The following is a 55098-nucleotide window of genomic DNA, read 5'->3' as shown; positions in this document are numbered from 1 at the left end:
GAGCGGGTGAAGGTCGGCACCAGGGTTATCGTGATCTGATCGCAAATGCGGCGATCAGCGGGCCGCGCATTCGCTTGTCTGAAGGTCCCCAGCCTTCCGTAAACGATGGCCGGCCCGTCAATTAAAAAAGGTCCGCTCGCGAGAGCGGACCTTTTCTTTTTCGTGCGGCGGGTGGATCAGAGATCGTAGTCCATATCCATGTCGAAGCCGCCATCGTCTTCCGGCATCAGCGCGCCGTCGTCGGCCGCGCCATGCGCCTGATCGTAAAGCCCGGTGCGGTCGCTGGCGCCCTCCGACCGGCCGACGCTGTCGAGCCCGGCCTGTTGCGCGAGATTGCCTTCGCCCCCGGCTGCGTCGCCCCAAGGATTGGCTGAAGGATTGGCCGCAGCCGCATCCTTACCGGCGACGTCACCAAGGCCTTGCGCCTTGGCCTGGCCTCCGAACATCCCGCCAAGCGAATTCATCAGCAATGAGCCGCCGATCGCGCCCGCAGCCGCGGCCGCTGCGGTTCCGAGGAACGAGCCACCGGCACCGCCGCGTCCGGCATCGGCCTGCGGCGCCGGCCCGCCCTGATAGCGACCCGGGTAGCCGCCTTGTTCCGGATACGCGTCGCCCGATCGCTGAAAGCCGGGCGGCACGCCCATCGGACGGTCGCCTGGCCGGTCTCCCGGCCGAAGACCGCCGACCGGCGGCACGGAAGAGCGGGTGTTGCCGCCGCCAAAGACCGCATCGCGCATCGAACCCAGAAATCCGCCGCTGTCCTGCGGCGGAGCCTCCGCGGATTCCAGTTCGGCGATGCGTTCATGGGCCTGACGCAGTGCCTCCTCCTGCAGGAGCACCGTCTGCACCAGCGCGTAGGTCGCGTTCGGCGCCCGGCGCAGTCCGGCTTGAATCGCGTCCTCGGCGTCGGGCTCGCGCGGATTGCGCTCGAGCGTCGCAAGCCGTTCGAACAAGTCATCGACCAGTCTGCGTTCCTGCGGTGTCATAAGTTCCTCCTTCGAATCCGCGTCTGCGGACGCGCAGGATGTAGGAATGCGGATCGCGCTGCGGGAGAGGTCACGACAACGTGACGCGATGGGTCCGCAGGAGGTCGGGGAAGGTATCGCCGGCCAGGAAGGCGTGCTCCCGTTCGCGCAAATTGGTGAGCGGATCCAGCGCCTTGAGTTCGTCGTCGACAAATCCGGGATGACACATGACGACGCCGCCATCGGGCAGCCCATCGAGAAATTTGGCAAACAGCGTGGCGAAATCCGGGTCGGTGCTGAAGTCATAGCTGCCGGCAAAGCCAGGATTGACCGTGACTCCCAGGGCCGTCGCGCGTTTGCGAAAGCCCGCACTCATCATGTCGAGCAGCAGGCCCTTGCGGTCGGACATACGCGCCGACAGAGGTGTCACCCGTCCGCATTGCCGCATCCAGGCGCCGGGCAGGCTTTCGCGAATGACCGACAGGACTGCATCCCGGATCTGCGGGAAGATCTGCACATGCTGATGGCCGTCGACATAATCGGGGAGATAGCCGAACGTCTGCGAGAAGGCGGCAATCTGCGTGCGCAATTCGTGGGCGATGCGCTCGCGGTCGAGCCGCGCGATCAGCGCGCTGCCGAGCGTGGCGGGCAATGACAGGAAGGCACCGTCCTGCAAATGGGTGTAGCTCTCGCTCGACGGCCGGAACGGCGCCGTGAGGGTGAAGTGCAGGCCGATCTGCAGATGCGGCGCGATGCGCTTCAGGGCGGTGAGTGCTGCCGCCTCTGTCGAGGTGAGGGACGGCGCCACCACCATCGCCGAGGTGGCATTGATGCGGCCTTTGGCGATCAGGCTGCGGATCGCTTCGTTGACGCCGGGCGAGATGCCGTAATCGTCCGCGCATAACACGATGCGCCGCAGGTTGGTCGCGTTCATCTGATCAGGCGGCCGCGCCGGGCTGGCGATCGTCGCCGGCGTCTTCGCTCGCCTCGCTGCGGGTCTGATGTTCGGCGACGAAATAAACCGGTCGCGCCTTCTGCTCGGACAGGATCTTGCCGATATATTCGCCAAGCACGCCGATCATGATCAGTTGCACGCCGCCCAGCACCATCAGGCCGACTACGACTGACGGATAGCCTGGCACCGACTTCCCGTACATCAGGGTCTCGTACAGGATCGCCATACCGAAAATCAGGGCGCCGGTTGCCATCAGGATGCCGAGCAGGCTCGCAATGCGCAGCGGCGCCACCGAAAACGATGTCAGCCCCTCGATCGACAATCCGATCAGCGCGCCGAAATTCCAGCTCGAGCTGCCATGCTCACGATCGATCGGCTCGTAGTCGACGCGCAATTGCCGGAAGCCGATCCAACTCGCCAGACCTTTGAAGAAGCGGTTGCGCTCCGGCAATTGCCGCAACGCATCCGCCGCGCGCGGCGACAGCAAACGGAAATCGCCGGCGTCCTCCGGAATCTTGTAACGCGCGCGGAAATTGACCAGCGTATAAAACGTCTTCACGCCGATGCGGCGCAACAGCGATTCCTGATCGCGATGCGCCTTGGCGGTATAGATCACGTCGTAACCGTCATCCAGCCAATGCCCGACCAGCCGCTCGATCAGCGATGGCGGATGCTGGCCGTCGCCGTCCATGAACAGCAGCGCGCCGTGACGCGCGTGGTTCAGTCCGGCCATCAGGGCCGCTTCCTTGCCGAAATTGCGCGACAGCGACAGCGTCTGCACGTCTAGGCCGATCGCCGGCAGCGCGCTTGCAACCGCATAGGTGTTGTCGCGCGAACCGTCGTCGATATAGACGACCTCGATCTTCAGTCCACGGGATTGACGCAACGCCTCGGCGGTCTCGCACAGCCGCGCGTGGAAGGCGGGCAGATTGCCGGCTTCGTTGAAGCACGGGACGATGATTGACAGTCCCAGTTCGTCGCGCTTGCGCGCGGCTGCGACTGCTGTATTGCCCTCTCGTCTGGTCCTTGCCGGCATCTCTCGCGCCCTCGCGGCTTGCGCGTCTCGTTCGCAACATATATCCGCAAGTCACGGATATTGCATGAGCTTTTGTTCAGAAAGCGCCGTTCCGTCAGAAAGTTAACGCCCGCCAATGCAGGATTTGCCCGACCCTCAGAGCTTGCCGGCGCGCATCGTGGCGGCATTGCGGCGACAGGCGCTGATGGTCAAGGCCATGAGCTTCGCCTCGATCGGCGTCGTCAATACGCTCGTCGACCTCGGACTGTTTCTGCTGGCGCTCAAATACCTGACAGCGTCGCTGGTGGTAGCGAACGTTCTGGCCTGGACCGTGGCGGTGTCTGGCTCCTACGTGATGAATTCCTTCATCACATTCGCAGCTGAATCCGGACGGCGGTTGACGCCGCGCACCTACGTCGCCTTCGTCGCCTCGCAGCTGCTCGGGCTCGCTGCCAGCACCGGCACATTGGTTGTCGCGGCGATGGTGATGCCGGTGCTGTATGCCAAATTGCTCGCCATCGGCGCGGCTTTTCTGGTCAACTTTTCGATGTCGCATTTCGTGGTGTTTCGTAAGCCGAGGGTCTAGCGCATGTCCGTTGCAGGAACCGAGCCCGGTCAGCGTCAGCTCAACGGGCCGCAGACGACAGGCCGCAGCTATCGCAATCTCTCCGCGCCGCGTCATGCGATGGCCCGCGACAACAATGTCGCGGTGCCAATGCGCGACGGCGTGATGCTGCTTGCCGATGTGCATCGTCCCGCCGAGGCTGGCCGCTACCCGGTACTGATCGCGGCGTCACCCTATCCACGTCAGATTCAGGATCTCGGCGCGCCGATGGGGTTCATCGAGGCCGGCGCCAGCGACTTTTTCGTACCACGCGGCTACGTCCACCTGATTGCCAATCTGCGCGGCACCGGCGGCTCGGGCGGCAGCTTCGGCTTTTTCGACGCGCAGGAGCGGCGCGACATGCACGACCTCGTCGAATGGGCGGCGGCGCAGCCCTGGTGCGACGGCAATGTCGGCATGGTCGGGATCAGTTATTTCGCCATGACGCAGCTCGAAGCCGCGGTCGAGCGGCCGCCGCATCTGAAGGCGATCTTCCCGGTCGCGGTCACCGCCGATCTTTACGAGGCTGCAGTTCACCACGGCCTGTTCTCCAGCTCGTTCGTCACGCCGTTCCTGGCGATGGTCGGCATGACGTCGAAGCTGTCCGATACGTTCCTGCGCGGCAAGCTGCTCGATGCCGCGCGGGCCGTGCTGCATCTTCCGGCCGTGCACCGGAAGTTCGCCACCATGAACGGCGAGGCCGCGGTGACGGCGCTGAAGCTGCTGATGAAGCTGCATCACGATCCGCATCCCTGGGATGATATTTGGCGCACCATCGCGGTCGAGCGGCCGCTGCGCGATGCATGGTGGGACGAACGCAATCTCCTGCCGCTGCTGCACAGGATCGAAGTGCCGGTCTATCTTGGCTGCGACTGGCAGAATGTGCCGCTGCATCTGCCGTCGACTTTCCCGGCCTTCAACGCGCTGACGAACAGCAGGCATGTGCGGGTGGCGATGCTCGGCGATTATGGCCTGACCTGGCCGTGGGAAAGTCTGCATGTCGAGGCGCTGGCCTGGTTCGATCACTGGCTGAAGGGCAGCGACACCGGCATCCTCGAAGGACCGCGTATCCGTTACGTGCTGCCGGGTGCGGACGGATTTCGCGAAGCGAACAGCTGGCCGGTACCGGGTGTCGCGTATCGCGACTATGCGCTCCGCGCCGATGGCAGCCTTGCGGCCGAGGAAGGCGCGGCCGGCCACCGCGCGATGATGACGCTCGGCGCCGGCCTCAACCGCGATCATGCAAGCGAGACCGACCCGCCGTCCATCCTCGTATGGACCAGCGAGCCGCTGGAGCGCGATCTCGACATGATCGGACCGGTCGAACTTGCGGTCGATGCGACAGCGACCGCAGGCGACACGGCGTTCTTTGCAACGCTGCAGGAGGTCGATCCCTCGGGAACCGCGACGGATGTCACCGCCGGATATCTGCGCGCCAGCTTGCGCAAGGTCGACCCGGATGCGAGCCGGCCAGGTGCCCCGGTCTTGCCCTGCACCAGCTTTGAAGCGGTTCCGATCGGGCAGGTCATCCGCTACCGCATTCCGCTGGTCGATAACGCGCGGCGCTTCAAGGCCGGACACCGCATTCGGCTGGTGCTCACCGGAGACGACCAGAATCCGGGTGCGCCCGCCATCATGGGCTTCCGGCACGCCTCGGTCGGTACGAGTTGTCTTTCCACCATCCTGTCCTCGTCACGACTGCTGCTGCCTATTCTGGACCGCTAGCGCCCCGGAACTTCGCCTGCCTCCCACCCGTTGGTCCTCTGATCCATTCATGCGAGGACAACATGGTAGACGCAGCAACCAGAGACCGATTTGCACGCGCAGCGGAGCAGACGGCCGCCGCCCAGCGCGATATTCAGGCGGACATCGACCGGAAGGACAAGGCCAGGCCGAAGCAGGACAACGAACCGGGCGCCATGCAGGCCGGCGCGCGCCGTTATCCCGAACCGCCGCTGCCGGCGCAGCACCTGAAGAAACCGGGTCAGGAATCCGATCTCGATCTGTCGCCGATGTATGACGCGCCGCATTACAAGGGCTCGGAGAAACTGAAGGGAATGGTCGCGCTGATCACCGGCGCGGATTCCGGCATCGGCCGCGCCGTCGCCGTCCTCTATGCGCGCGAAGGCGCTGATGTGGCGGTCGCCTATCTCTCCGAGCACGAGGACGCGGAAGAGACCAGGCGGGCCGTGGAGAAGGAAGGCCGCCGCTGCATCACGGTATCGGGCGATGTCGCCGATCGTGAATTCTGCAAGGAAGCGGTCGAGCGTACCGTGAAGGAGTTCGGCCGCCTCGACATCCTGGTCAACAACGCCGCCTTCCAGGAACACGTGAAGGACTTTCTCGATCTCACGCCCGAGCATTTCGATCGTACGCTGAAGACCAATCTCTACGGCTATTTCCATATGGCGCAGGCGGCGGTGCCACACATGAAGGAAGGATCCTCCATCGTCATGACCGGGTCGGTCACCGGTCTGCTCGGCAACGACAAGTTGCTCGATTATTCGATGACCAAAGGCGGCATCCATGCCTTCGTGCGCTCGCTGGCGACGCATCTCGTCGGCAAGGGCATTCGTGTGAATGCGGTCGCGCCCGGCCCGGTCTGGACGCCGCTCAATCCCGCCGATCGCGACGCGAAGGGCGTCTCGAAATTCGGTTCGGACACGCCGATGAAACGGCCGGCGCAACCGGAAGAGATCGCGCCGGCTTTCGTGTTTCTCGCCGCGCCAAGCTGTTCGAGCTACATCACCGGCGAAATCCTGCCGATCATCGGCGGCTATTCGGGAGGGTAGCGGTTATCGAGCGTATCGCGAGGCCGGACCCGCGCTAGGCCCGCCTCGTTGCGGCAGCATCCGCACAAGCGTGCGATCCCCGAGTATCCAGTGATGAAAAAGGGAAGCTGCAGCGTGAAGGCCCGCAAAGACCACCAGACTGTTGGTGAGCAATTCGTGCATTTCTTTGACGTTACGCGAGAAAGCCCTGTTTTCCGGCCACGGCGAAGGAATTTCCATTAGCCCGAACAGAGGCAGCGCGTTGCCGCGCGCGAATTGCAGGACCACGCCGGAGATCACGGCCGCTATCAGCAGGGCATAAAGCGCGTAATGGGCTAGATGCGCTGTGAGATCGAGCCATTTCCCAAGAGCGGATGCTTCGAGCGGAGGCGCAGGATCGAACATTCTCCACAGCACGCGAGCCGACGCGGCAATCAATATGGCGAGTCCGGCCGACACATGGGCGAACAACTGATATGCGCGGGGCGCACCTTTTGGAAGTACGTCGTCGAATGTCCCGAGCAGCCATGCAACGATGACAAGCCCTGCTGTCAGCCAATGCAGGGACATGGGAACTGCGCCGTAGCCGGTCGCCGAGTTACGATATTGCATCAATGAAGCATATCGAACGCGACCGGTGCTAAGTTGATCAGTGTCAACCACAACCCAGTCGAAATCTTGCCTATGAATCTCAAATTTCGGGCATGTTGGTACATAGCCCGACTGGGATCTAATTCATGAGCCGGCTTCGGACGCACCCGGAAAATCATCTCGTCGACCGCATCGGCTGGCTCAGGGCCGCGGTGCTTGGCGCCAATGACGGAATCGTCTCAACCGCAAGTCTCATTGTCGGAGTGGCTGCCGCCTCGGTGAACCACAGCGACGTGTTGCTTGCCGGCGTCGCAGGTCTCGTAGCCGGCGCCATGTCGATGGCGGCAGGCGAATACGTCTCGGTGAGTTCGCAGTCGGACACTGAACATGCCGATCTTGCCCGCGAGACCAAGGAACTGGAGGATAACCCGGCCTTCGAAAAGGAGGAGCTTGCGGAAATCTACGTCAAGCGCGGACTTGACCTTGCGCTCGCGCGGGAGGTTGCAGCGCAACTCATGGCGAAAGATGCACTTGGCGCACATGCGCGGGACGAACTCGGCATATCGGAGATAACTACCGCGCGTCCGGTTCAGGCGGCGCTGACTTCCGCGGCGACTTTCGCCGTTGGTGCCGCGATGCCGTTGCTGATGGTGGTCGTGTCACCAGCGAACCTGATCGCTCCTCTCGTGTCGGCCGCATCATTAGGATTTCTTGCGCTTCTCGGCGCAATCGGCGCCAGGGCAGGCGGCGCCAACGTCATGCGCGCAACAATCCGCGTGACGTTCTGGGGAGCGCTTGCGATGGCGCTGACAGCCGGCATCGGAAAACTTTTCGGTACCGTTGTTTAAGGCTGCGAAGGCGCCGGCCCTGGCGCGAGGTTCGGGGGGAAGAGTTATCGCCTAGCCTCGATCACCATATTGAACGGCGTCTGCATCGCAGTCCGCACCGAGCCGAAGCCGGACTGATGCAGGATGTTCGTGAGCTGCTTCGGTCCGGCCTGTGCACCCAGCACATGCGTGCCGTTTTCCGAGATCGCATGCGCGCAGCACATCGTGGTCGATGCGGCGTAATACAGCCGCCCGACCGGATTGATGTTCTCCTCTAGCTTGTCGCTTGCGAACGGCTCGACCAGCATCACGGTGCCATCCTCGGCAAGGGACTTCGCCGCGTGCCGCATGGCGTTGGCCGGATGCCCCATGTCGTGCAGGGAATCGAAGAAGCAGATCAGGTCGTAGCCGCGTGCAAGATACGCATCGGCCTTCGCGATCTCGAAGCGGACGCGATCGGCGACGCCAGCGTCCTGGGCGACCTTGCACGCGATCGCGATCGAGCCGGCATGCGCGTCGAAGCCGAAGAAGCGGCTATTCGGAAACGCCTTCGCCATCAGCACGGTCGAATGGCCGTGGCCGCAGCCGATATCGGCCACCGTGATGCCGGACTTGAGCCTGTCGACCACGCCGTTCAGCGCCGGCAGCCATTCCTGCACCAGGCTTGCGCTATAGGCATTGCGGAAGAACGCAGCGGACCCGCAGAACAGCCGGCCGTCGTGCTCGCCCCAACTCACGCCCCGGCCGGTCTTCATTGCGTCGAGCGACTTGTCCTCGTCGGCCCACATCGAGGCGACGCATTGCCACGCGTTCGGCAGATAGACCGGGCTCGTGTCGTCGGCGAGGATGGCGGCCTGCTCCGGCGACAATTCGTAGGTGCCGGACGCAACATGATAATCGGCATAGCCGCCGGCGACCTGCGCGTTCAGCCATTCGTGCACATAGCGCTCGGCGCATCCGGACCGTTTCGCCACCTCGCGCGAGGACAACGGGCCCGCGCCCGCCATCGCCCGGTACAGGCCGAGCTTGTCGCCGAGGCTGACCATCACGCCGCCATAGCCGGCCGAGAGGTCCGCAAACAGCCGTCCAACGAGGGTATCCAGTTTCTGCTGGTCGAAATTCATCACGACATTCTCCGATCCGTCCGGCGCCCGCTGCACCGGAATTGGCGGGTGATGTGCCGGGCGGAGCGCAGCAAAACGAGCGCGGTACCAGCCAGAACCGGTTCATTTGTGCCAACGGGCGGTATAAGGGAGGCAATGCCCTCAGAGACCCGCCCGCTGCATGTCAGTCTGGTCGCCGTACCCGAAGCGGCGATGTCGACGCTGGTCGGCATCTATGACGTGCTGAATGCGTTTGGCCTGCTGGCCAAGACCGACCCGTCGATCCCCGACATCCCGCCATTCGCGGTCGACATCGTCGGCACCGCGCCGGGCGAGATTGTGCTGGCGAGCGGACTGCCGCTGCGCGTCGGGCGCGGCGTCGCCGATATCGAGGTGACCGATATCGTGCTGGTGCCGTCGGTGGTGCTTGGGCCAAAAGGATGGGAGCAGGGGCGCTACCCCGAACTGGTCGACTTCGCCGCACGCATGCACAAGCAGGGCGCGTTGCTGTGCTCGGCCTGTTCCGGCATTTTTCTTCTGGCCGAGACCGGCTTGTTCGATGGTCATCGCGCCACCGTTCATTGGGGCTATGCGGGAGAATTCGCGAAGACCTATCCGCGCATCCATTCGGAGCCGGAGCGGGTGCTTGTGGCGGCCGGTGCGCGCGAAAGTCTGATCAGCTCCGGAGCGTCAACGAGCTGGCACGATCTCGTGCTCTATCTCATCGTGCGCCATGTTGGCGCGCCTGCAGCGCAGGCCGCCGCCCGCTTCTTCGCCCTGCAATGGCATCAGGACGGCCTTGCGCCCTATATCGTGTTCGAAGGCCGCAAGGATCATGGCGATGCCGTCATCGCCGATGCGCAGGCCTGGCTCGCGGACCACTTTTCCGTCGCGGCGCCGGTCGAGGAGATGGTGCGCCGCTCGGGGCTTGCGGAGCGCACCTTCAAACGGCGGTTTACCGACATGACCGGATTGTCGCCGATCGACTATGTGCAGCGGCTGCGGGTGGAGGACGCCAAGCGAAGGCTGGAGCGGACCGATGCGCCGATCGAGGAGATCGGCTGGCGCGTCGGCTACGAGGACGCTGCGTTTTTCCGGCGGCTGTTCAAGCGTCTCACCGGATCGTCGCCCGGCTCTTATCGCAAGCGCTTCCAGATCCCGCAATTCGCGCGCGCTCCGGACGCACGCTAGCCCGGCTACACACCCGCCTTCAGCGTTTCGAAGAGCGGGTTGTCCTGCGTGAACACATAATCGATCTCCGACACCGAGATCGCCTCTGCACCCTTCTCGCGCAGGAAATCGGCAAGCGCGAAGATCTGATCCGGCGGACAATGCAGCGTCAGCATGCCGGACGAGGTCGGGCCGCCGAACGGCGTGACGATGCCGAACTTCTCGCGCGCGAGCGACAGGAGCGCGTCGTCGCAGCCCTTGAACCGGGTTCGCATCTCGCGGAAGGCCTGCGCCCGGGCCTGGCTGGCAAGCCGGTCGAGGATGCGGCGTGCGGTATCGAGCGTGCCATTGTTCCAGTCGGCGTTGCGCGCGGCGACCAGATTGGCCTGCGAGCGCAGCATGGTGCCGTCCTCGATCACCTTCAGCGCATTGGCGGCGAGCGTGTTGCCGGTGGTGGTGATGTCGACGATCAGTTCGGCGGTGCCGGCAGCGGGGGCGCCTTCGGTGGCGCCGAGGCTTTCCACGATCCGGTAATCGGCGATGCCGTGCTGGGCGAAAAAGCCGCGGGTCAGGTTCACGTATTTGGTCGCGACCCGCATCTTGCGATTATGCTTCAGCCGGAATGCGGTGGCGACATCGTCGAGATCGGCCATGCTGCGCACGTCGATCCAGGCCTGCGGGACGGCCGTCACCACATTGGCGTAACCGAAGCCGAGCCCTTCGAGCAGGATCACGCGCTGGTCCGCGTCCGGGATCATCTCGCGCACCAGGTCTTCGCCGGTCACGCCGAGATGCGCCGCGCCTTGCGCGAGCTGCGCGGTGATTTCCGAGGCCGAGAGATAGGCGATCTCCACGCCGTCCATGCCGGCGATGGTGCCGCGATAGTCGCGGGCGCCGCGCGGCTTGACGAGCTTCAGCCCCGCACGCGCGAAGAAAGCTTCCGCATTCTCCTGCAGCCGGCCCTTCGCCGGGACCGCGATGATCAGGGGGGCGCTCATGCCGCACCTCCTGCGAGCCGCTCGATCCAGACCGAGAAGCCAACCGCCGGGATAGGCGTCTGCGATCCAAGCCTCGTTAGCAGGTCGTCATAGCGGCCGCCCGCCACCAACGGCTCGTCGCTGCCGGCGTCCCGCAATTCGAAGACGAAGCCGGTGTAATAATCCATGCCGCGGCCGAAGGCGCAGGAGAAGGCGACGCGGCTGATATCGATCCCCTGTTTCGTCATGTCGGCATTGCGAGCCTCGAACCGGTCGAGCGCGGCGTCGAGCGACAGCCCGCCTTCCTTCGCGAGCTTGCGCATCGCTGTAGCAGCGGCATCGGGCGTACCGCCGATGCCGAGGAAGCGCATGACCAGATCATGCGTATCGCGCGGCAGCGCAGCGGAGGCGCCGAGCGTCGATTGTTCGAGAAAGCGGTCGGCGATCTCGCCGACGGAACGGCCGCCCACCGCGCTGATGCCCGCGATCGACAACAGATCGGTGACCAGTGCGCGCGCGGCTTTCGGGTCGGAGCCGGCGAGGGCCGCCAGAACGCCCTGATAATCCGCCTTGCCGTTGGTCGCATGCAGCGTCAGGCGCTCCAGGTCCTGCGCCAGCGAGGCCTTGCGGTTAAAATCCTTCACCAGCCGCCGCTTCCAGCCCGGCGCCAGATCGAGCGCGGACACCAGCGCGGTGAACAGCCCGACATCGCCGGTCATGATGGACGGCGCGCTGCGGCCGAAATGCGCGGTGGCGGCAAGCCCGAGCGCCAGCGTCTCGGCGTCGGCCGCGGCCTTGTCGGTGCGCCCGAAAGACTCAATTCCGGCCTGCAGGAATTCGCCCGGCAGGGCGCCGCGGTCGCGAAACACCGGGCCGAGATAGCAATAGCCCTGCGGCCGCCCGGCGGCGTCCGAACCGAGATAGTCGCGCGACACCGGAATGGTGAAATCCGGCCGCAGGCACAATTCCTCGCCGGCGCGCCCGGCAGTCAGGAACATGCGGGCACGGATATCCTCGCCGGACAGGTCGAGGAACGGCTCGGCCGGCTGCAGGATGGCCGGATGCGCCCGCGCATAGCCCGCCCGCTCATAGGTCGAGAGCAGGCTGCGGGCAGAGGCGAGAGTTTCGGCGCGCGGGTCGGACGGGGCCGGGGTCAGCGATCTGGTCATGGCCGCGGGCCTTTAGCACGGATGGGTTGACGATTCGACGATAGTCCACGGCAGCGCTTAATGGGCGGCGCGGCGGCAAGGCTTAACGATTCCTTTTGAAGTGCACCAATGGGATTGGTTCGGGATCACGAAGAATAAGGGACTTTGTGAAACCTTGCCGCTGTCGGGCGCAGGTCTCGCTTGGTCCGGCGTGACGTCCGGTTGAGCCCGGCGTCAGGGGAGAGCTGGACCGTTCTGGTCATGAAAAATAAGGATTTTGCCTCCATCGTGGATGGTTGTCTGGAGACGGCTATGGGTGAACCGGTGTCCCGCGCCACGGTACAAGCCTTCTACGAGGCGCTGGCTTCGCGCGATCCCGTGCGTGTCGCGCAGTTTCTGGCCGACGATGTGGAATGGCACATGTCGGGGCCGGTCGATCTGCTCGTATTTTGCGGCTACAGGCGCGGCAAGGCCGCGGTCGCCGACTATATCGGCCGGATCGTGCCGTCGGTGCTGTCGGTCAAGCGGTTCGAGCCCGAAGAGATCGTGATCGATGGCGACACGGCGGCGGTGATCAACAACATCACCTCGGTGCAGAAGGATACCGGCCGCATTCTGACCTATCAGACCGCGTTGTTCATGATGTTCCGCGATGGCAAGGTGGTATCGGTGAGGGGCGTTGCGGACACGCTGGATATGGCCGAGCAACTGGTCGGTCATCGCATCGACGCCTATCGCGATCCACGCATCGCTGAATTGAAGGATGTGATCGCACTATGACGTCAGCGATCAGCGCCATCGCATTGCCGTCATCCGCGCAGGGCAAGGACATTCCATCCTGGCTGGCCGATTTTTACCGCGCCTACGTGACCCGCGACGCGCGTCTGCTCGACGCAATTCTCGACGACGATGTGGAATGGCTCATCACAGGGCCAGTGGACCAGTTCGACTATTACGGCCGCCGGCATGGCAAGGCCGAAACTATCGAGGTGATCACGCGCATCATGCCGTGCTTCTTCCAGATCAACGACTTCGAGTTCCAGCATCTGGCGGTTCAGGGCGAGCGCGTCGCCACCTACTGGCATGTCCGCGCGCGCCAGCGCGAAACCGGCCGCACGATCTGCTTCCGGGGTGTGCACTTCATGCGCTTCCGGGGCGGCAAGCTCGTGTCCTTCCGCTCGATTGCCGACACCTTCGATGTGGCCGAGCAGGTGGTCGGCCACCCGATCGACATCAACAAGTCGATCGAACATGTGCCGCTGGTGCCAGAGCAGGACGATCTGATCACTTTGTGACGCTGCGGTCGGCGCGCTCCCTCCTCGCTTACGAGGGAGAGCGACCTCCCCCGCAAGAGAGAGGTGATGCGGGCAAGGCGACTCTAAGCCATCCGCGTCTTGACGCCGTGGCGCGCCAGGATGTCCTGAACGGTCTTGACCAGCTGGTCGCGCGGCACCTTGCGCTGCGCATCGGCCTGCTTTTGCAGATACTCGTCGCGCCCCTTTTCAAGCTTCGACAGCTCGGCGCCGAGGACCAGATCCTTCACCACCACCAGTTCGCCCAATGCGTCGTTTTTTTCATCCGAGCCCTGGATCACTACGCAGGGCGCGTTGCGCTTGTCGGCATATTTCATCTGCGGATTGAACTTTCCTGAACCGAGATACAACTCGGCGCGAATCCCCGCTGCGCGAAGCTCCGCCACCATCGTCTGATAATCTGCGATTCGATCAGGATCGAAAACCGTGACGACCACGGGGCCGAAACTTGGCTGTGCATCGCTCTTGTTCACAAGCGCGAGAGCCGCCGCGAGTCTCGATACACCAATGGAGAAGCCGGTGGCCGGCACCGGCTCGCCGCGAAAGCGCGAGACCAGCCCGTCATAACGCCCGCCGCCGCCGACCGAGCCGAATCGAACGGGTCGGCCTTTTTCGTCCTTGGTTTCGAGCAGGAGTTCTACTTCGTACACGGGGCCGGTGTAATATTCGAGGCCGCGCACGACGGAGGGATCGATGCGGATGCGGTCGTCGTCATATCCCGACGCCCGGACGAGGTCGCGGATTTGAGCGAGTTCGTCGAAACCAGCTTTTCCGGTTTCGTTGAGTGGAGCCTTGGCAGACGCTGCGGCGTCCGCTTTCAGCAAGCTCAAGACGATCTCGCTTTGGCGTTCGTCTAGACCGGCGCCTTTCGTGAAGTCGCCGCTCTCATCCTTCCGACCTTCACCGAGAAGCTTCTTCACCTCGTCCAGCGAAAACTTGTCAGCCTTGTCGATGGCGCGAAGCACAGTCAGGCGCTTTTCGCTTGCGATGTTCGCGGCATCCATCATCCCATCCAGCACCTTGCGGTTATTCACCTTCACCACATAGCTGCCGCGCGGAATGCCGAGCGCCTCCATCGTGTCCGCCGCCATCATGCAGATCTCGGCATCGGCGGCCATCGAGGCGGAGCCGACCGTATCGGCATCGAACTGCATGAATTGCCGGTAGCGGCCGGGCCCGGGCTTCTCGTTGCGGAACACATAGCCCTCGCGATAGCTGCGATAGGGCTTGGGCAGCGCGTCGAAATTCTCTGCGACATATCGCGCCAGCGGCGCCGTCAAATCGTAGCGCAGGCTCATCCATTGCTCGTCATCGTCCTGGAACGAGAACACGCCTTCGTTCGGGCGGTCCTGGTCGGGCAGGAACTTGCCGAGCGCGTCGGTATATTCGATCGCGGGCGTCTCCACCGGGTCGAAGCCGTAAAGCTCGTAGACGGCGCGGATTTTCTCCAGCATCGCCCGGGTGGAGGCGAGGTCGGCGGGGCCCCGATCGACGAGGCCGCGCGGCAGCCGCGCCTTCAGTTTGCTCGGTTTGTCGGTCATTGGTCCGGTGCTTCGGCTTCCAAGTCGCGGGCGTCGTAACAGTCTGCGATAGCAGCCGCAAACGCTTCTTCACCCTCCCCTGAAAGGGGAGGGTCGTCCGACTGAACGAAGTGAAGGAGGAGGGGGAGGGGTCACTTGAAGGAAGGACCCCCACCCGGATCGCTGACGCGATCCGACCTCCCCCTTTCAGGGGGAGGTAAAGAAAGTGGGCGCTCATGGGGGGAGGGAGAACGCACCCCTCGCATGAGAAACCGCCACTTGCGCGACGCAAAGCTATGCGCGCAATGTCTCCGGAATTCTCCAAGTCCCAAATCCCGGAGCTCCCGATGAGCACCCAGTCCGCCCGCAAGCCCGCCGCCACCGCCGTCCCGAACGACCTCGAAGCCTTCTGGATGCCGTTCACCGCCAACCGCGCCTTCAAGGCCCGGCCGCGCATGGTGTCGCGCGCCAAGGACATGCATTACTTCACCCCCGAGGGAAAACCGGTGCTCGACGGCGCCGCCGGCCTCTGGTGCACCAATGCCGGGCACAACCGCGAGCCGATCGTCGCCGCCATCCAGGCGCAGGCCGCGGAAATGGATTTCGCCCCGCCGTTCCAATACGCGAATCCGAAATCGTTCGAACTGGCGAGCCGGATCGCCGCGATGGCGCCGGGCGATCTCGACCATGTGTTCTTCTGCAATTCGGGCTCGGAAGCGGTCGACACCGCGATGAAGATCGCGCTCGCTTACTGGAATGCGCGCGGGCAGGGGCAGCGGGCGCGCTTCATCGGCCGCGAGCGCGGCTATCATGGCGTCGGCTTCGGCGGCATGTCGGTCGGCGGCATCGGCAACAACCGCAAGGCCTTCGGCACCATGCTGGCGGGCGTCGACCATCTGCCGCACACCTATAGCCGCGAGCATCAGGCGTTCTCGAAGGGCGAGCCGGAATGGGGCGCGCATCTGGCGGATGAGCTGGAGCGTCTGGTCGCGCTGAATGGCGACAACACCATCGCCGCGGTGTTCGTCGAGCCGATGGCGGGATCGACCGCGGTGCTGCCGGCGCCGAAGGGGTATCTGCAGCGGCTGCGGGCGATCTGCGACAAGTACAAGATTTTGCTGGTGTTCGACGAGGTCATCACCGGCTTCGGCCGGCTGGGACACGCCTTTGCCGCGGAACGCTATGGCGTGGTGCCGGACATGATCACCTTCGCCAAGGGCGTGACGTCAGGCTCGGTGCCGATGGGCGGCGTGCTGGTGAAAAAGGAGATTCACGAGGCCTTCATGCACGGGCCCGAACACGTCGTGGAATTCTTCCATGGCTACACCTACTCGGCGCATCCGCTGGCGGTGGCCGCTGGCCTTGCCACGCTCGATGTCTACCGCGACGAGGGGCTGTTCGAGCGTGCCAAGAAGCTCGAGCCCATTTGGTACGACGCCTGCATGTCGCTGAAGGGCCTGCCGAACGTGCTCGACATCCGCTGCGTCGGCATCACCGTCGGCATCGATCTGGCGTCGAAGCCCGACGGCGTCGGCAAGCGCGGCTTTGAGGCGATGGATCGCGGCTTCCACGAGGAAGGCATCATGCTGCGCGCGGTGGGCGATTCGCTCGCCATGTCGCCGCCGCTGATCGTCAGCGAGAGCCAGATCGGCGAGATTTTCGAGAAGGTCGCGCGGATCATCAAGGCGGTGGCGTAACCTTGCATACGATGCATGTGCCCGGTGCTCTGGCCTTTGTGCCGGGCAACCGATAACCACAGGTGTGGGCGGTTATCGCTGAGCCTGGAGCATCATGAGCAAGACCTTCATTCAACCTGCAGGAATGGCCGAGGCAATCGGTCCATTCTCGCGCGCAGTTCTCATCGACAAGCACCTGCATATCGCGGGGACTACGGCGTTGAGCCATATCAGCGGCGATTATTACAAACGGGCGCTTCCCGACACGATCGAGGAACAGACCCGGTTGACGCTCGAGAACATCAAGATGTGCGTCGAGGCCGCGGGCGGCACCATGCGCGACATCTACAAGGTCGTCATCCAGTTGAAAAATCCCTCCGAATATCAGCGAATGAACGCGGTGCGCGCGCAATATTTCAAGGACGAGCCGCCTATCAGCACCTGCTATCAGGCCAATCTCATGCGCGAGGAAATCCTCGTCGAGATCGAGGCTGTCGCCTACCTCCCCAATGCCTGACTTATTCGCGAGGAAATAAGATGATGCGTTTGCTGACGATCCCGCTCGTCCTTGCGAGCCTGTTCGTGCCGTCGCTTGCCGCGGCGCAGGACAGCTATCCCGCGCGTCCGGTCAAGGTAATCGTGCCGCTGGCCGCAGGCGGCGGTACGGATATCGTTGCCCGCACCATCGTGCAGTCGATTGCCGACGACTGGGGCGCCAACATCGTAGTTGAAAATCGCCCGGGTGCCGGAACGACGCTCGGCGCGCAGGCCCTGCTGTCGTCTCCCGCGGACGGCTATACGCTGATGTTCAACACCGCGAGCTTCCTGGTCACGCCGCATCTGATGCCGAGCCGGCCGTACGACCGCAACACACAGTTCGCACCGATCAGCCTCGTTGCGGCGTCTCCGCATGTGATCGTCGTCAGCGACAACGTGCCGGCCAAGACGTTCGCCGAACTGGTCGAGTGGCTGAAGTCGAAGGAGGGCAAGGCCACCTATGCCTCGTTCGGCAACGGGTCGTCGGGACATCTGGGTACCGAAATCCTGTTGCATCGGCTTGGCGTGAAGGTGGTGCATGTGCCTTATCGCGGCAATTCGCCGGCGCTGACCGACGTCATGGCAGGCCATGTCGACATGATGCTGGCGGACCATGTCGACGGAAACATCATGGCGTCCAAGCCGCGTCCGCTGGCCATCGCCAGCATGAAGCGCTCCGAATTTCTCCCGAACGTCCCGACCGTGGCCGAGAGCGGTTACCCCGATTACACGTCGCAATCCTGGTACGGTCTGGTCGCGCCGGCGGGGACGCCGCAGGCGGTCATCGACAAGTGGAATGCCGGTGTGGTCGCGGCGTTGAAGAAGCCCGAAATCCGCAAGAAGCTGATCGATCAGGGCATCGATCCGATCGGCTCGACGCCTGCCGAATTCAAGGGTTTCATGGATACCGAAGACGGCAAGTATAGTGCGGCGATCAAGGCCTCGAACATCAAGATGCAATGACGGAAGCGGCAGCCGGCGATGGCCGGATTGCCGTCACGCATTGAAGCCGGAGCGCACGCGCTCCGACTTCATTCCGCCGGCCGGCGGAACCCGATGACCTCGCGCTCTTGCTTCTGATCCGCCTCGGTCTCGCCGATGATGTAGGTCGGGCGGCCGCGCGCCTCGCGCAATGTGCGGCCGACATATTCACCGATGATGCCGAGCACCAGGAGCTGCGCCGCGCCGAGCAGGGCGATGGTCGCCATGATCGAGGTCCAGCCGGTGACGGTCTGCGGCACCAGCAGATAGCTGACGACCGAATAGATCAGCAGCAGCAGGCCCACCGCAGCAAAGACGAGCGCGAGCCAGATCGCCAGTCGCAACGGCCGCACGCTGTGCGCGGCGATGCCGGTCACCGCGAGATCGATCATCCGCTTGAACGTGTATTTGCTCTCGCCGTAGGTCCGCGCTCCGCGGGAGAAGGTGACCGTGGTCGTCGGATAGCCGAACCAGCGTACGGTGCCGCGCAGGAACACGTCCTGATCGCCGAAGTCGTTGATGGTGTCGATCACGGCGCGGTCGAGCAGCATATAGTCGGATGAGCCGGGCTCGATGCGCACGTCCCCGATGGCGTCGAGCAGCCGGTAATAGAGCCGCGAGGTGAGACGTTTCAGCGGCGGCAGGTCGGCTTCGCCATCCTCGCGCCGGGTGGCGACAACCTTCGCGCCGTCGCGCCAGGCCCCGATCAGCTCCGGAATCAGTTCCGGCGGATGTTCGAAGTCGGCATCCATCATGATGACGGCATGCCCGCGGGCATGACGCAGCCCCGCGCGCAGCGCTTCCTGATGGCCGAAATTGCGCGTGAACGAGATGTAGCGGACCTGGGAGTTCGCGGCCGCAGCATCGCGGATGGCGGCAAGGGTGCCGTCCGACGATCCGTCGTCGACAAATACGATCTCGTAGCGACCGAGCGGCTTCAGGATGCCATCGAGCGTCGTCGCCATGCGCGCGATGTTGCCGGCTTCGTTGAAGGCCGGGATGACCACCGAGATATCCGGCACGGGTCCGCTCATCTCCGTGTGAGGTACCAATACCGGTGCCAGTTCATAGTCATCGTCGTCGTCCATGCGATATCCGGTCATTGACTGGCAGGGCCGTGCCGGGCACTCATTCGCAGCCGGACCGACATGGCCGGCCGCAGGTGGCATACTACGACGGGCGCATGGAAGCGAGAACGACCCTGAGGGACGGCGATTTTCTCGCGGCCGTCGTAAATGTCGCGCTGCGATACCCGTTCCGGGTTCTGCTGACCGTGATGGCCGCGCATATCGTGGTCTGGGCAGCGCTGCCGCTCTTCACCGCCAACAATCTCGAGCTCGACCTCGTCGAGGATCTGGCGCTCGGCAAGGAATGGCAGCTCGGTTACTGGAAGCACCCGCCGCTGCCCTGGTGGCTTTCGGACGCGGTCTATCGCCTCACCGGACAGGTGGAGTCGATCTATTTCATCGCGCCCGTCGTCGTCGCGACCTGTTTTCTCGGCGTGTTTTTGCTGGCGCGCGACATTGCCGGCCCGGTGCAGGCGCTGATCGCCACGCTGTCGCTCGTCGGCATCCATTATTACAACTATTCGTCGGTGAAATTCGCCCACGACCAGATGCAACTGCCATTCTGGGCGTTCACCGGCTTGTTCGTCTATCGCGGGCTGGTGCGCGGCCGTCCGCTCGACTGGCTGCTGGCCGGGGCGATGCTGGCGGGCGCGTTCTGGTCGAAATATGCGGCGTTTGCGCTGGCGACGAGCCTGGCCGCTTTCCTGCTGATCGACCCGCTGGCGCGGCGGACGCTGCGCACGCCGGGTCCCTATCTGATGGTGCTGGCATTCTGCGTGGTGATCGCCCCGAATGCGATCTGGCTGATACAGACCGACTTCCTGCCGTTCGGCTATGTGAGCGGCCGCGCCATCGAAGCGAGCCGCTGGTACCAGTACGTGACCTTTCCGGTGGTCTGGATTGCCTCGCAGGCCTTTTTTGTCTTCCCCGCACTCCTTCTGCTGGCGCTGGTCCTGTTTCCGCAAACGGGGAAACAGCAGGAGTTGCCGCCGAAGGCCGCGTTCGGCCGCCGTTACGCGACCTTGCTGGCGTTCGGTCCGTTCGCAGTGGTGACCCTGGCGTCGGCGCTGACCGGGCGCAAGGCGATCGCTTTGTGGGGCTATCCGCTATGGTCGTTCCTGCCACTGGCCGCCATCGTTTGGTTCGGTCCGGTCACGGACATGCGGCGGCTGCGGATATTTGCGGTCGGCGTGATCTTCCTTTTCCTGCTCAGTCCGGCAATCTATCTCAGTACCTATGCCTTCGAGCAATTCTGGCGCCCGCGCCCGAAGGCATCGAATTTTCCCGGCAAAATGCTGGCGGAGGTCATGACGCGCGAATGGCGGGCGAAAACCGGAGCGGAACTGCGTTACGTCGCGGGATCGGAATTCGCGATCAACAATGTTGCGGTCTATTCACCTGACCGGCCGCGGGTGGTGGCGCATGGCCGGCCTGAGATCAGCCCGTGGATCGACATGAAGGACCTGCGCAAGCACGGGGTCCTGGTGCTCTGGGAGGACAAGATCAATGCCGCCCATATCGACGAATGGCGCAAACGTTTCGGTGCGCAGGGCACGGTGATGTCCCTGCAACTGCCGCGACAGACGCGGCTTCCGATAAGGCCGGTCGAGATGCGGTACTGGATCGTTCCGCCACAGCCCTGAGGCGAAAGCCGCGCGCCAAAATTCCTAAGGAGTGTCGTGCTGGATCGCTTGCGCTCCGCGCAGGCCTCATGGACATTAGTCCCCGGGCGGGCGAATCAGACGGTGGGGCGCCGCTTCGACCGCCGGCGGGATATTCATGCTGCGGCTGACGGCCATATTCATCGCGCTCTGCGTAATCGTGATTGCCGCATCGCTCGGCGCGGTTGGCTTTCTGCTGTTCGGCCTGACCGTCACCGAGGCAACCGTCGTCGCTCTCACGGCCATGACGGCGCTCGCGCTCTACAATACGGTGTCAGCCCGGCTGCGCGACCATAGCCGCGTCGGCGAGCAGATCTCCGATCTGTCGCGCGGCACCGCCGACCTTGCGCGCCAGGTTGGCGAGATCGGACGCCGCCTGAGTGCGGTCGAGGCTCAGGACGGCGCCCGGAAAGCGCGCGCGCCAAACGACGCGATGACTGCAGAAATCGGCGAACTGGGCACCCTGTTGAAAGAGCTTGCGGAAACCGTTGCGGATCACGATGCACGCCTGGTCGAGCTGAAGCGGGTGCAGAACGCGGCGGTGGCGCCCGTTCTCGTCGCCGAAGCGCTGCGCCCCGCGCCCCCGCCGCCGGTCCAGCTCCCCGAGCCTGTCGCCGAGGCGCCCGAGCCTGGCCCGGCCGAGCCGGTCAAGGCGGTCGCGGAACAGCCCCCGCCGGAACCGGAACTCGTTGCCACCGGGCCGCTGAAGGGCAAGACCGCCGAAGAAATCGTTGCCATCATCTCCGGCGCAATCGACGCGAGCCGGATCGACCTCTACCTGCAGCCGGTGGTCACGCTGCCGCAGCGAAAGGTCCGCTTCTACGAAGCAATGACGCGGCTGCGCGCCGAAGACGGCACGCTGATCCTGCCGAGCGATTTTCTCGCCCATGCCGAAAAGGCGAATCTGGTCGCGAAGATCGACAACATGCAGCTGTTCCGCTGCGTGCAGGTGCTGCGCCGCCTGCTGCTGAAAAATCGTGAGATCGGCCTGTTCTGCAACGTCTCGATTGCGACCCTGAACGATGCCGAGATCTTCCGCCAGTTCTACGAATTCCTCGAGGCCAATCGCGCGCTCAGTTCCTCGCTGACGCTGGAATTCACCCAGGACGCGCTTCGCAACATGGGTCCGATCGAACAGGAAAGCCTCGCCGGCCTGATCGCGCTCGGCTACCGATTCTCGATGGATCATGTCAGCGACCTGCGGATCGGGCCGCGCGATCTGTCGGATCTCGGGGTGCGTTTCGTCAAGGTGCCGGCGCATCTCCTGCTCAATCGGGCCGGAGTCTCCGCCGATATCCATACCGCCGACCTGTCGGACCTGCTTGGCCGCCATGGCATCAGCCTGATCGCGGAGCGGATCGAGACGGAGGCGGCGGTGGTGGACCTGCTCGATTATGACGTCCGCTTCGGCCAGGGCTTCCTGTTCTCGCCGCCGCGTCCGGTTCGGGCCGATGCGCTGCAAGGCGTGGCGGCGGTCAGTGGCATCGCGGACCGCCCGATGGCCCAGACCACCGTCGGCGCCGCGGCCAGGGCCGCGATCTGAGGCTAACGATCTGAGGGTGACGGCGCCCGCGCGCCGCGCTAGATCAGCGCCCGCTCACCGGCGGTCCGCCATCCACACAGGTTCTTCCCTTGACCATTTTCACCGATCATTTTTCATCGCTTGCGCGCGATTACGACGTGGTGCTCTCCGACGTCTGGGGCGTGGTGCATAACGGCGTTGCCGCCTTCCCCGAGGCCTGCGATGCGCTGACGCGTTTCCGGGAGGGCGGCGGCAATGTGGTGCTGATCACCAATGCGCCACGGCCGAACGGCGTGGTCGCGGATCAGCTCGAGCATTTCGGCGCGCCGCGTTCGATCTATGACGCGATCGTCAGTTCCGGCGACGTCACCCGCGACGAAATCGCGAAGCGGCCCGGTCAGTCGATCTTCCACGTCGGGCCCCAGCGCGATCTGTCGATCTTCGAGGGGCTCGACGTAACCTTCGCGCCCCCGGAGAGCGCCGATTACGTGATTTGCTCCGGCCTGTTCGACGAAGAAACCGAGACGCCGGACGATTATCGCGACATGCTCGGGCAGATGCTCTCGCGTCGTCTGTTCATGGTCTGCGGCAATCCCGATGTCGTGGTCGAGCGCGGCGAGCAGTTGCTATATTGCGCCGGTGCGATCGCGGACCTGTACGCCCGGATGGGCGGCGAGGTGCTGTATGCCGGCAAGCCGTATGCGCCGATCTACGATCTGGCCTTGAAGCTGGCGCAACAGGCGCGTGGCGCCGGTGTCGACCGCAAGCGCGTTATCGCGATCGGGGATTCGGTGCGCACCGATTTTAAGGGCGCGGCGTCCTACGGCATCGATTGCCTGTTCGTGACTGCCGGCATTCACGCGGCCGAGTTCGGCGGCCGCGACGATCCCGATCCCGATGCGGTCGAGCGCGTGCTGATCGCGGCCGGCGGCAAGCCGCGGGCGATCGCGCGCAAGCTGAAATGGTAGCAGTCTCTCGCGAAGCTGTTCCCTGCGCTACGCAGCGTAATGCGGCTGTTCGGAAAACACCGCGTCGATCTTGGCTTTCAGCGTGGCCGCATTGAACGGCTTGACGATATAATTGCTGACGCCGGCTTTCTTGGCGGCGATGATGTTCTCGGTCTTGGACTCGGCCGTGATCATGACGAAGGGCACGGCGGCGAGAGCGGGATCGGCGCGCATTTCCTTCAGCAATTCGAAGCCGGACATCGGCTCCATGTTCCAGTCGGAAATGACCAGCTTGTAATGCCTCTCGCGCAGCAGGCGGAGTGCGCTGATGCCGTCATAGGCATCGTCGACATGAGTGAAGCCGACCTGCCGCAGCAGGTTGCGGATGATACGGACCATCGTGCTGTAGTCGTCGACGACCAGAACGGGCATCGATAGATCGACAGACATCGTCTCAAGCTCCGTCGTGGCGACCGGTCCTAGCCGGGCCGCACCATGAGCTTTCTACCCACGGTAAGCGCAGCATAGCGCCTGCGCCTTGAACTTCCGTTAAACCCGCAAGTTTTGAGGGGTATCGTGGACGTTGCCTTAAAGTGCGGCGAAATCTGCCGAAAGGCGCATTGCGCGCTGCCGATGCGTGAAGCATTTTAGATTTCATTTACTGTGTTAACAGAGGCAAATGACCACAGCCCCCGCAAAAGCCGCCGTCGATCCGCGCATGGTCCGCACCCTGTGCTTCGAGGACCTGCATATCGGCATGCGCGAGACCCTGATGAAGTCGGTGATGGAGACCGACGTCGTCGGCTTCGCCAATGTGTCCGGCGACGAGAACCCGATCCATCTCTGCGACACCTATGCTCAGGGCACCCGCTTCGGCCAGCGGATCGCGCACGGGCTGTATACCGCGAGCCTGATTTCGGCGGTGCTCGGCACGCGGCTGCCGGGCGCGGGCGCGGTCTATCGCTCGCAGACGCTGAACTTCCACGCTCCGGTGAAGATCGGCGACGTGGTCTCTGTCATCGTTGAGGTGATCGAACTGGTGCCGGAGGGCCGCAAGGTGCGGCTGCATTGCGAGGCCCTGGTCGACAACGCCGTGGTTCTGGACGGCGAGGCGATCGTATCGGTGCCGGGGCGTCCGAAGTCTTAAGACCCGAAGGGCCTGGCCGCTTGACTTGCGGCGGCAGCGGGCCGACACGGTGCGCATCGACAATCCAGCCACGTTCTCAATGCCGCAATCCGAACGCCAGAAGCCGTTTGTGGTGGTCCGTGACGACGGGCCCGAAGTCGAAAAGCTGCGCGGCGCCGTGGTTGCGATCGGCAATTTCGACGGCGTGCATCGCGGTCACCGGTCGGTCATCGATCTGGCCATGAAGCGCGCCGCGGCGGCCGGCAAGCCGTCCGCGGTGCTGACGCTCGAGCCGCATCCGCGCAGCTATTTCCGTCCTGACGTCCCGCTGTTCCGGCTAACCGACGAGCGCCAGAAGCTGCGGCTCCTTGCCGCGACGCCGCTCGATGGCGCGGTGGTGCTGTCCTTCAATGCGGTGCTTGCGGGCCTGCCGGCCGAGCAATTCGTGGCGGATATCCTGGTCGGACGGCTGGGCGTGAGCGGGGTCGCCATCGGTTTCGACTTCCATTTCGGGCAGGGCCGGGGCGGTTCGCCCGCGTTCCTGACCGAAGCCGGAGAGCGCTACGGCTTTCCGGTCGATGTGGCGCCGAAACTGGAGGATGAGGGCCGCCCGGTCTCCTCGGGCACCATTCGCACAGCGCTGGAAGCCGGGCGCGTGGTCGAGGCGGCCGAACTGCTCGGCTATCCCTGGTTCGCCTCCGGCGAGGTGGTCCACGGCGAAAAGCGCGGCCGCGAGATGGGCTTCCCGACCGCCAATCTGCGGCTCGCCCCTGCCTGCGGCCTGAAGCACGGCATTTATGCAGTGCGGGTCGGCATCGGCGACGCCCGATACGACGGTGTGGCGAGTTTTGGCCGCCGCCCGACCTTCGACAATGGCGCGCCGCTGCTGGAGGTGTTCCTGTTCGGCTTTTCCGGCGATCTGTACGGTCAGGTCATCGATGTCGCGCTGATCGGCTGGATCCGGGCGGAGGAGAAATTCACCTCGATCGACGCCCTGATGGCGCAGATGAATCTGGACGCAGAGCGTGCCCGCGATGCGCTGGCCCGCAATCCGGGCGCATTCCCCCCGCTCGGGCAGATTTGACCGCGGCTCTGCCGCATCGCGCCTTTGCGCGCTGCGGCACCCCTGCTACACAGCCTCCGCCGGAGGCGATTTCCCGACATGACCCAGACTGAACGCGACTATTCCGAGACCCTGTTCCTGCCGCGCACCGAATTTCCGATGCGCGCCGGCCTGCCCGAGCGCGAGCCGGTGCTGCTCAAGCGCTGGAAGGACGAGAACCTGTACGGCAAGCTCCGGCAAGCGGCGAAGGACCGGGCGAAATTCATCCTCCATGACGGCCCGCCTTACGCCAACGGCAACATTCATATCGGCACTGCGCTCAACAAGATCCTGAAGGATGTGGTGACCCGCAGTCAGCAGATGCTGGGCTATGACTCCAATTACGTGCCGGGCTGGGATTGCCACGGCCTGCCGATCGAATGGAAGGTCGAGGAGGAGAATTACCGCTCCAGGAACAAGGGCAAGCCGAACTTCTCCGATCCCGCCGCGATGATCGCGTTCCGGCAGGAATGCCGCGCCTATGCCGAGCATTGGCTGAATGTGCAGCGCGAGGAATTCAAGCGGCTCGGCGTCGAGGGCGACTGGGATCATCCCTACACCACGATGAGCTTTGCGGCCGAGGCGCAGATCGCGCGCGAGATCATCAAGTTCGCGCAGAACGGCACGCTGTATCGCGGATCGAAGCCGGTGATGTGGAGCGTGGTGGAGAAGACCGCGCTCGCCGAAGCCGAGGTCGAATACGAGGATTACACCAGCGACACGGTATGGGTGAAGTTTCCAGTCCGATCTGCGCGCGGCAAGCGGCACGCAGCGCTGGAGAAAAAATACAAGGGCGCCTCCGTGGTGATCTGGACCACCACGCCCTGGACGCTGCCGGGCAATCGCGCCATCAGCTATTCGCCGAAGGTTGCTTACGGACTCTACAAGGTCACCGATGCCGCGCCCGACAACTGGGCGAAGTTCGGCGATCTCTTCATCCTGTCGGAAAATCTCGCCGGCGAGGTGTTCAAGCAGTCCCGCGTCACGGCCTACGACAAGATCGCCGACGTGCCGGTTGAAGATCTCGCAGATCTCGGCTGCGCGCATCCGCTGCGTTCGCTCGGCTACGACTTCACCGTGCCGCTGCTGGCAGGCGATCACGTCACCGACGACACCGGCACCGGCTTTGTGCATACCGCGCCCGGACACGGCCGCGAGGACTTCGAGGTCTGGACCGCGAGCGCGCGTTCGCTCGAAAACGACGGCATCAACCCCGCGATCCCTTATACCGTCGACGAGAACGGGGCGCTGACCGCGCATGCACCGGGCTTCACCGGCAAGCGCGTGATCAACGACAAGGGCGAGAAGGGCGACGCCAACGACGCCGTGATCAAGGCGCTGGTCGAGGTCGGCAACATCATCGCGCGCGGCCGTCTCAAGCATCAATATCCGCATTCGTGGCGCTCGAAGAAGCCGGTGATCTTCCGCAACACGCCGCAATGGTTCATTGCGATGGACAAGAACATCGGCGGTAAGGGCGACACGCTTCGCCATCGCGCGATGACCGCGATCAGCGTCACGCAATGGATTCCCGCCGCGGGCGAAAACCGCATCACCGGCATGATCGAGAGCCGCCCGGACTGGGTGATCTCGCGCCAGCGCGCCTGGGGCGTGCCGATTGCCGTGTTCGTCAAGGAGAAGGCCGACGGCTCGGTCGAGATCCTGAACGATGCCGCCGTCAACAAGCGGATCGGCGACGCTTTCGAGAAGGAAGGCGCCGACGCCTGGTATGCGGAGGGCGCCGCCGCGCGCTTCCTCGGCGATCGAGCCAAGGAAGGCTGGAAGAAAGTCGACGACATTCTCGACGTCTGGTTCGATTCAGGCTCGACCCATGCCTTCGTGCTGGAAGACGAACAGAACTTCCCGCAGCTCAGGGGCATTGTCCGCAAGCCGAAGGGCGGCAACGACCAGGTGATGTATCTCGAAGGCTCGGACCAGCATCGCGGCTGGTTCCAGTCCTCGCTTCTGGAAAGCTGCGGCACGCGCGGCATCGCCCCGTTCGACATGGTGCTGACGCACGGCTTCGTGCTCGACGAGCACGGCCGCAAGATGTCGAAGTCGCTCGGCAACACCGTCGCGCCGCAGGACGTGATCAAGAATTCCGGCGCCGACATCCTGCGCATGTGGGCCTGCGCGTCGGATTATGCCGACGATCTGCGCATCGGCGCGGAAATCCTGAAGACCAATGTCGAGACCTATCGCAAGCTGCGCAACACCATCCGCTGGATGCTGGGTTCGCTCGCGCATTTCTCCGATGAGGATCGCGTCGCTCTCGACAAGATGCCCGAGCTGGAGCGGCTTATGCTGCACCGGCTGGCCGAGCTCGATGGCGCAGTGAAGGAGGCTTATCGCGCGTTCGATTTCAAGCGCATCTTCGCGATGCTCAGCGCCTTCATGACGTCCGATCTCTCGGCCTTCTATTTCGATATCCGCAAGGACGCGCTGTATTGCGATCCGGTCTCGTCGGTGAAGCGCAAGGCGGCGCTGACCGTGATCGATCATCTGTTCCGCTGCACGGTGACATGGCTCGCGCCGATGCTGTGCTTCACCGCGGAGGAGGCGTGGCTGTCGCGCTATGGCGATGATGCGCCGTCCGTGCATCTGCAGCTGTTCCCCGACGTGCCGGCGGCATGGCGCGACGACAAGCTGGCCGAGAAGTGGCGCAAGATCAGGAGCGTGCGCCGCGTGGTCACCGGCGCGCTCGAGCTGGAACGCGCGGGCAAGCGCATCGGCTCGTCGCTGGAAGCCGCTCCGATCATCTATGTATCCGACCTCGACCTGTTCGGTGCGATCGTCGATGCCGATCTCGCGGAGATCTGCATCACCTCGAACGCGACGCTCGCCGAAGGCGAGGGGCCTGCGGAGGCATTTCGGCTCGATGATGTGCGTGGTGTAGCCGTGATGCCGCAGCGTGCGCATGGCAAGAAGTGCGCACGCTCGTGGAAGGTCACCGAGAGCGTCGGCGAAGACCCGGCCTATCCCGACGTGACCCCGCGCGACGCACAGGCGCTCCGCGAATGGGACACGCTGCGCAAGGCCGCGGAGTAATCGCCGCGACCATGAACCTCAAGAGCTACCTCATCGGCCCCTTCACCCGCGATGGCGTGGTAGCGGCGCTCGTCACCGCGCTTGCCGACCAGGCGCTGAAGCTCTGGCTGCTCTACGGCTTCGAGCTCGGCAAGCTCGGCCGGGTGGTGATCCTGCCGTTTTTCGACCTCGTGCTGGTCTGGAACCGGGGCATCAGCTACGGCTGGCTGTCCCAGGATACCGCGGCCGGCATGTGGATGCTGCTCGGCTTCAAGGTGGTGGTGGTGGTCGTGCTCTGGGGCTGGTTGTCGCAGGCCGAGAACCGGCTGACCGCCCTCTCGCTGGGGCTGATCATCGGCGGGGCGATCGGCAATGCGATCGACCGGATGGCGCACGGCGCCGTGGTCGATTTCGCGCTGCTGCACATCACCACGCAGACCTGGGCCTTCAACTGGTACGTCTTCAACCTCGCCGATGTGGCCATCGTTGCCGGGGTGGCCGGTTTGCTGTATGAAACCTTTCTGGGCGGCCGCGCCGCAAAAGCGCCCTGATTTTTCGGGAGTTTCCCGGTCGGGGACGGGTATTGAACCGTGCGGGGACAGATCTTGCGAACAGCGACAGGGATGTCTGATTTGCGCTCCGATTTGCGCCTGGCCGGCTGGCGCCGCGGCCTGATGGCCGCCATTGCCGCCATTGCCCTCACCGGCGCCGTATCGGTTTCCGTTCCGTCGGTTGCGATCGCCAACGACGACGACGAGGAAGAGAGCCTCGAAACCAAGTTCATCAAGGGCCTGTTCGGCATCAACAATAACGGCTCGATCGATTATCGCGAGCGTCCGCCGCTGGTGGTGCCGCCCAATCTCGGCCAGTTGCCGCAGCCGGAAGCCAACGCGATCGCGAATACGCCGTCCTGGCCGAAGGAACCCGAAGCCGTCGAGCGCAAGAAGCGAGCGGAGGCCAAGAAGAAACAGCGGCGGACCAGTTCCGAAGAGGACGATCGCGCCCTGAGCCCGGCCGAGCTCAATGCCTATGGCCGCAAGCCCACCGGCAGCACTGTGCTCAACCCCACTGGCCCGCAGGATGCGGAATCGGACAGTCAGCGCCCGCAGCGGCCTAGCGAACTCGGATACAAGGGCGGCCTGCTTGGCGGTCTGTTCAAGGATAATTCGAAGCCGGAAGTGGCGACCTTCACCAAAGAGCCGGCGCGCAACGAACTGACCCAGCCGCCGCCGGGCTACCGGACTCCGTCCTCGGCGCATCCGTATGGCCTGACGCCGCGCAAGGAGCAGGCGAAACCCTACGACTACGTTAACAGGCGCGGCACCGGCGAATAGCGTGTCGGAAATTTAATCATCCGCGCGTTCTGAAGGGCTTTGCAATTCCGTTTTGCCGGCCCAGATTGCCTGAGGGCCCGTCCGCCTGCATCGCAGGCAAGGGCGCTTGTGAGAACATTCATGATCCGCCGACGAACGCTACTGGCATCCTGCGCGGCCGCAGCCGCACTGATGTTTCTGAGTGTTGCCCCGAATCGCGCCGCTTCCGGCCCCGAGATATCGCATTTCAAGCTCGCCAACGGCATGGAAGTGGTGGTCATTCCCGACCGCCGCACGCCGGTCGTCACCCACATGGTCTGGTATCGCGTCGGCTCCGCCGATGAACCGCCGGGCAAATCCGGGATCGCGCATTTCCTCGAACATCTGATGTTCAAGGGGACCGAGAAAAATCCGGCCGGCCGCTTCTCCAAGGTGCTCGCGACCATGGGCGGCCAGGAGAACGCATTCACCTCGAGCGATTACACCGGCTATTTCCAGCGCGTGACCCGCGACCGTCTCAAGATGGTGATGGAGTTCGAAGCCGATCGCATGACCGGCCTCACGCTCACCGACGAAGCGGTGCTGCCGGAACGCAACGTTGTGCTCGAAGAGCAAAACAGCCGCGTCGCCAACAACCCCTCCGCAAAACTTGGCGAGGAAGTACAGGCCGCGCTTTATCTCAATCATCCTTATGGCCGTCCGGTGATCGGCTGGCGGCACGAGATCGAGAAGCTCAACCGTCAGGATGCGCTCGATTTCTACAAGCGCTGGTACACGCCGAATAACGCCATTCTGGTGGTGGCCGGCGATGTCTCCGCCGACGAGGTCAAGACGCTGGCCGAAGAGACCTACGGCAAGATTGCGCCGCGCGCCGAGATTGGCCCGCGCACGCGGCCGCAGGAGCCGGAGCAGCGCTCGGTCCGCAGCGTGACCTTCGCCGATCCGCGCGTGACGCAGCCGAGCCTCCAGCGCAGCTACCTCGTGCCATCGGCTGCCAATGCGAAGCCCGGCGAGTCCGAAGCGCTGGAAGTGCTGTCGCAGATTCTCGGCAGCGGCAATAACAGCCGGCTCTATTCAAAGCTGGTGATCGAGAAGCCGATGGCGACCTCGATCGGCGCCTGGTATCAGGGCTCCGCGCTCGACCATACCCGCTTCGGCATTTACGGCACGCCGCGCAGCGATGTGACGCTGAAGGATCTGGAAGAGGCGATGGATGGCGTGATCGCCGAACTCGCCGAGAACGGCGTGACCAACGACGAACTGGAGCGGGCCAAGATCAAGCTCGTGGCCGACGTGGTCTACGCGCAGGACAGCCAGGCGACCATGGCGCGCTGGTATGGCGGCGCGCTGACCACCGGTCTTACCGTCGAGCATCTCAAGACCTGGCCTGACCGCGTCCAGAAGGTCACCTCGGATCAGGTGCGCGACGCCGCCAAGACCTGGCTCGACAAGCGACGCTCGGTGACCGGATATCTGGTCAAGGAGCACCCGAAGCCGCAGGAGCGCCGTTCATGATCGCCAACCGACTTTCGACAGGCCGCGCGTTCGCGCTGGTCGCGGCGGCCGCCGGTGCGCTGTTCGTGCTTGCGCCGCACGCGCAGGCGGCAGCCAAGATCGAGCGGGTGGTGAGCCCGGGTGGCATCGAGGCGTGGCTCGTGCGCGAGCCGTCGGTGCCGCTGATCGCCATGGAGTTTTCGTTCAAGGGCGGGGCCAACCAGGATCCGGCCGGCAAGCCCGGCGTAGCCTACATGACGGCGGCCTTGCTGGACGAAGGCGCGGGCGATCTCGACGCCAAGGCGTTCCAGGCGCAAAGCGACCGCAACGCGGTCGAACTATCCTTCCGGGCCAGCCGAGACGAGATTCGCGGCTCGCTCAAGGTTCTGAGCAATCGCCAGACCGAAGGCTTCGACCTGCTGCGGTTTGCGCTGACGCAGCCGCGTTTCGACAAGGAGCCAGTCGAGCGCATTCGCGCCCAGATGCTAACCGCGCTCAAGCGCGAGACCACGAGCCCGAACGAGATCGGCTCGCGATTGTGGTGGCGCACCGCGTTCCCGAACCATCCCTACAGCCTGCCGACCAACGGTACGCTTGAATCGGTGCCGGCGATCACCCGTGACGATCTGACCGCTTATACCGGACGCGTGCTGGCGCGCGACAATCTGAAGATCGGCGTGGTCGGCGACATCGATGCCGCAGCGCTCGGGACCGTGCTCGATCAGGTGTTCGGATCGCTGCCGAAGACCTCGCAATTGCAGCCAGTGCCGAGTGTCCGCCCCGATGTGCTCGGCAAGCGGCTCGAGGTGTCCCTCGACGTACCGCAGACGGTGGTCGCGTTCGGCGGTCTCGGCATCGCCCGCAAGGATCCGGACTTCATCCCGGCTTTCATCGTCAACCACATCCTGGGTGGCGGCTCGTTCTCCTCGCGGCTCTACAACGAGGTGCGCGAGAAGCGCGGGCTGGCCTATTCGGTCTATTCCTATCTGCTGCCGCTGGACGCCACTGCGCTGTTCATGGGCGGCACCCAGACCCGCGCCGACAAGGCGGACGAGACCGTCGGGCTGATCCAGCAGGAAATCCACCGGCTGGCCGAGAACGGCCCGACGCTCGACGAGCTTGAGCGGGCGAAGTCGTATATCCAGGGCTCCTATCCGCTGAACTTCGATACGTCTACGAAGATTGCAGCGCAGCTGGTGCAGCTTCAGGTCGACGATCTCGGCATCGATTACTGGGAACGCCGCAACGGCCTGATCGACGCCGTCACGCTCTCGGACGTCAAGCGGGTCGCCAGCCGTCTGCTCAATGGCGGCGTGCTGTTCACCGTGGTCGGGCGCACGCAACCGACTGCCGCCGCGAAGCAGGGCGGCTGATCGCTCAAGGGATGCCGCGCTCGGTCTGCACATGGCCGAGCGCCGCACGGTTCGCGTCATAGGCGCGATCGTATTCGATCACCTGCGCGACTTCGGCCCGCGCGTCTTCGCCGTAGATTTTGCCGATCAGGTACAGCGTCGCGTCGATTGCGAGCGAGACGCCGCCGCCGGTGACGACCGCGCCGTCGTCCACCACGGCAGCGGCCTGAGCGCGCGACGTGGGCGCAAACGAGGCAAGCTCCTGCAGGGGTGACTGCGCCTCGTTGCCGACCGCCGAGCGGCGCGTCGTGGCCATCCTGCCATCGAGCAAGCCCGCGGCGCCGAGGATCATCGCCCCGGTACAGACCGACGTGACCTGCGCCGTCGACGGTTTGCGCAGGAAATCCAGCATCGCCGGATTGGCTGTTTCACGCCGCCAGCCCGGCCCGCCGCACACCATCACGACATCGCAAACCGGCGCATCGGCGAAGCCCGCCTGTGCGATGATCGACAGTCCGCCGGCCAGTTCGACCGGCCCGGCCGTTTCCGCGATCGTCACGCTCTCGATTGCGGGCAACACGCGGCGCGCCATCGAGATCACGCCGACCGTACCGCCGATATCGATCGGCTCGACGCCGTCATAGACCACGATCCCGAACAGCGCCGCGGCGTTGCGATCCTTCATCGGGCCTCCTGCAATTCGCATTCGCATTGCGCGCGATGCGTCGAATCTAGGCAGAGCCCGTCAGGCCGTGCCTTCCGAACGGGCCGCCCGGCACGCTCTGTGCGCACGATCGCTTGCGAATGCGCCGCAATCAACCGCGAAGCCAACGGCAACCAACTGACTAAGCAACTGGTATGCCGGTTGCACTGTGAAGGCGGCCCGGGTCCTCGAACCGCGAGTTTTATCCGATGGATCGCCGCAAGTTTCTTGCCCTCAGCACGGGTGGAGCCGCCACCACCGCGCTGGCCGCTCCCGCTATCGCGCAATCGGCCCCGACCATTCGCTGGCGCATGACATCCAGCTTTCCGAAGAGCCTCGACATCACCTACGGCGCCGGCGAGACCTTCGGCAAATACGTCTCCGACCTGACCGATGGCAAGTTCGTGATCCAGCAATTCGCCGCCGGCGAGATCGTGCCGGGCCTGCAGGCGCTGGATGCCGTGCAGAACAACAGCGTCGACGGCGCCTATACCGGGTTGCTGTTCTACATCGGCAAGGATCCAACCTTCGCGCTCGGCGCCGCCGTCCCCTTCATGATGAATCCGCGCGCGCAGCACGGCTGGTATTATTACGGCGGCGGGCTCGATCTGATGAACGAGTTCATGGCCAAGTATAACGTCATCGGCTTCCCGTGCGGCAATACCGGCATGCAATGGGGCGGCTGGTTCCGCAAGGAGATCAAGAGCGCGGCCGATCTGAAGGGCCTGAAGATGCGTATCGCCGGCCTCGCCGGACAGGTCGCGACCAAGGCCGGCATCGTCACCCAGCAACTCGCGCCTGGCGACATCTATCCCGCGATGGAACGCGGCGTGATCGACGCGGTCGAATATATCGGACCCTATGACGACGAGAAGCTCGGCTTCAACCGCGTCGCCAGCTTCTACTACACGCCCGGCTGGCAGGAAGGCGGCACGGTCTTCCACGCGATCTTCAACACCGAAAAGTTCAACGCGCTGCCGCCGCTCTACAAGAAGGCGATCGAGATCGCGGCGCAGGCGACCACCACCTCGATGCTCGCGCATTACGACACCAAGAATCCCGAAGCGCTGGCCCGGCTGGTCGGCGCCGGCGTCAAGGTATCGGTGTTCCCGCGTGATGTGATCGATACGATGTACAAGGCGTCGGAGGAGCTTTACGCCTCCATCATCGCCACCAATCCGGCCTTTGCGAAAATCTATACGTCGCAAAAGGAATTCCGCGACAAGAACTACAGCTATCATCAGGCCGCCGACTTCCAGTACGATCTGATGATGCTGCAACTGAAGCGCAAATCCTGACGGCGGTTTGCGAGACACGAGAGGGTACCGATGTCCGGGACTGACGCATTCGACCCCGACAAGGTAAGCTACGTCAGCTCGTTCGACGAGATCGCGGCGCGGCATCACCAGCCGATGTTGCGGGCCACCGGCAAGGTGCTGCCCGCGCTCGACCGGCATTGCCGCGCCATGATCGAACGCTCGACCTTCTGCGTGATTTCGTCCTTCGGTCCTTCCGGCGCCGACGTCTCGCCGCGCGGCGATCCGCCGGGCTTCTGCCGGATTCTCGACGACCGGCATCTGCTGCTGCCCGACCGGATCGGCAACAACCGCTTCGATACGATAGGCAACCTGTTCCACAATCCGGCGCTCGGCATGCTGTTTCTGGTGCCGGGCATGTCGGAAATTCTGCGCATCAACGGCACCGCGCGCATCACCGACGATCAGGCGCTGCTGGCGCCGTCCGCGATGCGCGGCCAGGTGCCCAAGGTCGGCCTCGTGATCTCGGTGAAGGAGGCCTATCTACACTGCGCCAAGGCGGTGAACCGGGCGAAGCTCTGGGACGCCGCCATGCATATCAATCGCGCCGAATTGCCGAGCTACATGGACATGCTGGGCGAGCAGGTCGAGGGCCTGACGCGGGAAGAAAATCTCCGGCAGGACGCGGAAATGGCCCGGCGGGGGATGTATTAGCCATCCCGCGACAAGGTGGAACCGGGCGGCGCCGCCGACGTTGGCAGGGGTCCCCCTCATCCGCTAAAGCAGCCTCCATGATCGCTCAGTCCATCGACCTTGCCCGCGGGTCCGCCATCGGCCCCGACGGCATCTCCGACGCCGCCCTGGATGACGCACTGGCCCGCAGCGAGAGCGCGCTCGATTGGCTGCGCGCCCGTCATGCGGACAACGGCCTGCGGCTGCTGCAGCTGCCGGCCGAGCGCGACGACATCGCCGCCGTCCAGTCCGCGGCCAAGAGCCTGACCACAGGCGCGACCGATATCGTTTTTCTCGGCACCGGCGGATCGAGCCTCGGCGGCCAGACACTGGCGCAGTTGGCCGGTTACGCGGTACCCGGCGTCGGCGCGCTGCGGGTCGGCCCGCGCATCCATTTCATGGACAATCTCGACCCGCTCAGCTTTGCCCTGCTGCTGGCGCGGCTGCCGCTCGCGACCTCGCGCTTTATCGCGATCTCGAAATCCGGCGGCACCGGCGAGACCCTGATGCAGACCGCCGCGGCGCTTTCGGCCTGCAAGGCGGCCGGCTTGCAGGAGAGCATCGGCGGAATGTTCTTCGGTCTCAGCGAACCGGCGAAGCCCGGCAAGCGCAACGGCCTGCGCGATCTGCTCGAGCCCGAGGGCGTGACGTTCCTCGATCACGATACTGGCGTCGGCGGGCGTTTTTCGGCGCTGACCAATGTCGGCCTGCTGCCGGCCGCCATTCTCGGTCTCGATGTGGTTGCGCTGCGCGACGGCGCCGCGGCGGCGCTTGCGCCTGTGCTCGACGGAAAGCCTGCGGTCGAGGTGCCATCGGCGCTCGGTGCCGCGCTATCAGTCGCGCTCGCGCAGCAAAACGGCAAGACCATCTCGGCGGTGATGGCCTATGCCGACCGGCTGGAGAAATTCGTCAAATGGTACGTGCAGCTTTGGGCCGAAAGCCTCGGCAAGGACGGCCATGGCACCACCCCGGTCGGCGCGCTCGGCCCGGTCGATCAGCACAGCCAGTTGCAGCTCTTCATTGCGGGACCGCGCGACAAGCTGTTCTCGGTGATCACCACCGGTGTTGCCGGGAAGGGGCCCGCGATCGATCCCGAACTCGCGCAGCGCGCGGGCGAACCGGAGTTCGGCGGCAAGACCATCGGCGATCTGGTCGCCGCGCAGGGCCGCGCCACGGCGGAGACGCTGGCCAAGAACGGGCTTCCGGTGCGCACCTTCCATCTTGAGACCATCGACGAGCGATCGTTGGGCGAATTGATGATGCATTTCATGCTGGAAACCATCATCGCCGCGCAGCTGCTCGGTGTCGATGCGTTCGACCAGCCGGCGGTGGAAGAAGGCAAGGTGCTGGCGAAGCGATATCTCGAGGGGAAGGACTGAGCGGGCGGCGGCGATTGCATGCCCTCCGACACCATCATCTCGCTCTACGACCGTCATGCGCAGGCCTATGACCGCCAGCGCGGACGCAGTCTTTTCGAGAAATCCTGGCTCGATGCCTTTGCTGCGCTGCTGCCGGACGGCGGCTCGGTGCTCGATATCGGCTGCGGCATGGGCGAGCCGATCGCACGTCATCTGATCGCGCGCGGATTCGACGTCACCGGGATTGATTCATCGGCAACGCTGGTCGCGATGGCGCGCGAGCGCTTTCCGCAACAGACATGGGTGACAGCCGACATGCGTGCGCTGTCACTCGGCCGCGTGTTCGACGGCCTGATCGCATGGGACAGTTTCTTTCACCTCACGCCGGACGACCAGCGGGCCATGTTCCCGGTGTTTCGCGATCATGCGGCGCCACGCGCGGCATTGATGTTCACCAGCGGGCCGGCGCGCGGCGAAGCGATCGGCGAATTCGAAGGCGAGCCGCTCTATCACGCCAGCCTCGATCCGGATGAATACCGCGCGTTGCTGATGGCGCACGGTTTCCGCGTCGTGTCCCATGTCGCCGATGATCCCACTTGTAACGGCCACACGGTCTGGCTGGCGCAACGCGTGTGACGCAGGCCGTCCCGTTTTTACGGGCCCGGCTGGTTTTCAATCGTTACGCGAATTGGGTTAATGTGGATCATGATCCGCGTCACCGATTCCATCAGCATCCATGAGGACGAAATTGAGGAGAGCTTCGTGCGCGCCTCCGGTCCCGGCGGGCAGAACGTCAACAAGTTGTCCACTGCGGTGCAGCTTCGCTTCGACGTGCGGCGCTCGCCGTCGCTGCCGAACGATGTCGCGATCCGGCTGATGAAGCTCGCCGGCAAGCGGCTGACCAAGGACGGCGTCATCGTCATCATCGCGCAGACCGCGCGGACCCAGGAGCGCAATCGCGCCGAGGCGCGCGAGCGGCTGGTCGATCTGATCCGCGAGGCATCGGCGCAGCCGGTGAAGCGGCTGGCCACCAAGCCGACCAAGGCGTCCAGGACCAGGCGGCTCGAAGGCAAGAAAATCCGCAGCAGCGTCAAGGGTATGCGGGGCAAGGTGCGGGAGGACTGATGGTTGCTACGAGGATGGTCTTGACATTGTAGGAATAAAAGCATATACCCTCCCCGCCTCGTTCATGAGGGGCGTCAACCGGTGACGTCTGTTGATGGAGCGGGGTGCGGCGCCTGCGGGCCGTGGTTCGTCGCCACGGCACTCGGGCTGCATGGGGGCACCGCCCGGGGTCACTAGGGACCCCTGCCGGGAGCCGGCTGACGCCGTGCGCAGATCAAGGCGCATGGAGGCAAAGCGCGGCCCCATGCCGGAAGGAAAACGCCGCAAGAAAGCGCCCGCACGGCACAAGCCTGTGCGGGTGTGATGCGCCGAAAGGCGGCCGACTGTCAGCGATGGCAGGCGGCGTATCAGGAATGCCCTGCGTCTGGCGCATCATTCCCCTCACTTCCCCCGAGACTACGGCGTGCCCGCGCCGGCCAAAGAACAGGGCCGGCGGAGCTTTGCACGAATGAAACCCGTCTCGCCCGCGGCCGCATCACACAACCGCGCCATGCGTGCCAAAGGCTTGAATTCGCGGAGCGCCTGGGTTTGTCTGCGCGAGGACTGCCGCGCAAGATCAAGAAAAGGCTGCCAAGGGAGTGTTTCGTGCTGAGGTTCGGAATTTTCGATCATCTCGATGCCGATGGATCTCCGCTGGGGGAGATGCTGGAGCACCGGCTCGGGCTCCTCGAGGTGATGGACCAGGAAGGCTTCTATGGCTTTCACATGGCCGAGCATCATTCGACGCCGCTCGGCTGGGTGCCCTCGCCAAGCGTATTCGTGTCCGCCGCGATCCAGCGCACCAGGCGGCTGCGCATCGGCCCGCTGGTCTACGTTCTGCCGATGTACCACCCGCTGCGTGTCTTCGAGGAAATGTGCATGCTCGATCACATGAGCAATGGACGTTTCATGCTCGGTGTCGGCCGTGGCGCAGCCATGGTCGAGCATCAGCGCTATGGCGTCGATCCGGCGCATGCGCCCGCGATGTATCACGAGGCCTATGCGGTGATCATGAAGGCGTGTAACTCCGACATTCTGAATTTCGAGGGCAAGTACTACAATTTCAAGGATTACCTCGTTCAGTCGAAACCGGTGCAGCGCCCGCATCCTCCGGTCTGGTATGGCGCGCCGAATGCCGATGCTGTCGGCTGGGCGGCGCCGAATGCGGTCAACATCGTGTCGCTCGGGCCGGCCGCGCGCGCGCGTGCGATTACCGACCGCTATCGCAAGGACTGGGCGGAACTGGGCCGCAACGCCGCCGAGATTCCGATGATGGGTATCACCCGCCATATCGTCGTCGCCGACAGCGACGCCGACGCAAAGGCCATGGCGCGGCCCGCCTATGCGATCTGGCGCGAGGCGATCGAGATGTTGTGGAAGCGCTCCGGCGTGCCGTTCGTTCTCAACCCGGTCTATCCGGAAAGCTGGGACGAACTGGAGGCGATCGGGCATGGCGTCGCCGGAAGCCCTGCAACGGTGCGCGATTATGTCGGCAGATTGCAGGCGGAAAGCGGCGTCAATTACGTGTTGGGGCAGATGATGTTCGGCCACATGTCGTTCGAGCAGGCGTCGCATTCCATCCGCCTGTTCGCGCGCGAGGTGATGCCGGCTTTCACGGCGCGTGCGGCGGCCTGACGGCGATGAGCGCAGCCAACTCGCGCAAGCGCATCCTCATCCTGCCCGGCGACGGCATCGGGCCGGAGATCATGGCCCAGGTGCGGCGCGTGGTGGAATGGTTCGCGTCCAGGCGCGGTCTCGATATCGACCTGCGCGAGGAACTGTTCGGCATACCGGCCTGGCATGCGCACGGCTCGGTCCTGCGCGACGAAACATGGAACGAGATCGAAGCCGCGGACGCGATCCTGTTCGGTGCGATCGGGTCGCCGGAATACGATGCCATCCCCGGCGTGCGCGAGGGCACCGGGCTCCTGCGCATGCGTGTCGAATTGAACCTTTTCATCAATCTGCGGCCGGTTCGCGCGTTCCCCGTTCTCGCTGCGGTGTCGCCGCTCCGGCCCGAGGTGCTGGGCAACACCGATCTCGTGATCGTGCGCGAATTGACCGGCGGTATCTACATCGGCCAACCCCGCGGGATCGAGACGGCCGATGGTGTGCGCCGCGGCGTGAATACCATGGCCTATAGCGAGCCCGAGATCGAACGGATCGCGCGCGCTGCATTCGAACTCGCGCGCACCCGTAGCGCTCGCGTCTGCTCGGTCGACAAGAGCAACGTGCTGGAGGTGAGCCGGCTGTGGCGCGAGGTGGTGCAGACCCTGCACGATACCGACTATGGAGACGTCGCGCTGTCGCATCTGTTCGTCGACAATGCCGCGATGCAGCTCGTGCGCGCGCCCGCGCAATTCGACGTGTTGCTGATGGAGAACCTGTTCGGCGATATCCTGTCCGATATCGGCGCCGCGGTCGGGGGCTCGATAGGCATGCTGCCGTCGGCCTCGATGAACGGCATGTATGCGGGCGGAGAGCGGCGGCATCGCGCGCTGTATGAGCCGATCCATGGCAGCGCGCCGGATATCGCGGGCAGGGGCATCGCCAATCCGTGCGGCGCGATCCTGAGCTTTGCGATGTGCCTGCGCCATACCTTCCTGCGGCCGGACGAGGCCGATTTCCTGGAGGCCGCCGTGATCCGGGCGATCGCCGGTGGTGCGCGCACCGCCGATATCGCGCTGGCGGGTCATCCGCCGGTCTCCACCGTGGCGATGGGCAACGCGATCCTGGGCGAACTCGATGCGATGGCCGATGTGCCAGCCGCTGCCCACGCTTGACGGGGCTCCGCGATTGAGGCCTCTAACAGCGTCACTCCTCTCATCAATGCGTGGTCCCGTATGTCATCCGCTCCTGCGCGTCTCGAAGACACCCTGAAATCCGGCAAATTCGTCCTCACCGCCGAAATCACCCCGCCGGTGTCCTGTGACAAGAACGATCTTCTGGAGAAGGCGCTGCCGCTGCGCGGGCTGGCCGACGCGGTGAACGTCACCGACGGCGCCGGTGCCCGCGCGCATATGGACTCGGTGACCGCCGCCACCATCCTGCTGATGAATGGGATCGAGCCCATCCTCCAGCTCACCTGCCGCGACCGTAACCGGCTCGGGCTGCAGGGCGCGCTGATGGGCGCCGCCGCCATGGGCGTGCGCAACCTGCTGGCGCTGCGCGGCGACGATCCGACGCAAGGCGACCAGCCCGAGACCAAGCCGGTCTTCGATCTCGATGCCCGCGGCCTGCTCGCCACGGCAGCCCGCATGCGCGATGCCGGCGAATTGCCGTCGGGCAAGAAAATCGGCGGCAAGGCGGATTTCTTCCTCGGCGCCGCGGATGCACCCATCGATCCCGCACCCGACTGGAAGCCGGCCGGCCTCAAGGGCAAGGTCGAGGGCGGCGCGCGCTTCGCGCAGACCCAGTTCTGCATGGATGCCGGCGTGCTGCGCCGCTACACCCAGCGGCTGACCGAGGAGGGCGTCATCCCCGGCCTCTCGATGATCATCGGCGTGGTGCCATTCCGTTCGGCGAAGTCGGCGCGCTGGATCAAGGAGAAGCTGTTCGGCTCTGTGGTGCCGGATGCGATGATCGACCGCATGGAGGCGGCCGCCGATCCGGTCGCCGAGGGCAAGGCGATCCTCACCGATTATCTGATGGAAATTTCCGAAATCCCCGGCGTTGCCGGCGCGCATATCATGGCGCCGATGAATGACGACGCGGTGCCCGAGGTGATCGAGGCGTTCCGGAAGCGCAAGGCCGGATAACGCGGACAGGCGGGCCGATGTCTCGGATTCGTGAGTCTTTGAAAGCCCGCCTCGCGTGCCGCGATTTCGTTATCGGCATCGCGCCGAAATTCTCGTCCGCCGATCTCGTGGCCGCGCTGGCTCCGCGCTTCGACTATATCTTTCTCGATTGCGAGAATGCCGGGCCGGATGTCGAGCGCATTCCCGATCTCGTGCGCGCGGCGCATGCGGGCGGCGCCGCGGCGCTGCTTCGCCCCTGGTCGAAGGGCATAGGCGTGCTGCGGCGCTATCTCGGCTGCGGCATCGACGGCTTCATCATGCCGGATGTGGAGAGCGCGGAGGAAGTCGCATCTGCGCGCTCGCTGATGGCCGAGATCCATCCGGCCGACGCCGACACCATGCTCTATTTCGCGCTGATCGAGACCGTGCGCGGTGTCGAACAGGCGCGCGATATCATGCTCGCCGATGGCTGCGATGCCACCCAGATCGGCACATCGGATCTCGCGGTGTCGATCGGGCTGCCTCGGCGCGGCGACCATGAAAAGGTTCGCGATATTGCCTTCCGGCTGCTGGAGCTGGCGCGCGCGCTCGGCAAGTCGGCCGGCTGTCCGGTGAACAAATACGGCGTGCAACCGGTAATCGACGCCGGCGGCAATTGCGTGATGCTGTTCATGCCCGACGTGCTGTCCGCGGGCGTCGATGCGACGATGGCCGACTGGCCGGTGCGAAAATAGGGGCTCAATTCGTCAGGCGCGCTGCGACCGCATCCGGTCTACAGGTGCAAATGCACTGATTGCATTTTGAATCGAGCACGCCGAAAACTGGCGCCCAACATCCCGCACCGCCATGCGGTTGCTTTTTTGGGGCCATTGCCCTATATGGGTGGTTCGAGAGCTTTTCGGCCGAATACGTGGCCCGTCGATAAGACGCGCCTGACAACGACATTCACCTCAAAATCTCGAAACGAACCGGCCGCGTTCACGCGCGGCTCTATACACGCATATATGAAGGATAGGCTCCCATGCAGACGGGAACCGTGAAGTGGTTTAACGCAACCAAGGGCTTCGGATTCATCCAGCCGGACGACGGCGGACAGGATGTCTTCGTGCATATCAGCGCCGTCGAACGCGCAGGCATGCATGGCCTGAACGAAGGCCAGAAGGTCTCGTTCGAGGTCCGTGCTGACCGCAAGACCGGCAAGTCCTCGGCCGACAATCTGAAGGCCGCCTAAGGCACAGCGAGCGGGCCTTTTGCCACGGATGTACTGGCAAGGCCCGCTTTTTGAGCGGCGACGCAGCGCGTCGCCGTGAACTCTGCCTCCTGTAACCATTTCCCCGCGAAATGGCAGCGTCCAATATCCGGCAGGGAGGGGAGGTATCATGGCTGAAAAGCAGACAGACGCGGACAAGCTTGCCGCGATGAAGGAATACCGCTCGCAGCACGATGCTGCGGTCGATCGCATGGCGGCGCTCAAGGCCGCCCGTCTCGCCCGCGATGCCGGGGCTTCGGATGCCGAGGTCAAGGCGCTGGCGACCAAGAAAAAGCCGGCTGCCAAGAAAGCGGCCGCGAAGAAGAAGAAGCGCTGAGGCGTTCTTCATAGGCGACAGCAGCGGGCTGCAAACAGCGAACCGCGCGATTTCGCCAACAATCCGTCAACCATTCTGATTATCTTGATCCCGGCTTGAACCGTTTTCATACCGGTGACGACGCATGCACGGGGGCGTAACCCCTGCGGGAGAAAGCCCGCCCGAATCCCCGCGGCCCGATACCGGGCCCGATCAGGAACGCGTGGTCGCGATGCATAAGCCGTTTTCGGTGCCGTTGATTCCGCAGGGCGGTGACGCCGTCCCCCAGGCCATCGTCTTTACCGGCGAGCGCGGCGAATTCCGCAAGCTCGTCACCCGCGGCGCGTTTCTCGAACTGATCACGCTCGGCTTCTACCGCTTCTGGCTCGCGACCGATATCCGCCGGCATTTGTGGTCGCATACCGAGGTGCATGGCGACGCTGCCGAATATACCGGCACTGCGAAAGAACTGTTCCTCGGCTTCCTGGTCGCGATGGCGATCCTGGTGCCGGTCTATGTCGCCTATTTCTTCGCCGGCCTCGAAGCCGAGCGGATACAGGCCTTCGCCTCGATCCCGCTGATCGCCTTCCTTTATTTGTTCACGCAATTCGCGCTTTATCGCGCCCGGCGCTATCGCATGACGCGCACGGTGTGGCGCGGCGTTCGCTTCAACATGGGTGGCTCCGGCTGGTCCTATGCGTGGCGCGCGGCGCTGTGGACGTTGTGGGTGTGGATGACGCTCGGCCTTGCGCTGCCGTGGCGTGCTGCCGCGCTCGAGCGATTCAAGATGCGCTACACCTCCTACGGAACGCTGCAGGGCTCGTTCGAGGGAACGGCCGGGCAATTCTTCAGGCAGGGCTGGTGGCTGTGGCTGCTGATGTGGCCGTCGGCATTTCTGATCTTCCCGATCCCGTTCTTCTACGCGATGTACAAGGCGATCGAGTGGCGCTGGTGGGTCAACGGCATGCGCTTCGGCGCGGTGCGGTTCGAAAGCGATCTCGATATCGCCGATCTGATGGGCTTTTACTGGAAGGTGATCGGCTGGCTGTGTCTGGTTTTTGTTCTGATGGCGATGTGGTTCGCGGCGGTGCTTGCGGTAGGGCATGCCGTCGCCGGCGGTGCGCTTGAAGGCGAGGCGAAGTTCGCGGCGGTGATGGGACACCCTGCCATTCTGGTCGGCATGGGTCTCGGCTATCTGATTGCAGCGTTGGCGTTCAACGTGATCTTCCGCATCTATCTGGTGCGCGACTTGTGGGCCAAAATCGCCGAGACCAGCGTGGTGCACAACATCGCGGCGGCCGACAATGTTGCGGTGATGGGTGATGCAGCGAGCGCGATCGGCGAGGGCTTCGCAGACTCACTGGATATCGGCGGGTTCTGACGCCATATCTCCAGCACCAAAGATACGGCGATGACCGATACGCAGACGCAGGACACGCACAGCCAGGACAGTGGCGCCGTCTTCTACGATGGCACCTCCAACCGCAAGCGCAGTGTCACGTTGCGCCTTGGTGATGCGCTGGACATCTTTGAGGACGGCTTAGTCGTCGCAACCTGGCCCTATGCCGATCTGCGCCGCGCCGATGGCAAGAGAGGACTGAGACTGTCATGCGTGAGCGCCCTGCCGCTGGCGAGGCTTGAAGTCCCCGATCCCGACGCGGCGTCGAAACTCGCAGCGCTTTGCCCGCAACTCGATGCGGGACGCGGCCCGGCGCAGACCGGACGCATCGTGGCGTGGTCGGTCGCGGCTGCGGTCTCGATCGTGCTGGTCACGATCTACGGCATTCCGCTGCTGGCAGACCGGCTCGCGCCGCTCGTGCCCTTTGCCGTGGAAAAGCGGATCGGCGAGGCCGTCGACCGGCAGGCGAAGGCTGTGTTCGGCGGACAAGTCTGTGCGCGGCCCGACGGGCAAGCGGCGTTCGACAAGATGATGGCGAAGATCAGGGACGCGAGTGGCTTCGATGCTCCGCTCGAGGCGCAGGTGCTCTCCTCAAGCGTCCCGAACGCCTATGCGCTCCCGGGGGGCAAGGTCTATCTGCTCGACGGGCTGCTTCAGCGCGCGAGGAATGTCGATGAAGTCGCGGGTGTCATGGCGCACGAACTCGGCCACGCGCATTACCGCGACGGCCTGCGCAAGATCATCCAGACTGGCGGATCATCCTTTTTGATCGGCCTTCTGTTCGGCGACGTGACCGGCGGCTCTGCGGTGCTGTTCGCGGCGCGCTCGATCGTCGATGCATCCTATTCGCGCGAGGCGGAGAGCCGCGCCGACGCCTTCACCGTCAAGGCCATGAACGGACTCGGCCGCTCGCCGCGCCCGATGGGCGAATTTCTGGTGCGGATTACTGGTGGTGGCAAGGTCGCCACCGTGATCGACAGCCATCCGCTCAGCGCCGACCGGCTGGACCGCATGAAAAAGGAGGATCGCGGGGTGACCGGCCCGCCGATCCTGACCGAGCAGGAATGGCAGGCGCTGAAGCAGATCTGTGCCGACGTGAAGAAGGATGCCGGCAAGGGCTCCGAACGCTTCATCGACCGCAAGAATTGACCGCGGGACCGGCTGGCGGCGCGGGCGCGCAGGAAATGCGCTTTCCGCCCGGACTGCCAGCGCTTCGGCCCGGCCTCGGCTTGCGCCCGCGGCGGATCGCGGCTATCTGGAGGCCCTGATGCTCCCTTCGTCTAGCGGTTAGGACGCGGCCCTCTCAAGGCTGAAACAGGGGTTCGATTCCCCTAGGGAGCGCCAAGGTGTTCGCTTTCACTCTGATTTTCCTTTTGTTTTGTCGACTTTCCCCAAACGCTCAGAAGCGGTTTGGGGAAACCTGTTCGCCTTATATCCCTCAAGTCTGATTACGGCGTCGACCGCGAGGCCGGCTTGATCGGCTTCCTCAGTGTACCGCTCGGCTTCCGCAAGCGAAGTGTGTCCGAGGATCGCCATAATCATCTTCGCAGTTGCACCGGCTTCCGCAAGTAACCGCCCGGCGGCTTTGCGCAGGCCATGCGGTTTGCAATCGAGTGGTAAACCAGCTTCAGAGATTGCTTCGCGCATCCATCCGCTGAAACCGTCGACTGTGAACGGCTTACCGTAGGCCGTCGTGATAAGCACGATATGCTGCATGTCATAGGCATCTAGTGCTTCAATGGTGTCGCGATGCAGAGGGATCAATAGTTCGCGGCCCGTTTTTTGTTGTTTTATCCTGATCCTGCGGTCGAGCGTGATGTGTGTTTGGGCCATCCGCACCACGTCCGAGCGGCGCTGCCCCAAGTTCAAAAAAAGGTGGAATGCCGTCCGCTGCTTTGTGCCGAGCGCCCAGCGTCTTTTGAATTGCTCGATCTCGCTGTCGGTCCAAGAACGGACCTTTTTGATTTTCGGTCTTTTGATGCCGATCGACGGATCGTGCTTCAACCATCCAGTATCGACCGCGTGGCGGATCAGAATGCGAAGCTTTTTGAGGGTGTCGAGTGCAGCACCTGGACGATCGGCGTATGGTTGCATAATTCCGGTAATGATGCGCTCTCGTGAGAGGCCTGCCACTGTACGGTGACCATGCATAGTGCGAAGCATTTCCAGACGGCTGATATAGCCGGCCTTGCTCGTGTCGCGCAGTCCAAGGTATTCCGCGCTTTTCATATATGAGACGATGAGCGCCGCGAGAGTGCCCGGAGCCGCGTGCACGAAACGCTTGCGAGGGGGGGAAGCTTGGCCCAGCAGTGCAGCCTTGTAGGCCTCAAGAAATTCGGCGCTTGTCGGGTCGCTGGGCAACCGAACGCGTGCACCCTTGCCTCTGCGAAACGAGAGGTACGTATGCCCCTTAACGTGATTGCGCTCAACGTGAGGCGGCAGCTTGCGGGGCATCCACATCACTCCAAGTTTCGTCTCCGGTTTCGGTAGTTTCTGCTGGGAGCTCATCAACTGCGATGTCAAGCTCGCGCACGTCCCAAGCAATACGGCGGTCGCACACGCGCTTCGCGCGCGGCATTCGACCGCTTTCCACCATTCGGTCAAATGTGTTTGGGGAAACGTTAATGTAAGCCGCGGCGGCCTCCCTATTAATTAGGCGAGGCGGAAGAGTAGCTGGGAGGGCGGAATGGCGCGGCATGTCTTCAGTCGTCCGAACCTTCGATACCTAATATGGACCTTTCATACTCCAGACGCTCTCTAATCAGTCTGCGGATGGTGCTTATGTTAAAGTGCATCGAGAGAAAAATGGCGCCAGCCGCAGGATACTCCTTGTTTTCATCAGCTTCGTGATTGGGGTTATACGCGCTTGCATCGATGAAAAAGCCAGCTGTGGTTCCCCGCACGTACACGACATTCAAAGATGGGTTGTGATTTCGGTCGCGCAGCGAGCTCTTCAGCTCACATGCCAACTGGCCAGCCCGACGAGGAAGAACGTTCAACTCTAGTAATCGAGCAAAAACAAAGAGAGCTACGAGGTCGTCCTCCTTAAACAAGCGGACCGAACCAGCGACCGTACTCGGCGCGCATTCGTAATAATTGTTAGCGACGGCCTCGTTAAATCTCTGGCGGTCGAGATTCACTACGCGCATTGCCACAGCGCTACGCACCTGAGTTTTTTCGAACTTTTCCATATTTAAAACCGACTCAAGCAGAGACGGTAAGCTTTAGTATAAAGCTATCGAAATAGCAATAGGTCGTAGTCCCAAATACGCACTTATATACTTGACAAAAGTGACACAGAACACAAATAAGGGCCGACAGGCCGGCACGACTACTTGCGCTCCTTCCGCCGCAGAGGTTGCCCTTTGCGCTCACGCTTTCGCTCGCGCCTACCAAGTTTGGCGGCGGTCTTTGGCTGATCGTGAGATTGACCTGATCCCCGTCGCAGAGGCGAACGGGGATGGATTATTTCGAATTTTCCTGTGTGAGCTTGCCAGCGGTATGCCTCGCTGAGTTCCGCATTTAATAGGCGCAGCCATGCTGCCGCCTCGAATAGTTCGAAGGCTTCAATTGTTTCTGGGTCCGTGGCTTCTGGATGTCGCGTGGCCGAAGTTTTCGGCAGCGCCACTAGAGTGGCGAAATGCAGCTTTGTTTCAGTTGCGTCCAGAACGGCGTATGTGTGCGCAACCTTGTTTCTTAGTGGGCGAATATAATCGTCAACGATATTAAGTCGTGCGATTAGGTTCGGACCTAGTAGGCTTTCTTTTTCTGAGGCGCGCCGGAGCCGTTCTATCTTTGTCTTGATGTCCATGCCTCTGGTTAAAAGGTCGAAAGACTGTAGCTGGGTTATTTTGGTAGCCTTGGCCAGCATCAGAGTAATTCGCAGTTCTACGATAGCGTAGGCTGCGGTAAAGAACCCGATAAGGAAGTGGAGTTTTTGGTCAGGCCCTTCCTTCAATCGCTTATCGAGCGATTCCTGGAGAAACTTTAGGTCGTCGGCTGAGGTCCAAAACTTCATGGCTAAAAAACCCGATCAAGAGATAGAGGCGACCAAGCGCCTAATGGGCGCTCTTGTGCGCATGAAGCCAAAGCCGCACGAGGAAATGAAGGTTGGTGGCAAAAAGAAGAAGGCGAAGAAGAAGCCCGGCAAGTAGGCCGGACTTCCAATTTTTGGAGTTGTCTGATGCGCCTGTTTATTCTCGATATTGTGGCCCGCGTATTGGGCTTTCACATCAAGGTTGGCGACATCAGCTATGGTAGGCCATCAATGGCTGCTACCGAGGATTAGAACCGTGCGTCAATCCATGCGTTTGTGCCTTGGAATGCCTTCCGGTGTGCTGGCTTTTTCGCGAACTCAATCACTACCATCTGGTCGTCTTCATCAATGAAGCCGACGAGATGGTCGCGCAACTCTGTCGACGTGCAGTTTACGTCCAGCAGATACATTGAACGCAGGCACTTGTGCGCATCAAGGCGCTTAAACTCGGCCCAGAGTTCGGGATAGTCTTTGCGCTTAACGAGGTCGTAGCTAACAGTGAAACAAGCCATTTTGGCCTCCGTAAAGAAGGCTGGTCTTGACCTCAGGCGCGATTGGATTCATTGTCCAACCGTTGGAGTCGACTGCCCCGCTGCCAGCCCAAATGGACGCGGGTTAAATCGAAAAAGGGCCGTTCGGATGTCTCACCATCCGGCGGCCTCGTTCGATTCAAGGTTGCAATAAATTTACTAGATTCCCCAGGTTGCAGCAAGAACCTAACGGGAACGGCGGGAACTTACCCCGCATTCTCCCGCTCCTCCACGCCAGAAACCGTCGCGCGGTGTCCTTAAGATAGCGAGGATTTTGAGCCGTCAGTCGGCCGGTACGTCAGGCGCTTGCCTTCGATACCCTTCATGGCAAGGGCCGTCCGTTCCCCGTCATTGACGCCAAGGCCGGAGCGATTGTTGTAGCGGAATTCGAATTCCGAGAGACTGCGGTGCAAATGCTTCTCGTTGCAGAAGCGATAGGTGCGCCCATGCCGCGCTTGAACTGGCCGAAGAAGTTTTCGACGTTGTTCGTGGTGTAGCCGTTTTCGTTCACGTACTCGCGGCCAGCGTGAAGCACGGTTTGATGGTCGGCATATTGTGAGCCGAGGAACTTATAGATACCGGCTTCGCCGGTACCGAGCGTGGCCTTGCGCATGACGTTTGTGAAAACGATGTCGCAGACCTTATCGACCGATATGCCTTGAACATGGAACGCGCGGGCTTTGCCGCTGTCATCCACGAGCGCCAGCACCGATTGCTTGTGCTTGTGGCCCTTGCGGTAGTTCTTCGCGCGCTTGGACGTGTTGCCATAGTAAGTTTCGTCAGCTTGCACAGAGCCGCTATTCCCGCCCATGGGGCCGGGAGCAAGGTCTTTCATGGCTTCGCGCAAGCGATGCATCATGAACCAAGCGGTCTTGTAAGTGACGCCAAGGTTGCGGTGAATTTCGTGGGCAGAACAGCCGTTCTTCCCCGAATTCATCATGTGAGCGGCCATCCACCACTTGGTCAGGGGGACTTTGGACCGCTCGAACACGGTGCCAACGGTCACAGTGAACTGGCCCTTGCACTCGTTGCAGTAATGCAGGCCGGGACGCGCGGATTTAGTCGTGATCTTGGCGATACGATCAGGATGGGAGTTGCCGCAATGAGGGCAGATAGGACCTTCGGGCCAGCGAACGGCTTCCAGCGCCTCGCGGGCGGCTGTTTCGTCCTGAAAGATGGGGTCCTGGAACACGGCGGTCATTGGTCAACCCTTTCGATGTTGACAATATCGCCCCTATCCGAACTTTTGTCAAGTATATAAGTGCGCCCAAATGCCTATGGGCATACTGGAATCTGGTGTGGCATGGCACACGAACCTCCCACGCGTGTGCGGGTGCTTAAGTTCGTTCGGTAGGACAGATACGGATATGTATTGGTCCGGGCCCCGACAATTTAGAATTCAATTCGCTCAGGATTCCGCCCGAGATTTAGCCCAGTTTGATACTGACCTCTCGCACTTCGAACTACAGCACACCACCCGCGCATTAGACAATTGCGTCGGCGGCTGCATGGGAATTCGACTGTAGGCAAAGCCGGTCTGGCATCTGAAGCGAAGTCGAAAAATTCATGGTCTCCCACGTCGTGAGCGAGGAGAGGGCTACTGCAACCTTAAACTTGTACCGAGATCAGGCCCGCCGAAGAGCGACGGGCCCGAACTAAGACTTTAGCCTTATTTCCTTTTCTGAGGTTTGGTCACGGTGTCATTCCTTTGGCCAGGGGCAAACTCCTTAGCTCCGCCTGGCGCAGTTTGCCGCTGGCCGGGCGCTGCGTTTTTAGCTCCCCCCGGCGTGGACTGCTGTTGCCCGGGCGCGAGGTCCTTAGGCGCGGGTTTGTTCTGAGCAGCCGCTGGCGATAATGCCAATCCGAGCGCGACACCTGCAATTGCGAGCTTCTTCATCTGAGTCTCCCTGGTTTACGCAATACAAATTCCCCACTTGCCCGCGTCGTTCCGTCGCGCAAATCGATCGGTTCTCAGTCGGCAACAGCATTGTCAGTCTCCGTCTCATCGTCTCTCCCGGGGCTTTGAAGCAACTTTGCGCTGGCGGAAAGTGGAACCGGGGTGAGAATGTAAGCCCTCGACTGGGCAGCCGAAAAGGAACGAGCGAGAGAACTTAAGATTGTGAGTGAGGGCGGTCGATAATGTCCTTTGTCCGGTGATCGCGCTGAAGGCCGGGCCGGATGTACGCACGGCCTTTTGTTTTCGGGTTGTTTTGTATGCGTCGCGGTGTCGTGTCTCAGTTGCAATCACCACAGCACCATGTCGGAAGACTTGGTCGAGATGGGATTCCGGCCCGACGAGAGCCTGGTAAAGGTGACCAAGAGGCTCGTCTGTTCCCGGTGCCACAGCAAGGCCGTGAGCGCATACCGGTTTGTGGATGATGAGCTTTCGCCTGTTCCCGGTAAATTAAAGCCCGGCCTTTCGCCCGGGCTTCAAGTTCCGGGGTCTCCTTGCCTTAGAGGAGGTCTTTAAGCCTTGGCAAATAACTTTCGGCCAAGGTTCCGCTGTTCCTCGACTTCCTCAAAATCTCAAGGGTTACGTCGCGCGAAGTTCCTAGGCTGATATCGACCTCAATGACTCTTTGGGGGGTAATATTGACCCGTGCACCAGCCAACCAATAACCGTGGCGCGATCGTGCCTGTCAGGGTCGGCCTGTCCGATGTTCGGGCCGTAGTCACAGCACGAAATAAAGCGGGCTTTCCTGGTCAGGAACAATAGTTCGTAGACCATATGGTGGCGATGGCCCTAGGATATTCGAGCACGCCTGTACGATGGGGCTGGAGGGTATTGTCTCCAAGCACGGGGGCGACCTTTGGCTCGACGTTGCTACACTACAGCGTTGCCGGCTATGCAATAGCTGTGCTCGTGAGCCTTTATGTGCTTTGGACATTCGGCCGCACGGAAGGTGTCTCGCTCTTCGATGGTGCGAAGATGGTGGCCGTTCTGGGTTTTCCTGCTGCCATTGGCGCAGCGTTGGCTCGTCTGCTTGTGTACGTCGAGATGGCATCACGAAGCAAATCCAAAGAGCAGAAGAAGCAAGCAGCTGGCAAACCCGTACTCGAATGGGTCGCCTCGATGTCCGGTTTGACGATCCTTGCTACTCTAGCCGCAATCCTTTCGTGGGATGGCTTGCAAAAGACTAAGGCTATGCCAGCAGTGGCCATCGAAAAGGGACGCATTATGGAATCCCGGCACAGCTACACGTAGAATTCGTTGCGAGGAACATTACCGGCGTCACTGCGTCGGATGTAATGGTGGAGGGCGTTTTGCGTCGCGACGGCCAGATTGTCGAGACCACTCAATCGCGGATGGATTCACTCGCGATCCTCGCCAGCACGACCTTGCGCTTCGAGCTCTAGGTTATTCCGAGCCATGAACTCCTCACGCATGAGGAGAAGCGTTTCGACACGCGCACCGGGAAAAAGTCCTGAAAGATAACAAAAAACCGCCCGGGTCGCCCCGGGCGGCAGAGACATCATGGCAGGACGATAAATCGAGAACGGCGCCCGAGCGTTCCCTACCTGTCGGCCTTTTTTCCCCTGACCTCCCGGTCGAGATAGGCGAGGGTGAGCTTGGCGACATTGGCGTCGACCCATTTCGCCATGCGCTCTTCCTCGGCGAGGCTTCGCTTCAGGAGCTGGACAGCCTTCCGGTCGTCCTGGCGCATCGCCATGGTGATCAGCGATTTATAGGCCGCGATCTCATATGCTTCGAGGGCCTGATTGGCGAAGGCGTTCTTCAGGATCTCGTCGCCTGCGGCCGAATGGGCAACCGCGGCCGAGTTCCCCATAACCTGCGTGACCAGGTCCTTGAGCATGGAGGGGGTCTCTTCATGCCGTTCCAGGATTTCATCGAGGCGTTGGACCTGCTGCTCGGTCTCCTTGATGTGATCGCGCAGACGCTTCGAGACGTCCGGATAGTTTTTGATCCGGTCCACCTGCCTCTGCATGACCTGAATGGCTTCCTTCTCGACGGCGTGGGCGTTGCGCAGGCCCACCATGTAGATTTCGTGGACTTCCTCGCTCGGGTCCGTCGCGACACGGGGCGCGAACCCGTTGCCGCGCGCCGGCGTGGTTTTGCGGGCGGTCTTGCGGCGTGAAGAGGATGCGGTGCGCGGCTGGCTCGCCGGCTTTCGCTTGGTGGCACGTGCCATAACGATGTCCTAACTCGCCTTGCGGCGGCTATAAGGTGAACGGTTTGCGGGGCGCAGCGAAATCCCTTCGCGGTGCGCCTTGCTGCGGATCGCGGCCGGGGGCCGCTGCAGTTTGAGGCTGATGACGCCGGTGGGCGTATTACCTTTCGCCAGTTGACGTAGTTCTTTTACTTCCGCGCTTTCCCAGGGCTCGCCCGAGCGGCGTTTGTATTTCGGGTTCGCCTTGCGCGGGCCTTTGCGCCCGATAGGCGAGCCAGGCCAGTTCGCTTTCGCCATATCTCCTCCCGGAACCGATTGCGTCCCGGCGGGTTAAGCGGCGTGCTCCGGAGAAGTTCCTAAGTGGCCGTGCCAACCCGGTGCTTCCTCTTGCCTCAGCTTGGCGTGACGATTGCGGTACCCCGCGAAATCAAAACGGCCGCCCTGAAGGCGGCCGCGGTCGACGGCGAATGAGGTCCTGCATTTATTCGCAGGATGGATGCCGGTTCGATCACCCGATCGACTTTTCATTCAATTAATCCGAGGTGGCTCACGAGCCATTTTGGTGCGACTGCAACCGGGGGAACCGTTTTGCGTTGTGGGTTTGGAGGCCTCAGATGCAAAACACCAGAGAGCGGGTGCCGGCCCACACCGATCGTGCCGTCACTGAACGGATCCGGCGGGAAACAGAGGAACGGGTTCAGTTTCTCAACGAGAACCGAGAAGAGATTCCCCGGCGTCTCAAGGAGCTGGACGAGGAGTGGGACATTGAACGCGCAATTGAGGCGAACGCGGCGGCGCTCGCTTTCGCAGGCGTGACTTTGGGAGCTGCGCACGACAAGCGGTGGCTGATCCTGCCGGGCCTGGTAACGGCTTTCCTGTTCCAGCACGCCATCCAGGGCTGGTGCCCGCCGGTCCCGATCCTGCGTCGTCTCGGTTTCCGCACGGCCTACGAGATCGAGGAAGAGCGGCGAGCCCTCCAGGCGGTACGCGGAGATTTCGATAACCTGCCCCGCGGGAGCGCAAGAGGTCTTGCTGCCTTGCAGATCGCTCGCTCCGTATGACCGCGATCTCCGATCGCGTCACGAGCCGCCATTTTCCCCTTTCGGCAGGCGTATTCTTCGGTCTCGGCCTGGGTGGATTTTTCGATGGCATCATTCTTCATCAGGTCCTGCAGTGGCATCACATGGTGAGTAGCTGGCATCCGCCGCATTCTGTCGAGAATCTCAAGTTCAACACGCTTTGGGACGGCCTTTTTCACAGCAGCACCTATATCTTCGTCCTGGTAGGGCTGTTCATCTTGTGGCGTTCGGCCCATCGCCAGCATCTGAACTGGTCCACCAGGCTTCTGATCGGATCGATGTTGATCGGCTTCGGTGCCTTCAACGTGGTGGAGGGCCTCATCAATCATCATCTGTTAGGCATTCACCACGTCAACGAGACTGTGCCACGCGACCAGTGGTTCCTCTGGGACCTCGGATTTTTGGTTTGGGGCGCAGTCATGCTGGTGGTAGGTTGGCTGCTCGTCCGGGCCGGACGCAGAACAGAAGCGAAAGTTCGACAAAGTCATCCAGCCCGCTAGCTGAGAGTAGGGATAGCGATCCAAACGCTAGCGCAGCGCGAAGGCCAAAGCCGCCGCTGCACCGGTCAATAACGCTGTCGCCAGAATCCAGAGCCAGGATGTTGGATAACCTGTTGCGCGCTCCGGGCCAGCAAAACCGTCTGGCCTCGCGAGCTCCTGCCCAGATGCCAGTCTGATCTGTTCCGCCGAAGGCGGATGTCCTCCG

55 protein-coding genes, 1 tRNA gene and 1 pseudogene (1 of these 57 only partly in view) are annotated in these 55098 nt (G+C 63.1%); 39 read left to right on the top strand and 18 right to left on the bottom strand.

Annotated features, from left to right (window positions below; genetic code table 11):
* Positions 1 to 39, top strand: the 3' end of a protein-coding gene (locus AC5I5I_RS25310) for a L,D-transpeptidase (RefSeq protein WP_495978061.1). The gene continues 678 nt to the left of window position 1, outside the view; the window shows 39 of its 717 coding nt (coding positions 679-717); its start codon lies off the left edge, out of view; it ends in the stop codon at positions 37 to 39.
* Positions 40 to 176: 137 nt separating this feature from the next.
* On the opposite strand, the gene AC5I5I_RS25305 is transcribed toward AC5I5I_RS25310, so the two are convergent.
* The 3 genes from AC5I5I_RS25305 to AC5I5I_RS25295 form a co-directional block, all read right to left on the bottom strand.
* Positions 177 to 986 carry a DUF2076 domain-containing protein gene (locus tag AC5I5I_RS25305; RefSeq protein ID WP_495977835.1) on the bottom strand — a complete coding sequence of 270 codons (810 nt, stop codon included), beginning with the start codon at positions 984 to 986 and terminating at the stop codon, positions 177 to 179.
* A gap of 70 nt (positions 987 to 1056) precedes the next feature.
* Entirely contained in the window at positions 1057 to 1899 is an 843-nt protein-coding gene (locus tag AC5I5I_RS25300) for a ChbG/HpnK family deacetylase (RefSeq protein WP_495977834.1), read from the bottom strand.
* A gap of 4 nt (positions 1900 to 1903) precedes the next feature.
* On the bottom strand, positions 1904 to 2956 hold the full coding sequence (locus tag AC5I5I_RS25295) for a glycosyltransferase family 2 protein (RefSeq protein ID WP_495977833.1): 1053 nt from the start codon (positions 2954 to 2956) through the stop codon (positions 1904 to 1906).
* A 115-nt stretch (positions 2957 to 3071) separates the two neighbouring features.
* Here AC5I5I_RS25295 and AC5I5I_RS25290 point away from each other — a divergent pair, with 115 nt between their 5' ends.
* The 3 genes from AC5I5I_RS25290 to AC5I5I_RS25280 all read left to right on the top strand — a co-directional run bounded on the left by AC5I5I_RS25290 (position 3072) and on the right by AC5I5I_RS25280 (position 6331).
* Complete coding sequence (locus tag AC5I5I_RS25290; RefSeq protein ID WP_495977832.1) at positions 3072 to 3521, top strand: GtrA family protein; 450 nt, start codon at positions 3072 to 3074, stop codon at positions 3519 to 3521.
* Positions 3522 to 3524: 3 nt separating this feature from the next.
* The gene (locus tag AC5I5I_RS25285) at positions 3525 to 5264 is read left to right on the top strand and encodes a CocE/NonD family hydrolase (protein ID WP_495977830.1); all 1740 of its coding nucleotides are present in this window, start codon (positions 3525 to 3527) and stop codon (positions 5262 to 5264) included.
* 62 nt (positions 5265 to 5326) lie between these two features.
* Positions 5327 to 6331 carry an SDR family oxidoreductase gene (locus AC5I5I_RS25280; RefSeq protein ID WP_495977828.1) on the top strand — a complete coding sequence of 335 codons (1005 nt, stop codon included), beginning with the start codon at positions 5327 to 5329 and terminating at the stop codon, positions 6329 to 6331.
* A 3-nt stretch (positions 6332 to 6334) separates the two neighbouring features.
* Here the strand turns inward: AC5I5I_RS25280 and AC5I5I_RS25275 are convergent, their stop codons facing one another.
* Positions 6335 to 6922, bottom strand: a complete 588-nt coding sequence (locus AC5I5I_RS25275) for a cytochrome b (RefSeq protein ID WP_495977826.1) — start codon at positions 6920 to 6922, stop codon at positions 6335 to 6337.
* Positions 6923 to 7047: 125 nt separating this feature from the next.
* On the opposite strand from AC5I5I_RS25275, the gene AC5I5I_RS25270 reads away from it, so the two are divergent.
* Positions 7048 to 7749: a VIT1/CCC1 transporter family protein gene (locus AC5I5I_RS25270; protein ID WP_495977824.1), complete on the top strand. Its 702-nt coding sequence runs from the start codon at positions 7048 to 7050 to the stop codon at positions 7747 to 7749.
* Positions 7750 to 7793: 44 nt separating this feature from the next.
* Here the strand turns inward: AC5I5I_RS25270 and AC5I5I_RS25265 are convergent, their stop codons facing one another.
* Positions 7794 to 8852 carry a class I SAM-dependent methyltransferase gene (locus AC5I5I_RS25265; RefSeq protein ID WP_495978059.1) on the bottom strand — a complete coding sequence of 353 codons (1059 nt, stop codon included), beginning with the start codon at positions 8850 to 8852 and terminating at the stop codon, positions 7794 to 7796.
* 135 nt (positions 8853 to 8987) lie between these two features.
* On the opposite strand from AC5I5I_RS25265, the gene AC5I5I_RS25260 reads away from it, so the two are divergent.
* Entirely contained in the window at positions 8988 to 10022 is a 1035-nt protein-coding gene (locus AC5I5I_RS25260; protein WP_495977822.1) for a GlxA family transcriptional regulator, read from the top strand.
* A 5-nt stretch (positions 10023 to 10027) separates the two neighbouring features.
* Here AC5I5I_RS25260 and hisG read toward each other — a convergent pair whose 3' ends face one another.
* Positions 10028 to 10999: an ATP phosphoribosyltransferase gene (hisG, locus tag AC5I5I_RS25255; RefSeq protein ID WP_495977820.1), complete on the bottom strand. Its 972-nt coding sequence runs from the start codon at positions 10997 to 10999 to the stop codon at positions 10028 to 10030.
* Entirely contained in the window at positions 10996 to 12147 is a 1152-nt protein-coding gene (locus AC5I5I_RS25250) for an ATP phosphoribosyltransferase regulatory subunit (protein ID WP_495977818.1), read from the bottom strand. Before AC5I5I_RS25250 ends, hisG begins: the two co-directional genes overlap by 4 nt.
* 291 nt (positions 12148 to 12438) lie before the next feature.
* Between AC5I5I_RS25250 and AC5I5I_RS25245 the strand changes: the two genes are divergently transcribed.
* A complete protein-coding gene (locus AC5I5I_RS25245; RefSeq protein WP_495977816.1) occupies positions 12439 to 12906 on the top strand; it encodes a nuclear transport factor 2 family protein in 468 nt (155 codons plus the stop codon).
* Positions 12903 to 13421, top strand: coding sequence for a nuclear transport factor 2 family protein (locus AC5I5I_RS25240; RefSeq protein WP_495977815.1), 519 nt, complete (start codon positions 12903 to 12905; stop codon positions 13419 to 13421). The genes AC5I5I_RS25245 and AC5I5I_RS25240 overlap by 4 nt, the downstream gene beginning before the upstream one ends.
* An 83-nt stretch (positions 13422 to 13504) precedes the next feature.
* Here the strand turns inward: AC5I5I_RS25240 and hisS are convergent, their stop codons facing one another.
* Positions 13505 to 14980, bottom strand: a complete 1476-nt coding sequence (hisS, locus tag AC5I5I_RS25235) for a histidine--tRNA ligase (RefSeq protein ID WP_495977813.1) — start codon at positions 14978 to 14980, stop codon at positions 13505 to 13507.
* Between the two features lie 326 nt (positions 14981 to 15306).
* Here hisS and aptA point away from each other — a divergent pair, with 326 nt between their 5' ends.
* The 3 genes from aptA (at position 15307) to AC5I5I_RS25220 (ending at position 18135) form a co-directional block, all read left to right on the top strand.
* On the top strand, positions 15307 to 16656 hold the full coding sequence (aptA, locus tag AC5I5I_RS25230; protein ID WP_495977811.1) for an omega-aminotransferase AptA: 1350 nt from the start codon (positions 15307 to 15309) through the stop codon (positions 16654 to 16656).
* A 94-nt stretch (positions 16657 to 16750) separates the two neighbouring features.
* Positions 16751 to 17152 carry a RidA family protein gene (locus AC5I5I_RS25225; protein WP_495977809.1) on the top strand — a complete coding sequence of 134 codons (402 nt, stop codon included), beginning with the start codon at positions 16751 to 16753 and terminating at the stop codon, positions 17150 to 17152.
* Positions 17153 to 17175: 23 nt separating this feature from the next.
* Positions 17176 to 18135, top strand: a complete 960-nt coding sequence (locus tag AC5I5I_RS25220; protein ID WP_495977807.1) for a Bug family tripartite tricarboxylate transporter substrate binding protein — start codon at positions 17176 to 17178, stop codon at positions 18133 to 18135.
* 68 nt (positions 18136 to 18203) lie between these two features.
* Here AC5I5I_RS25220 and AC5I5I_RS25215 read toward each other — a convergent pair whose 3' ends face one another.
* Positions 18204 to 19241, bottom strand: coding sequence for a glycosyltransferase family 2 protein (locus tag AC5I5I_RS25215; RefSeq protein ID WP_495977805.1), 1038 nt, complete (start codon positions 19239 to 19241; stop codon positions 18204 to 18206).
* Between the two features lie 95 nt (positions 19242 to 19336).
* On the opposite strand from AC5I5I_RS25215, the gene AC5I5I_RS25210 reads away from it, so the two are divergent.
* The 3 genes from AC5I5I_RS25210 to AC5I5I_RS25200 all read left to right on the top strand — a co-directional run bounded on the left by AC5I5I_RS25210 (position 19337) and on the right by AC5I5I_RS25200 (position 23371).
* A complete protein-coding gene (locus AC5I5I_RS25210) occupies positions 19337 to 20863 on the top strand; it encodes a glycosyltransferase family 39 protein (protein WP_495977803.1) in 1527 nt (508 codons plus the stop codon).
* A gap of 136 nt (positions 20864 to 20999) precedes the next feature.
* The gene (locus AC5I5I_RS25205) at positions 21000 to 22424 is read left to right on the top strand and encodes an EAL domain-containing protein (protein ID WP_495977801.1); all 1425 of its coding nucleotides are present in this window, start codon (positions 21000 to 21002) and stop codon (positions 22422 to 22424) included.
* A 95-nt stretch (positions 22425 to 22519) separates the two neighbouring features.
* A complete protein-coding gene (locus AC5I5I_RS25200; RefSeq protein ID WP_495978057.1) occupies positions 22520 to 23371 on the top strand; it encodes a TIGR01459 family HAD-type hydrolase in 852 nt (283 codons plus the stop codon).
* A gap of 27 nt (positions 23372 to 23398) precedes the next feature.
* On the opposite strand, the gene AC5I5I_RS25195 is transcribed toward AC5I5I_RS25200, so the two are convergent.
* Positions 23399 to 23800 (bottom strand): response regulator, encoded by a 402-nt coding sequence (locus AC5I5I_RS25195; protein ID WP_495977799.1) that lies wholly within the window; start codon positions 23798 to 23800, stop codon positions 23399 to 23401.
* 229 nt (positions 23801 to 24029) lie between these two features.
* Between AC5I5I_RS25195 and AC5I5I_RS25190 the strand changes: the two genes are divergently transcribed.
* The 7 genes from AC5I5I_RS25190 (at position 24030) to AC5I5I_RS25160 (ending at position 32785) form a co-directional block, all read left to right on the top strand.
* On the top strand, positions 24030 to 24497 hold the full coding sequence (locus AC5I5I_RS25190) for a MaoC family dehydratase (RefSeq protein ID WP_495977797.1): 468 nt from the start codon (positions 24030 to 24032) through the stop codon (positions 24495 to 24497).
* A gap of 79 nt (positions 24498 to 24576) precedes the next feature.
* A complete protein-coding gene (locus AC5I5I_RS25185) occupies positions 24577 to 25560 on the top strand; it encodes a bifunctional riboflavin kinase/FAD synthetase (protein WP_495977795.1) in 984 nt (327 codons plus the stop codon).
* Between the two features lie 78 nt (positions 25561 to 25638).
* Complete coding sequence (gene ileS / locus AC5I5I_RS25180) at positions 25639 to 28626, top strand: isoleucine--tRNA ligase (protein ID WP_495977793.1); 2988 nt, start codon at positions 25639 to 25641, stop codon at positions 28624 to 28626.
* A gap of 11 nt (positions 28627 to 28637) precedes the next feature.
* Positions 28638 to 29156, top strand: a complete 519-nt coding sequence (gene lspA / locus AC5I5I_RS25175; protein WP_495977791.1) for a signal peptidase II — start codon at positions 28638 to 28640, stop codon at positions 29154 to 29156.
* Between the two features lie 72 nt (positions 29157 to 29228).
* Positions 29229 to 29939 (top strand): hypothetical protein, encoded by a 711-nt coding sequence (locus tag AC5I5I_RS25170; RefSeq protein WP_495977789.1) that lies wholly within the window; start codon positions 29229 to 29231, stop codon positions 29937 to 29939.
* Positions 29940 to 30059: 120 nt separating this feature from the next.
* On the top strand, positions 30060 to 31433 hold the full coding sequence (locus AC5I5I_RS25165; RefSeq protein ID WP_495977787.1) for a M16 family metallopeptidase: 1374 nt from the start codon (positions 30060 to 30062) through the stop codon (positions 31431 to 31433).
* Positions 31430 to 32785, top strand: coding sequence for a M16 family metallopeptidase (locus AC5I5I_RS25160; protein ID WP_495977785.1), 1356 nt, complete (start codon positions 31430 to 31432; stop codon positions 32783 to 32785). The genes AC5I5I_RS25165 and AC5I5I_RS25160 overlap by 4 nt, the downstream gene beginning before the upstream one ends.
* A gap of 4 nt (positions 32786 to 32789) precedes the next feature.
* Here the strand turns inward: AC5I5I_RS25160 and AC5I5I_RS25155 are convergent, their stop codons facing one another.
* Positions 32790 to 33449: a DJ-1/PfpI family protein gene (locus AC5I5I_RS25155; RefSeq protein WP_495977783.1), complete on the bottom strand. Its 660-nt coding sequence runs from the start codon at positions 33447 to 33449 to the stop codon at positions 32790 to 32792.
* A gap of 227 nt (positions 33450 to 33676) precedes the next feature.
* Between AC5I5I_RS25155 and AC5I5I_RS25150 the strand changes: the two genes are divergently transcribed.
* From AC5I5I_RS25150 to AC5I5I_RS25085, 14 genes are all read left to right on the top strand, one after another.
* On the top strand, positions 33677 to 34765 hold the full coding sequence (locus tag AC5I5I_RS25150) for a TRAP transporter substrate-binding protein (protein WP_495977781.1): 1089 nt from the start codon (positions 33677 to 33679) through the stop codon (positions 34763 to 34765).
* A gap of 30 nt (positions 34766 to 34795) precedes the next feature.
* Positions 34796 to 35437 (top strand): MSMEG_1061 family FMN-dependent PPOX-type flavoprotein, encoded by a 642-nt coding sequence (locus AC5I5I_RS25145; protein WP_495977779.1) that lies wholly within the window; start codon positions 34796 to 34798, stop codon positions 35435 to 35437.
* 77 nt (positions 35438 to 35514) lie between these two features.
* A complete protein-coding gene (locus AC5I5I_RS25140; RefSeq protein ID WP_495977777.1) occupies positions 35515 to 36834 on the top strand; it encodes a phosphoglucose isomerase-related protein in 1320 nt (439 codons plus the stop codon).
* 18 nt (positions 36835 to 36852) lie between these two features.
* The gene (locus tag AC5I5I_RS25135) at positions 36853 to 37449 is read left to right on the top strand and encodes a class I SAM-dependent DNA methyltransferase (RefSeq protein ID WP_495758554.1); all 597 of its coding nucleotides are present in this window, start codon (positions 36853 to 36855) and stop codon (positions 37447 to 37449) included.
* Positions 37450 to 37518: 69 nt separating this feature from the next.
* The gene (arfB, locus tag AC5I5I_RS25130) at positions 37519 to 37938 is read left to right on the top strand and encodes an alternative ribosome rescue aminoacyl-tRNA hydrolase ArfB (RefSeq protein WP_495977775.1); all 420 of its coding nucleotides are present in this window, start codon (positions 37519 to 37521) and stop codon (positions 37936 to 37938) included.
* Between the two features lie 585 nt (positions 37939 to 38523).
* Positions 38524 to 39552 (top strand): LLM class flavin-dependent oxidoreductase, encoded by a 1029-nt coding sequence (locus AC5I5I_RS25125; RefSeq protein WP_495977773.1) that lies wholly within the window; start codon positions 38524 to 38526, stop codon positions 39550 to 39552.
* A gap of 5 nt (positions 39553 to 39557) precedes the next feature.
* Positions 39558 to 40700, top strand: coding sequence for a 3-isopropylmalate dehydrogenase (leuB, locus tag AC5I5I_RS25120; protein ID WP_495977771.1), 1143 nt, complete (start codon positions 39558 to 39560; stop codon positions 40698 to 40700).
* Between the two features lie 60 nt (positions 40701 to 40760).
* Complete coding sequence (locus tag AC5I5I_RS25115; protein WP_495977769.1) at positions 40761 to 41675, top strand: methylenetetrahydrofolate reductase; 915 nt, start codon at positions 40761 to 40763, stop codon at positions 41673 to 41675.
* Positions 41676 to 41692: 17 nt separating this feature from the next.
* Entirely contained in the window at positions 41693 to 42388 is a 696-nt protein-coding gene (locus tag AC5I5I_RS25110; RefSeq protein WP_495977767.1) for an aldolase/citrate lyase family protein, read from the top strand.
* 287 nt (positions 42389 to 42675) lie between these two features.
* A complete protein-coding gene (locus AC5I5I_RS25105; RefSeq protein WP_495977765.1) occupies positions 42676 to 42885 on the top strand; it encodes a cold-shock protein in 210 nt (69 codons plus the stop codon).
* Positions 42886 to 43033: 148 nt separating this feature from the next.
* Positions 43034 to 43240 (top strand): hypothetical protein, encoded by a 207-nt coding sequence (locus AC5I5I_RS25100; protein WP_495977763.1) that lies wholly within the window; start codon positions 43034 to 43036, stop codon positions 43238 to 43240.
* A gap of 211 nt (positions 43241 to 43451) precedes the next feature.
* Positions 43452 to 44600, top strand: a complete 1149-nt coding sequence (locus AC5I5I_RS25095) for a YjgN family protein (protein ID WP_495977761.1) — start codon at positions 43452 to 43454, stop codon at positions 44598 to 44600.
* A 30-nt stretch (positions 44601 to 44630) separates the two neighbouring features.
* On the top strand, positions 44631 to 45767 hold the full coding sequence (locus AC5I5I_RS25090) for a M48 family metallopeptidase (RefSeq protein ID WP_495977759.1): 1137 nt from the start codon (positions 44631 to 44633) through the stop codon (positions 45765 to 45767).
* Positions 45768 to 45887: 120 nt separating this feature from the next.
* Positions 45888 to 45962: transfer RNA gene (locus AC5I5I_RS25085), tRNA-Glu, on the top strand.
* A 12-nt stretch (positions 45963 to 45974) separates the two neighbouring features.
* On the opposite strand, the gene AC5I5I_RS25080 is transcribed toward AC5I5I_RS25085, so the two are convergent.
* From AC5I5I_RS25080 to AC5I5I_RS25070, 3 genes are all read right to left on the bottom strand, one after another.
* A complete protein-coding gene (locus AC5I5I_RS25080) occupies positions 45975 to 47072 on the bottom strand; it encodes a tyrosine-type recombinase/integrase (protein ID WP_495977757.1) in 1098 nt (365 codons plus the stop codon).
* Positions 47073 to 47320: 248 nt separating this feature from the next.
* The gene (locus AC5I5I_RS25075) at positions 47321 to 47809 is read right to left on the bottom strand and encodes a hypothetical protein (protein WP_495977755.1); all 489 of its coding nucleotides are present in this window, start codon (positions 47807 to 47809) and stop codon (positions 47321 to 47323) included.
* A 140-nt stretch (positions 47810 to 47949) separates the two neighbouring features.
* The gene (locus AC5I5I_RS25070) at positions 47950 to 48636 is read right to left on the bottom strand and encodes a hypothetical protein (RefSeq protein WP_495977754.1); all 687 of its coding nucleotides are present in this window, start codon (positions 48634 to 48636) and stop codon (positions 47950 to 47952) included.
* Here AC5I5I_RS25070 and AC5I5I_RS25065 point away from each other — a divergent pair.
* Positions 48635 to 48772 (top strand): hypothetical protein, encoded by a 138-nt coding sequence (locus AC5I5I_RS25065; protein ID WP_495977752.1) that lies wholly within the window; start codon positions 48635 to 48637, stop codon positions 48770 to 48772. The two genes, AC5I5I_RS25070 and AC5I5I_RS25065, sit on opposite strands and share 2 nt — an antisense overlap.
* A 130-nt stretch (positions 48773 to 48902) precedes the next feature.
* On the opposite strand, the gene AC5I5I_RS25060 is transcribed toward AC5I5I_RS25065, so the two are convergent.
* A complete protein-coding gene (locus tag AC5I5I_RS25060) occupies positions 48903 to 49166 on the bottom strand; it encodes a hypothetical protein (RefSeq protein WP_495977750.1) in 264 nt (87 codons plus the stop codon).
* A 275-nt stretch (positions 49167 to 49441) separates the two neighbouring features.
* Positions 49442 to 50385 (bottom strand): annotated as a pseudogene (locus AC5I5I_RS25055) (IS1595 family transposase).
* Between the two features lie 1620 nt (positions 50386 to 52005).
* Here AC5I5I_RS25055 and AC5I5I_RS25050 point away from each other — a divergent pair.
* Positions 52006 to 52389, top strand: coding sequence for a DUF2391 family protein (locus AC5I5I_RS25050; RefSeq protein WP_495977748.1), 384 nt, complete (start codon positions 52006 to 52008; stop codon positions 52387 to 52389).
* Between the two features lie 310 nt (positions 52390 to 52699).
* Here the strand turns inward: AC5I5I_RS25050 and AC5I5I_RS25045 are convergent, their stop codons facing one another.
* Together AC5I5I_RS25045 and AC5I5I_RS25040 are read right to left on the bottom strand one after the other, a co-directional pair.
* Positions 52700 to 53335, bottom strand: coding sequence for a ferritin-like domain-containing protein (locus tag AC5I5I_RS25045; protein ID WP_495977746.1), 636 nt, complete (start codon positions 53333 to 53335; stop codon positions 52700 to 52702).
* 9 nt (positions 53336 to 53344) lie between these two features.
* Positions 53345 to 53611 (bottom strand): hypothetical protein, encoded by a 267-nt coding sequence (locus AC5I5I_RS25040; protein WP_495977744.1) that lies wholly within the window; start codon positions 53609 to 53611, stop codon positions 53345 to 53347.
* A gap of 317 nt (positions 53612 to 53928) precedes the next feature.
* Between AC5I5I_RS25040 and AC5I5I_RS25035 the strand changes: the two genes are divergently transcribed.
* A complete protein-coding gene (locus tag AC5I5I_RS25035) occupies positions 53929 to 54375 on the top strand; it encodes a hypothetical protein (RefSeq protein ID WP_495977742.1) in 447 nt (148 codons plus the stop codon).
* A complete protein-coding gene (locus tag AC5I5I_RS25030) occupies positions 54372 to 54893 on the top strand; it encodes a DUF2243 domain-containing protein (RefSeq protein ID WP_495977740.1) in 522 nt (173 codons plus the stop codon). The genes AC5I5I_RS25035 and AC5I5I_RS25030 overlap by 4 nt, the downstream gene beginning before the upstream one ends.
* The last annotated feature ends 205 nt before the right edge of the window (positions 54894 to 55098 follow it).

This window comes from Pseudorhodoplanes sp. (genome assembly GCF_059499825.1).
Note: the sequence above shows the minus strand (reverse complement) of the source record. Positions and strands in the feature narration are given on the sequence as shown.

Excerpts from the sequence above, each read along its gene's own strand:
- AC5I5I_RS25305 (WP_495977835.1), bottom strand. The coding sequence starts at position 986 with ATGACACCGCAGGAACGCAGACTGGTCGATGACTTGTTCGAACGGCTT.
- AC5I5I_RS25300 (WP_495977834.1), bottom strand. The coding sequence starts at position 1,899 with ATGAACGCGACCAACCTGCGGCGCATCGTGTTATGCGCGGACGATTAC.
- AC5I5I_RS25295 (WP_495977833.1), bottom strand. The coding sequence starts at position 2,956 with ATGCCGGCAAGGACCAGACGAGAGGGCAATACAGCAGTCGCAGCCGCG.
- AC5I5I_RS25290 (WP_495977832.1), top strand. The coding sequence starts at position 3,072 with ATGCAGGATTTGCCCGACCCTCAGAGCTTGCCGGCGCGCATCGTGGCG.
- AC5I5I_RS25285 (WP_495977830.1), top strand. The coding sequence starts at position 3,525 with ATGTCCGTTGCAGGAACCGAGCCCGGTCAGCGTCAGCTCAACGGGCCG.
- AC5I5I_RS25280 (WP_495977828.1), top strand. The coding sequence starts at position 5,327 with ATGGTAGACGCAGCAACCAGAGACCGATTTGCACGCGCAGCGGAGCAG.
- AC5I5I_RS25275 (WP_495977826.1), bottom strand. The coding sequence starts at position 6,922 with ATGCAATATCGTAACTCGGCGACCGGCTACGGCGCAGTTCCCATGTCC.
- AC5I5I_RS25270 (WP_495977824.1), top strand. The coding sequence starts at position 7,048 with ATGAGCCGGCTTCGGACGCACCCGGAAAATCATCTCGTCGACCGCATC.
- AC5I5I_RS25265 (WP_495978059.1), bottom strand. The coding sequence starts at position 8,852 with ATGAATTTCGACCAGCAGAAACTGGATACCCTCGTTGGACGGCTGTTT.
- AC5I5I_RS25260 (WP_495977822.1), top strand. The coding sequence starts at position 8,988 with ATGCCCTCAGAGACCCGCCCGCTGCATGTCAGTCTGGTCGCCGTACCC.
- hisG (WP_495977820.1), bottom strand. The coding sequence starts at position 10,999 with ATGAGCGCCCCCCTGATCATCGCGGTCCCGGCGAAGGGCCGGCTGCAG.
- AC5I5I_RS25250 (WP_495977818.1), bottom strand. The coding sequence starts at position 12,147 with ATGACCAGATCGCTGACCCCGGCCCCGTCCGACCCGCGCGCCGAAACT.
- AC5I5I_RS25245 (WP_495977816.1), top strand. The coding sequence starts at position 12,439 with ATGGGTGAACCGGTGTCCCGCGCCACGGTACAAGCCTTCTACGAGGCG.
- AC5I5I_RS25240 (WP_495977815.1), top strand. The coding sequence starts at position 12,903 with ATGACGTCAGCGATCAGCGCCATCGCATTGCCGTCATCCGCGCAGGGC.
- hisS (WP_495977813.1), bottom strand. The coding sequence starts at position 14,980 with ATGACCGACAAACCGAGCAAACTGAAGGCGCGGCTGCCGCGCGGCCTC.
- aptA (WP_495977811.1), top strand. The coding sequence starts at position 15,307 with ATGAGCACCCAGTCCGCCCGCAAGCCCGCCGCCACCGCCGTCCCGAAC.
- AC5I5I_RS25225 (WP_495977809.1), top strand. The coding sequence starts at position 16,751 with ATGAGCAAGACCTTCATTCAACCTGCAGGAATGGCCGAGGCAATCGGT.
- AC5I5I_RS25220 (WP_495977807.1), top strand. The coding sequence starts at position 17,176 with ATGCGTTTGCTGACGATCCCGCTCGTCCTTGCGAGCCTGTTCGTGCCG.
- AC5I5I_RS25215 (WP_495977805.1), bottom strand. The coding sequence starts at position 19,241 with ATGGACGACGACGATGACTATGAACTGGCACCGGTATTGGTACCTCAC.
- AC5I5I_RS25210 (WP_495977803.1), top strand. The coding sequence starts at position 19,337 with ATGGAAGCGAGAACGACCCTGAGGGACGGCGATTTTCTCGCGGCCGTC.
- AC5I5I_RS25205 (WP_495977801.1), top strand. The coding sequence starts at position 21,000 with ATGCTGCGGCTGACGGCCATATTCATCGCGCTCTGCGTAATCGTGATT.
- AC5I5I_RS25195 (WP_495977799.1), bottom strand. The coding sequence starts at position 23,800 with ATGTCTGTCGATCTATCGATGCCCGTTCTGGTCGTCGACGACTACAGC.
- AC5I5I_RS25190 (WP_495977797.1), top strand. The coding sequence starts at position 24,030 with ATGACCACAGCCCCCGCAAAAGCCGCCGTCGATCCGCGCATGGTCCGC.
- AC5I5I_RS25185 (WP_495977795.1), top strand. The coding sequence starts at position 24,577 with ATGCCGCAATCCGAACGCCAGAAGCCGTTTGTGGTGGTCCGTGACGAC.
- ileS (WP_495977793.1), top strand. The coding sequence starts at position 25,639 with ATGACCCAGACTGAACGCGACTATTCCGAGACCCTGTTCCTGCCGCGC.
- lspA (WP_495977791.1), top strand. The coding sequence starts at position 28,638 with ATGAACCTCAAGAGCTACCTCATCGGCCCCTTCACCCGCGATGGCGTG.
- AC5I5I_RS25170 (WP_495977789.1), top strand. The coding sequence starts at position 29,229 with ATGTCTGATTTGCGCTCCGATTTGCGCCTGGCCGGCTGGCGCCGCGGC.
- AC5I5I_RS25165 (WP_495977787.1), top strand. The coding sequence starts at position 30,060 with ATGATCCGCCGACGAACGCTACTGGCATCCTGCGCGGCCGCAGCCGCA.
- AC5I5I_RS25160 (WP_495977785.1), top strand. The coding sequence starts at position 31,430 with ATGATCGCCAACCGACTTTCGACAGGCCGCGCGTTCGCGCTGGTCGCG.
- AC5I5I_RS25155 (WP_495977783.1), bottom strand. The coding sequence starts at position 33,449 with ATGAAGGATCGCAACGCCGCGGCGCTGTTCGGGATCGTGGTCTATGAC.
- AC5I5I_RS25150 (WP_495977781.1), top strand. The coding sequence starts at position 33,677 with ATGGATCGCCGCAAGTTTCTTGCCCTCAGCACGGGTGGAGCCGCCACC.
- AC5I5I_RS25145 (WP_495977779.1), top strand. The coding sequence starts at position 34,796 with ATGTCCGGGACTGACGCATTCGACCCCGACAAGGTAAGCTACGTCAGC.
- AC5I5I_RS25140 (WP_495977777.1), top strand. The coding sequence starts at position 35,515 with ATGATCGCTCAGTCCATCGACCTTGCCCGCGGGTCCGCCATCGGCCCC.
- AC5I5I_RS25135 (WP_495758554.1), top strand. The coding sequence starts at position 36,853 with ATGCCCTCCGACACCATCATCTCGCTCTACGACCGTCATGCGCAGGCC.
- arfB (WP_495977775.1), top strand. The coding sequence starts at position 37,519 with ATGATCCGCGTCACCGATTCCATCAGCATCCATGAGGACGAAATTGAG.
- leuB (WP_495977771.1), top strand. The coding sequence starts at position 39,558 with ATGAGCGCAGCCAACTCGCGCAAGCGCATCCTCATCCTGCCCGGCGAC.
- AC5I5I_RS25115 (WP_495977769.1), top strand. The coding sequence starts at position 40,761 with ATGTCATCCGCTCCTGCGCGTCTCGAAGACACCCTGAAATCCGGCAAA.
- AC5I5I_RS25110 (WP_495977767.1), top strand. The coding sequence starts at position 41,693 with ATGTCTCGGATTCGTGAGTCTTTGAAAGCCCGCCTCGCGTGCCGCGAT.
- AC5I5I_RS25105 (WP_495977765.1), top strand. The coding sequence starts at position 42,676 with ATGCAGACGGGAACCGTGAAGTGGTTTAACGCAACCAAGGGCTTCGGA.
- AC5I5I_RS25100 (WP_495977763.1), top strand. The coding sequence starts at position 43,034 with ATGGCTGAAAAGCAGACAGACGCGGACAAGCTTGCCGCGATGAAGGAA.
- AC5I5I_RS25095 (WP_495977761.1), top strand. The coding sequence starts at position 43,452 with ATGCATAAGCCGTTTTCGGTGCCGTTGATTCCGCAGGGCGGTGACGCC.
- AC5I5I_RS25090 (WP_495977759.1), top strand. The coding sequence starts at position 44,631 with ATGACCGATACGCAGACGCAGGACACGCACAGCCAGGACAGTGGCGCC.
- AC5I5I_RS25080 (WP_495977757.1), bottom strand. The coding sequence starts at position 47,072 with ATGCCCCGCAAGCTGCCGCCTCACGTTGAGCGCAATCACGTTAAGGGG.
- AC5I5I_RS25075 (WP_495977755.1), bottom strand. The coding sequence starts at position 47,809 with ATGGAAAAGTTCGAAAAAACTCAGGTGCGTAGCGCTGTGGCAATGCGC.
- AC5I5I_RS25065 (WP_495977752.1), top strand. The coding sequence starts at position 48,635 with ATGGCTAAAAAACCCGATCAAGAGATAGAGGCGACCAAGCGCCTAATG.
- AC5I5I_RS25070 (WP_495977754.1), bottom strand. The coding sequence starts at position 48,636 with ATGAAGTTTTGGACCTCAGCCGACGACCTAAAGTTTCTCCAGGAATCG.
- AC5I5I_RS25060 (WP_495977750.1), bottom strand. The coding sequence starts at position 49,166 with ATGGCTTGTTTCACTGTTAGCTACGACCTCGTTAAGCGCAAAGACTAT.
- AC5I5I_RS25045 (WP_495977746.1), bottom strand. The coding sequence starts at position 53,335 with ATGGCACGTGCCACCAAGCGAAAGCCGGCGAGCCAGCCGCGCACCGCA.
- AC5I5I_RS25040 (WP_495977744.1), bottom strand. The coding sequence starts at position 53,611 with ATGGCGAAAGCGAACTGGCCTGGCTCGCCTATCGGGCGCAAAGGCCCG.
- AC5I5I_RS25035 (WP_495977742.1), top strand. The coding sequence starts at position 53,929 with ATGCAAAACACCAGAGAGCGGGTGCCGGCCCACACCGATCGTGCCGTC.
- AC5I5I_RS25030 (WP_495977740.1), top strand. The coding sequence starts at position 54,372 with ATGACCGCGATCTCCGATCGCGTCACGAGCCGCCATTTTCCCCTTTCG.